The following is a 48,731-nucleotide window of genomic DNA, read 5'->3' on the forward strand; positions in this document are numbered from 1 at the left end:
CGGCGCCGGTGATCATGTTCTTCACATAGTCGGCGTGGCCGGGGCAGTCGACGTGGGCGTAGTGGCGGTTGGCCGTCTCGTATTCGACGTGAGCCGTCGAAATCGTGATGCCGCGGGCCTTCTCTTCCGGCGCCGCATCGATCTGGTCGTAGCGCTTGTATTCGCCAAAATACTTCGTGATCGCCGCCGTCAGCGACGTCTTGCCATGGTCGACGTGACCAATCGTGCCGATGTTCACATGAGGCTTAGTGCGCTCGAATTTACCTTTTGCCATAGTCTCTTTCCTTGGACGGCCTTGACCTTCAGTTCAGTCGAATGCGGGGCGATTAGCGACTACGGCCGAAAAACACAAGTGCCTTGTGGCCGGGTGCGCTGTCCACTCGGTCCGAACCGATGATCCGATTGCGAGGATATGGCGCTGATATAGGAATGCGCGACGGGAAATGAAATGGGGGCTGCAGGCTTCGCCGCCTGCCTGCAACTCCCGCCCATCTCCTGGCCTTTACCTGCCGGATGGGCAGCCCGTGCGTAGCCCATTGCCGCTGCGGCGCCGGTCTGATTTGCTCGTCCGATGCATTTCATCCCCACCTCCATACGCGGCCCGCTGTTCATGATCGTCTCGACGGGGTCCTACCTCGTCAACGACACGATGATGAAGCTCGCGACCGCGGGCTTGCCGTCCTATGAGGTGCTGTTCCTGCGCGGGGTCGCGGCCACGCTGTGGGGCATGCCGCTGCTGTTCCTGCTCGGTTATGGCAGGCAGATCCCGCTGATCTTCGACAGCAAAGTGCTGCGCCGCAACCTGCTCGAGCTGGCGGCGATCCTTTGCTACGTGGTGGCGCTCGCCAACATGCAGATCGCGGATTCGACCGCGCTCGGGCAGATCACCCCGCTTCTGATGCTGGTCGGTTCCTCCATCCTGTTCGGCGAGCGGATCGGCGCCCTGCGCATGGCGCTGATCGGGCTCGGCTTCGCCGGTGCCGTCATGGTGGCGCAGCCAACAATGGAAGGCATCTCGGTCTATGCCTTGCTGGCGCTCGGCAACGCGGCACTGTCTGCCGCGCGCGATCTCGCCGGCAGGCGGGTTCCGGCGGAGATACCGGGCATGATCGTCGCCATTTCCGCCGTCGTGGTGGTGCTGATCGGCGCGGGTGCCGCGCATCTGGTTTCCGAGCGCTGGGTGATGCCGGAAGCCCGTCACCTGCTTTTGATGGCCGGCGCCGGGTTCTTCCTGATCTTCGGCCACTTCTTCATCTTCATGGCCTATCGCGTCGGGCCGACCGGCGTCGTGGCTCCGTTCTACTACTGTTTTACCGTCTGGGCGGTCATTTCAGGTGTGCTGGTGTTCGGACAATTCCCGAATGCCTTGGCTGTGTGCGGCATCTTGCTGGTGGTGGCGAGCGGACTCACCATCGTGTCGCTGGATGAACGCAAGCGCAGGCTGACTGTCGTCGCCTGACCCCTACAGGCAACGCATCGAAGCAGACCTGGCCGGAAAACCTTCTAGAGCAGCCTTGGCGCTTAGAGCGCCCGCTTGCCGCTGATCTGATGATAGGCCCAAAGCACGACCACCGAGCCGGCGATGGCGACGATCAGGCTCCAGATGTTGAGGCCGGTGACACCCACGCCGAAGAGTTGACTGGAGATCAGGCCGCCGACGATGGCGCCGACAATGCCGAGCGCGATATCCATGATCAGGCCCTGACCGGTCTTGTTGACGATCTTGCTGCCAACGAAGCCGGCGATGGCGCCGAGGATGATCCAGCTGATGATGCCCATTTTTCCTCTCCATTCCCCCCGCCGGCCGATCATGGTCACATGATTGTCAAAAGCTCAAGCCAACTTGAAATTCGGTCCGCGTGCGCCATTCTAGCGATGGGACGGGCTTGGTCGCTATGGAGGATTGACCTATGGGACTTTTTGACAACGCCGTACCCGGCGGCAACATCACCAAGCCGTTGATGATCGCGCTCGGCGCGCTGCTGGTCGGAAAGATGCTGAGCGGCAGAAATGCCGAACAGCCTGACGAGCCGGTCGCTCCGCAAACGCCCGCGCCCACCGGCACCACGGCGTCCGGCGACGGCGGCCTGCTCGGTGGACTGGGCGGACTGCTCGACAGACTTAAGGACGCCGGCCAGGGCAACGTCGCTGACTCGTGGGTCGGCACCGGGCAGAACCAGCCGATCAACGCCAACGATCTTGGCAAGGCGATCGGTCCGCAGGTCATCCGCGAGATCGCGCAGAGGACCGGGCTCGACGAGCAGGAGCTGCTCAAGCAATTGTCCACCGCCCTGCCCGGCATTGTCGACAAGCTGACGCCAAACGGCCAAGTGCCGCCGCAGCACCAGGTCGCGTCCGCGTTCAACAACTAGGCGCCGCTGACCTTGGCCATCTGGACACTGCGCGCGCTTCAGCCCGCGTGGTGTGTTGGTGTTTGTCGGTCGAAGGGATGGAAGTTTGGAGCGGGTAGCGGGAATCGAACCCGCATATTCAGCTTGGAAGGCTGCTGCTCTACCACTGAGCTATACCCGCACGTTTCAAGGCTCGCGGGCTGGCAGTGGTGGAGAGGGTTGGATTCGAACCAACGTAGGCTAAGCCAACGGATTTACAGTCCGTCCCCTTTAACCACTCGGGCACCTCTCCAGCCTGCCGTCGAAGCCTTGCAACGAGGCATTCTCGCCGATCCCGTTTGAACCCGAAGGTTTTCTCCGAAATCAGCGAAGCGCCTTATGGCGGCAAGGCCAGTGGGTGTCAACCGCACGTCTGGGCAAAATGCGCTGAATTTGACAGCCCGCCCGGCCAGCCGGCTTTCTGCCTGTATCCATGCCCCTGCGACACAGCTATAGAAGCCGGCCATGAGCAATGACAACACGCCCAAGACCGCCAAAGACACCCACTACGCCAAGCTGCGCCGCGCCCACCGCGACGAGAAAGCCGGCGGCGCGCCTGCCTTCCGGCCGCGCCAGCCGGTGCCGCCGGGCGAGAACGCCGCGGACGGGCTGGTGCGGCTTTATGGCCTGCACACGGTACGCGCAGCGCTCGACAATCCGCGCCGTCGGATCAAAAAAATGCTGGTGACGCGCAATGCGGCCGAGCGGTTAGCGATCGCCGATCTTGCAGCTCTGCCGTTCAAGGCCGAACTGGTCGAGCCGAAGGAGATCGACAAGGTCACCGGTTCGGACGCCGTCCATCAAGGAGTGCTGATCGAGGCCGAGCCGCTGAAGCCCAAGCGCCTCGACGCGCTCGGCGACACGAAACTGGTGCTGGTGCTCGACCAGGTCACCGACCCGCACAATGTCGGCGCCATCCTGCGCTCGGCCGTCGCCTTCGGCGCCGGGGCGCTGATCACCACGGCCCGCCACAGCCCACAGGAATCCGGCGTGCTGGCCAAATCCGCATCCGGCGCGCTGGAACATATCGACCAGATCGAGGTGAAAAACCTGGCCGACGCCCTGGGCCAATTGCACGAGGCCGGCTTCCAGACCATCGGCCTCGATTCGGACGGTCCGGCGGAACTCGAGACGAGTTTTTCGGGCGACAAGATCGCCCTCGTGCTCGGCGCCGAAGGCAAAGGCCTGCGCCAGAAAACGCGTGAGACGGTGACGACACTCGCCCGCCTCGACATGCCCGGCGCGATCCGCTCGCTCAACGTGTCGAATGCCGCGGCGGTGAGCCTATATGCGGCGCGGGCTTTCTTGAAGCGCGGCTGAGACGGCAGACCGCCCAGGAGACGTAACGAAACGAGAAACGGGCTCCGGCGACAGGCGCAGGAACCCGTCCTCTGATCGGACAAGATTTGGCAGCTTGGGAACGTCGCGCTGCCCTCTCCTGACCTATGCTGCTTTTCCTTTGGCTGCGGTTGCTTCGCTGCCGACCTCGAAATTCGCCATACGCTCCAGCGCACGAACCAGCGCCGAATGATCCTCCTTCGCCCCGCCATTCGCCGCGCAGGAGTTGAAAAGCTGCTGCGTCGTTGAGGTGTTGGGCAGCGAGACGCCAAGCGCCTTGGCGCCTTCCAGCGCCAGATTGAGATCCTTCTGGTGCAGTTCGATGCGGAAGCCCGGCGCGAAGGTGCGCTTGACCATGCGCTCGCCATGCATTTCGAGGATGCGCGACGCCGCCAGCCCGCCCATCAGCGCCTGCCTGACCTTGGCTGGGTCGGCGCCGGCTTTCGATGCAAAAACAAGCGCTTCGGCGACGGCTTCAATGGTCAGCGCGACGACGATCTGGTTGGCGACCTTGGTGGTCTGACCGACGCCGTTCGGCCCGACAAGCGTGATGTTCTTGCCCATCTTCTCGAACACAGGCTTGGCGCGTTCGAACGCCTTGTCCTCGCCGCCGACCATGATGGTCAGCGACGCCGCCCTGGCGCCGACCTCGCCGCCCGACACCGGTGCGTCGAGATAATCGCAGCCGAGATCGTTGATCTTTTTCGCGAAGGCCTTGGTTTCGATCGGGGAGATCGAGCTCATGTCGATGACCAGCTTGCCCTTCGACAGGCCCGAGGCAACGCCATTGTCGCCGAACAGCACATCGGTGACCTGCGGCGTATCGGGCACCATGGTGATGACGATGTCGGCGGCTTTCGCCACCGCGGCGTGGCCGGTGACGGACTTCATGCCCTTGGCGATGAGATCGGCCGGCGGTTCCGAACGGTGGTCGCTGGCGACGACGGTGTAGCCGGCATCAAGCAGATGCCCCGCCATCGGCGCGCCCATGATGCCGAGGCCGATAAAGCCGATGGTTTCCATTGATGTTCTCCGTCTTGGTTACGGTCGCGTCCTGTCGCTACTTCAATTACAACCGCTAAGCCGCCGCACTCCCCCGCCCGGCGAACTCCCGAAACCACCCCAGCCCAGCCTCCGTGCCGGCCTTCGGCTTGTATTCCGCCCCCACCCAGCCGGCATAGCCGATGCGGTCGATATGCTCGTAGAGGAAGGGATAGTTGATCTCGCCCGTCCCCGGCTCGTGACGGCCGGGATTGTCCGCAAGCTGGATGTGCGCGATGCGGCCAAGGTTTGCCTCGATGGTACGGGCGAGATCCCCCTCCATGATCTGCATGTGGTAGATGTCGTATTGCAGGAACAGGTTCTTCGAGCCGACGCGGTCGATCAACGCCAGCGCCTGCTCCGAGGTGTTGAGGAAGAAGCCTGGAATGTCGCGCGTGTTGATCGGCTCGACCAAAAGCCGGATACCGGCCTGCTCCAGCTTTTCGGCGGCGAAGGCAAGATTCTCCGCAAAGGTGTTTTCCAGCACCGAGCGATCGGCGCCCTGAGGCGCGATGCCGGCGAGGCAGTTGACCTGCTCACAGCCCAGCGCATGCGCATAAGTGATCGCCTTGGCGATGCCTTGCCGGAACTCCGGCACCCTGTCGGGCAGCACGGCAATGCCGCGCTCGCCCTTTGCCCAGTCGCCGACCGGCAGGTTGAACAGCACTTGGCTGAGGCCGTTCTTCTTCAGCCGAGCAGCCACCACATCAGGCGCATGGTCATACGGGCCGATATATTCGACACCTTTGAAGCCGGCGCGGGCGGCGGCATCGAAGCGGTCGAGGAAATCATGTTCGCCGAAGAGCATCGACAGATTGGCTGAAAAGCGCGGCATCCTTTTTCTCCCTAGTCCAACATGACGATCGCTGTCGGTGCATCCTCATGGCTTTCGGCAAGGTCCTCGAATTCGGTGATCTTGTCGATTTCCGTGCCCATGGAAATGTTGGTGACGCGCTCGAGGATGAATTCGAGCACCACCGGCACCTGATGCTCCTTCATCAGCCGCTGCGCTTCCTTGAAGGCGCCGGCGAACTCTTCCGGCTTGCGCACCCGCACCGCCTTGCAGCCCATGGCTTCGGCGACCGCGACATGGTCGACGCCGTAGCCGGCCTCGGGGTCGTTGGCCCGGTTGACGTTCTCGAAGGCCAGGCTGACCTCGAAATCCATCGAAAAACCGCGTTGCGCCTGACGGATCAGGCCGAGATAGGCGTTGTTCACGACGACATGAATGTAAGGCAGCCTGTGCTGCGCGCCGACGGCCAGTTCCTCGATCATGAATTGAAAATCATAGTCGCCCGACAGCGCCACGATGGTGCGGTCCGGATCGGCGGCGCGCACGCCGAGTGCCGCCGGCAGCGTCCAGCCGAGCGGGCCGGCCTGGCCGCAATTGATCCAGTTGCGCGGCTTGTAGACATGCAGGAACTGCGCCCCGGCGATCTGCGACAGGCCGATCGTGGTGACATAGGTGGTATCGCGGCCGAACGCCTTGTTCATCTCCTCATAGACGCGCTGCGGCTTCAGCGGCACCTGCTCGAAATGCGTCTTGCGCTTCATCGTCTTCTTGCGGGCCTGGCATTCCTTCGCCCAGCCCGACCAGTCGCGCAGCTTTCCCGCCGTCTTCCACTCGGTGGCGACGTCAAGCAGCATCTTCAGCGCCGCGCCCGCATCCGAGACGACGCCGAGATCCGGCGCGAACACGCGGCCGATCTGGGTCGGCTCGATATCGACATGGATGAACTTCTTGCCCTTGGTGTAGACATCGACAGAACCGGTGTGGCGGTTGGCCCAGCGGTTGCCGATGCCGAAGACGAAATCAGCTTCCAGCATCGTCGCATTGCCGTAGCGATGCGAGGTCTGCAGCCCGCACATCCCCGCCATCAGCCGGTGATCGTCGGGGATCGCGCCCCAGCCCATCAGCGTCGGGATGACCGGAACCCCCGATATCTCCGCGAATTCGATCAACAGGTCGGAGGCATCGGCGTTGATGATGCCGCCGCCGGCGACGATCAGCGGCTTTTCCGCCGCGTTGAGCATCGCCAGCGCCTTCTCGGCCTGGGCGCGCGTCATCGCCGGCTTGAATGGGACCAGCGGCTCATAGGCGTCGATATCGAACTCGATCTCGGCCAGTTGCACATCGACCGGCAGGTCGATCAGCACCGGACCCGGCCGCGACGAGCGCATCAGGTGAAACGCCTTCTGCAGCGCCATCGGCACGAGATAAGGCTCCATGACAGTCACGGCCCATTTGGCGACCGGCGCGGCAATCGCGGCAATATCGACGGCCTGGAAATCCTCCTTGTTCAGCCGCGCCCGCGGCGCCTGGCCGGTGATGCACAGGATCGGGATGGAGTCCGCCGCAGCCGAATAGAGCCCGGTGATCATATCGGTGCCGGCCGGGCCGGACGTGCCGATGCAGAGCCCGATATTGCCTGCCTTCGCCCTCGTGTAACCTTCGGCCATATGCGAGGCCGCCTCGACGTGGCGCGCCAGTATGTGGCGGATCGTGCCCCTCGCCTTCAGCGCCGAATAGAACGGATTGATCGCCGCGCCCGGCACGCCGAAGCCGCAGGAAATGCCTTCCTTTTCGAGAACGAGAACCGCTGCATCGACAGCGCGCATCCTGGCCATGTCCAGCCTCCGCAAGTTTGTTGGTTGGCTGACAATGCCAGTGCTGTTTCGATTTTTCAATTTTTTCAGAATATTTTTTCATTTAGAGAAAACCGCCTCTGATAGCTGATTTTATTTGGCTTTTCGTTTTCCAGGAATCCGGCAACGCAAATGAGTGAAAAACTTTTTCATTGCTTGTTCGGCGAATTCGGGGAGAATGACGCCATGGAAACCACCGAAAAACGCCAGCGCGGCCGTCCCCGCGCCTTTAACGGGCCGGCCGAGGCCGGCTCGGTGCAGTCGCTCGACCGCGCCTTGCGCATTCTGGCGATTGTCGCCGAAGGCAGCGGCTTGTCCCTCAGCGAGATTGCGGGACGCAGCGAGCTTGCCGCCTCCACCGCCTACCGCATGCTGACGACGCTGCAGAACCACGGCATGGTCGAATTTGACACCAACCACCAGCTGTGGTCGATCGGGGTCGAGACCTATCGCATGGGCGCGGCCTTCCTGCGCAGCCGCAAGCTGGTCGACCGCGCCCGTGTCGTCATGCAGGAGCTGATGGAAAAGACCGGCGAAACCGCCAATCTCGGCGTCGCCGAGGACGATTGCGTGGTCTTCGTCAGCCAGGTCGAGACACATCAGGCAATCCGCGCCTTCTTCCGCCCGGGCACGCGCAGCTCCTTCCATGCCTCCGGCATCGGAAAGGCAGTGCTGGCGCAACTCGAGCCGGAACGCGTCGCTACTATTTTGCGCAAATCGGGCCTGCAGCGCTTTACCGACAAGACATTGTCCGACATTTCGGCGCTTGCCCACGATCTGGCCGTCATCAAGCATCGTGGCTGGTCGGTCGACGATGAGGAGCGGCATCCCGGCATGCGCTGCGTGGCCGCCGCCATTTTCAACGAATTCGGCGAGCCGATCGGCGGCGTTTCGGTGTCCGGTCCGACCGTGCGGGTGACGCCGGAGCGACTGGCCGAGATCGGACCGCTGGTGCGCGATGCCGCAGCTGAGGTGACGAAGATGATCGGTGGACATAGAGCAGGCTGATCGGCCGCCTTATGGAAGCGCTCGTATGCAGAGCCGACTAGATGATCGTCTTGCCGCGATCTCCGGATGCATGCAAAAGGGCAAGATGCGCAAAGCAATTCAGCTTTTGCTCGCCGCGCCATTGTGCGGTTGCGTGGCAACGTCACCTCGGCCCGACGCCGGCAGCAGCCAGCGTGCCGAACCCATCGCCGTCTCACTCGCGCTTGAGGAGACCATTACCATTGGCGTGCGCCAGCATCTGAAAAATCCCCTTACCGCAAGGTTCGGGCCGATCCTTGCCGGCGAGCGCACGGTGAACGGCAGCAAGGAGATCGTGGTGTGCGGCTCTGTCCAGGACAAGAACGCTGCCGTCGCCTCTGCGGGCTACGAACCGTTCCTTGGCAAGATCCATCCGGATGCCGACAACAGCTTCGAACTCGTCGCGATGGGTGACGAAACATCCAAAGTCGCTGACACCTGCCGTGCGGCAGGGTTGCCTATCGACCGGCCGAAATCCTAGGGAACAAATGAAAAAGGGGCTCGCGAGCCCCTTCTTCATTGCCTGAAGCCGACCTGTTAGAGGCGGCAATAGTGGCGATAGCCGTCATAGCCGACATAGGTGTCGGAGTACGGATCGTAGCTGGCGTAGCGGTCGGCACAGCGGCGGACGTGCCAGGAGCCACCTTCATCGTCGACATAGACGGTGCGCGGCTGCTGGCTGAGCAGGCTGCCGAGGACGAAGCCGCCAACGCCGGCGGCAATGCCGATGCCGATTTCGCGGTTGTGGTGATGGCTGTGGGCGGCCGAAGGCTGCACGGTGCCGACCAGCGAGGTGGCGGCGACGGTGCTGGCGATGAGGGCCGAAGCGATTTTGCGCGTGAACATGACGATCTCCTTGTTTCGTTGGAGAGGCGATCCATCCGCCTCTTGATCGTCTGTCGCAGCGAGCAGGAAAAAGGTTCGAAGGGTTTTTGATTTTTTTCTCGAGCCGCAAAAGTCGCAGCGGTCAGGTGAATGGTGAAGAGGACCCTTGCCGCCACGAGGTGTCCAGCCTTCACTCCCTTCTATTCACTAGTCACTATTCACTATTCACCACTCTCACCCCATCCCCGTCACATGCCGCAGCCAGAAGGCGAGCACGACGAAGCCGACGATGGTGGCGATGCCGGTCCAGTCGACTTTGGCGCTCTTCACGTCCTTGATGAGCTTCACCACGAGAAACCAGGCGATGACGATGAGCGGCAGAATGATGACAAGTCTGATCATGCGAGCCCCCTAACCAGTAACCAGGCGATTGCACTCAATACATGTAGGAAAGGAACTGGTAGTTTTCAGCAGGGCGGCGCCAGCCAGCCAGGCGGGTCCATTAGCAATCGAAAACGGAGTTTTGTCTTTACTGGCGCACCAAATATGCTAACCGGAGCGCCATGCCCTTGTAGCTCAGCTGGTAGAGCAGCGGTTTTGTAAACCGAAGGTCGGCGGTTCGATTCCGTCCGGGGGCACCAAGGCTATTTTCAGCCCTTGATATTGCTCGATTTTTTGGGCCTTTTTGTCCCACTTTTTCCAACCGCCTCGTTCGGTGGGACAGGTTCGTCCTTTTTTTGTTCTCGCAGCAGCTTGTGGATCGCCCTCCCCGCAATGCGTTTCCGGCTCGCGCTTCGGGTGTAGAGCGTGGTCTGTTGCTTCGACGTCCAGCCGAAGATCGCCATTAGGTCCTCGTCGGTGGCGCCGTTTTCCGCCGCCAAGGTGGCGCCGGCTTTCCTGAGTCCGTGCATGGAGCAAAGGGGTAACCCGGCCTGATCGCACCAATCGCGCATCTTGTTGCCGAGGCTGTTCACGGTGAACGGTGCCTTCCACTCCGAAACAAGGAACGTCATCTCCCCGCAAGGGCTCGCGTCGATCGTTGCCTGCAGCGCAGCCAGGATCGGGATCTCGACGACGACACCAGACGATCGCTTCGTCTTGCCGGGGCGAATCGTCAACCAGCCATCCTTCACATGCTGCCGGCCGACGATCGCGATGTCGGCGAGGCGAAGCCCGGTGTACATCCCTAGATGAAGGGCAAGGCGAGCCTTTGAGCCGACGGGGTGACGGGCTTCGAAGCGCTCCACCTCATCTTTCGTCCAGGCGTGGAAGCCGTCGCCGACGTTGAGGCGCTTGATCCCGGTGGCGGGATTGCCCTTGCTCAACTCGTTTTCGACGGCCCAGCCGAATAGAGCGGACAGCGTCTTAACCACCTCGTTCTGCGCCCCCGGCGTCGACTTCATGCTGTCGCGCATCTCCAGGACATGCTTGCGTTCCATCAGCGCAAACGGGAGATCGCCGCGGCGCTTCTCCTTGTGCAAACTATCGCAGATCTCCTCGAGCAAGCGGAGACGGCGGCTCAGCAGCGTCTGGTTGACGCGGTTGCCGATCCGATTGCGATACTGGCCAACCAGCCATTGCAGTGTCCCTTCGGCGGCATCCTTGCGGCCAGCCGCGGTTTCAGGCTTCGCGATTTCCGGCTTGTAGGCGACGCCGAGCCGAGCGCAGGCGACCTCTTCGTCAAAGGGTTTGGTGCCCGGCGATTCGGTCAAACGGACCTTTGATCTCCCCGCGGCACGGAAATACAGGCGCACGTTTCCGTGCCTGTCCCTGTCGATCGAGACTCCCTTTGGCAGATCCTTCGGCATCAATCCCAAGGGTTGACGCCTTTCCCGGTCCCGTCAAGGGGGCCGACGGGCTCCGATCTATGAGGCAGAGCCCGGAATGCCTGTTCGATCTCAGAGACATCCCAGACTAGCCGGCCGTCGATGACGCGAGCCTCCGGCATCCTGCCGTCGTGGACAAGGCGATCGAACAGTGTGGCGCCGACGCCGATCAAGGCGGCTGCCTGCTCCCGGCTCACCCCGAAAGGGATCAGTGTCGGCGGCAGGATGCGCATCCGGCCAGCCATCTCAGTAACCTTCAAGCCAAAGACGGTAGCCCTTCTCGACGTCGCGGAAGGTGTCGGCCTTCAGCGGCTCGTGATCGAGGTCGGCGCGGCTGGCGATCCCGCACATATTGCGCAACCAGGTCGCGGCGGCCTCGGCGTTGTCGACCTTGACGTCATGCCTCTCATCCAGGAAGCGCCAAAACCCGCGTTCCGCACAGATGATGCCGGCGCGCTGCGCGAGTGCGCCGCCCTTGCGCTCGATGGGGGAGACCGCACCTACCGGCGGCTGCCCGGTCGCTGGTGCGGTCTCCATCGCGTCGCCCTGCGCCGACTGGATTGTTTCACCAGCAGGGGTCTGCGATTCTCGTGTGGTTGGCTCGATGATGTCGACGACGAGATCGTCACCGTCGACATCGACGAAGAAGCCTTCTCCATCAGTGGCCTCTTTGCCGATCAGCTGCTCGATGACGGTCTGCAGCGAAATCGTGTAGCGGTGGATGATCTGTGGCTTCATGGCTGCTCAGCTCGACGAATCGCGTCGATCTCTGGTTCGGTTGCGCCGGCGACGACAGCGCGGCCGATCCGCTCCAGAATGGTGTGCTTGACGATCTTCGCTGATTTGCCGATCAGAACGACGGTCTCGCGCTCGGTTTCGATGGTGCGCTTCACAGGCCGATCTCCTCGAGGAATGTTTCTAGCCCGGCCGGCTTGTCCGGCGTCTGGAAGTAGGCGCGCATGCGTTCCCAATTCCGATAGAATAGTCGCAGGGCGGCATCGTGGAGGCGATCGAGCCGGCTGATGTCCGCACGGCCGTCCGACTTGGCGAGCAGGCGCTCGATCTTGCGCTTGAGGCCATTGATCCGCTTCCGGCATTGGCGATCGCGGCGTTTGACGCTCACTGGCAGCGCGCGGAAGCACTTCCCGCAGATCATCTCGCCGGAACCATCAGCCTGGCTGGTGCGTCTGCATAGCGCGTTGATGCATCGGATGCGGTCAGCCACGGACGCCCTCCCACGATTGTGAATTGTTGGCGAGAGCGAACAGACTGTCGCCGAGCTCGACGATCTCGCCGGCGGCCTTCAGCCGATCGGCGACGCCATCAGGGATTTGCTCCCAGGGATCCTCGAACCACCATACGCGCCGACCCTCAATCAGTTGCATGTGGAGCTTGTCGCCGGCGCGGAGGCGGGTGAGGACGGAGTGCGTCATGGGCGCACCGCCGTCTCAACAACTGCCTTGCAGCTGTCGAGTGTCTCCATAGCGCCGGTCCGTCCCTTGCCCCAGGTGCCATAAAACGGGCCGTCACAATGGAATTGCTGGATCGCACCTGCTGTCCCAGACAGAAGCCACAGGCGCGTTTTCATGGCATCGGTGCAGCGGCAGATCTCGCCCTCTTCGCACGAGGTGCAAATCAAGGAATGTCGCCAGCGGGAGAAGTCGACGACCTGCGCAATCACGGGTGCGGCCCCAGAACGACGGCAAGCCGAGTGATGTCGCGCGCCTCCCGGTTCGACATGTCGGGCGCCGAAGCGCAGGCGGACAGCGCGATGGCGACAAGAGCGGCGACGATCCTGATCATCTGAGGTCACCCCAGCGGATCAGCACGCCGTCGAAGACCTCGACGCCGGGGTGATTGTCGCGCCAGAAGCCCCGCATGTCCGCCCATGAGGTGAAGCCGTCACTGCGTGCAAACTTCTGCATTGCGGCGTTAGAGAACAGAACGATGCCGTTGATCCTGACCACTCCGTGATCAGCAAAGTTGAGCATCACTAGATCAACGCCAATGCACGTCGCTCTACCGATCAGCTTGCATTGCTTGGTCCGCATGCCGGTGTAGAGCTGCAGTTCTTCACCTTCGCGGGCATGCCGCTTGCGGTCCGCGCGGATAGTCTGGCGTTTGGTGCCTGCCGCGATCGGCTCGACGAAGCGGGGCCTGAAGGAATAGGCGACCATTAGGCAGCCTCGATCGCTTCAAACCGTCCGTCGAAAAACTCGACGTGCGGCCGCACCCATAGGCTGCCGTCTTCAGCCTGGTAGACGACCATCGCGTCGAGATCGGCAAGCGGGACCGAGGTCTGCAGCTTGGCCGCGCCGATCAGGCGGTACGCGCCGCCTCGCTTGACGTGCCGATGGGTCGGCCTCCACGCCGCTTCGTCTGCCGCGTCTAGCAGCGCCTTGATGCCGGCGATGGAGAACGTGGCGCGCTCCTTGCCGGCATGCTTAGCGAGATGGGCGCGGATGGCTTCGAATTGTTCGTTCGACATGGCATGTTCTCTCTTCGACTAAAAAGGAATTTCATCGTCGAGCTCGCGGCTCGATCGTCCGCCGCCCTGCCCGCCGCTGAAACCACCTCCGCCGAAATCGCCGCCCCGATTGCCGCCGCTCGACCGGCTCTCCTGCCGGCCGCCGCGATCGTCACCTCGATCGCCGTCGCCGCCGCTCCTGGTGTCGAGCATCTGCAGTTCACCGCGGAACTTCTGCAGCACGATCTCAGTGGTGTAGCGGTCGTTGCCACCCTGATCCTGCCATTTGCGCGTCTGCAGCTGGCCCTCGACGTAGACCTTCGCGCCCTTCTTCAGATATTGCTCCGCGACCTTGGCGAGGTTGTCGTTGAAGATGACGACGTTGTGCCACTCCGTCTTTTCCTTGCGTTCCCCGCTGTTCTTGTCGCGCCAGGACTCCGATGTCGCGATGCGGATGTTGACGACCGGGTCGCCACTGTTGAGGCGGCGGATCTCTGGGTCGGCGCCAAGGTGGCCAATGAGTAGGACTTTATTGAGCGAACCGGCCATCACGTTCTCCTTTGAGCGAATAGAAATTCGGCGGCGCGAACCATGCTGCCCGGTAGCGTCTCGACGAAGCCGAGCCTCGACACCTTGCCGAGGTAGACGCCGAGCGTGCTGGCGGTGCGCGATAACCCCATCTTGTCGGCGAGTTCGCCGCGACTGATCGCGGCCGGATAGGCTTTGACGACGAGGTCGAAGACGCGCGCCGGCTGCGGCTCCAGCTGCGCGCGTGCCATGGTCAGCACGGTGAGGCCGTCGTCGATCTTGGCAATCGCCATCCCAGCGTCAGTGGCGCGCAGGTGGCCGGGTGACGCCGGCTCCAGGAGGCCGCGCTCGACGAGCTTGCCGACATAGACGCCGAACGTCGACGCCGTCGGGCTCAACCCTGCGGTGATCGCGGCACGGTTGCGCGCGACCTCTTCGAAGCCGATCGAATGCCACCACGCGACGGAATCGAGCGCGCGCTGGAGCGAGGCCGGCAAACCGCTGGACGCTTCAGTTTTCGGGCGAGGGACGGCCTCACGCTTCAGCGGCTGCCCGGGTGAAGTGGGCGCCGGGGCAGGATTCGAACCTGCGAATGACGGGCTGGATGCCCGGTGCCTAGCCTCACTCGGCGTCCCGGCGTCAAACGGAGGGAGTTTCAATCCCTCTTCGATTGTAGGCCATAGCAAGACACGAAGCGCCTCGATGGCGTCTTCATAGGGCTTGCCGAAGTCGCGCATCAGTTTGTCAGCGATCGCCCGGGCGCGCTCGTACCCGGCGCGCAAGCCGTCCTTCTGGCCCTGGTCGTATCCTCGGCGCTCCGCCGCCTCGATCTCGGCCTTGCTCGCGGGCCTACTCACTTCTGAGGCGTGTCCGATGCTTTTTTGAGTATCGATCTTCATCGCCTCGCGCAGTGCGTCGACGTCCACGGCGGTCAGCGCCGGCGCCACCACGCTTTCACCGGTCCCGGGTGTCCGGCTGGAATCGAAGGTACGGATCGCGGGGAATGTCGTCATCTCGAGCATGCCGTCGGCAGGCGACCAAACCCACCCCTGCCCTCGCCGAAGCGTCGGCAGGCTGCTCATCACCGTCCGCGCCTCCTCGGCATTGGCGTTGCCCTTCACCCAGTCCTCGATCGCCTTGCGGTCCTGCGGGCTGGTCAGCTTCAGCGCGATCAGCGTTCCGATCTGCGACAACACGTTTTTGTGGATGACCGCAGGTCGCTGGGTGATCATGAGCGGTCGGAACCCCTTGATGCGTCCGCGCCTCACGATCTTGTCGAAGGCGCCGGAAAGCCTGCGCTCCTCCGGCATCGGGTTCTGCGGGCAGATCTCGTCGGCTTCGTCGACGACGAGATGCAGCGCCGCCTTGTTCAGCGCGTAGAGCTTCTGCAGGAACGCGGTGAGGAATTTGGTCTTCTCGCCGCCGGTCATCTCCGACGTATCAATGATGGCCTGGACGTTGCGGCCCGCGACAGCTTCGGCTACGCGCTCGCCGGCATCCGGTGAGACAGGGATATCGGCGTGGTCACCGCCGAAGATCAGAACGGGATAGCCGCCGTCGGATTCACCGCTGGCGCCGGCGCGCAATCCGTACCAAGCGCCTGTTGGATCGATGATGATGACGCGGCGGCCGAGGTCAAGCAGCCGTTCCACCGCGCCCTTCGCGGCAAAGGTTTTGCCAGCGCCGGTGGTCCCGACGATGGCGGTAGGCTTATCCAGGAAGGGCGCGATGTCCATGTCGGCGTCCTTCAGGCCGAAACCAGCTCGAAGCGGTTTCCCGCTTTGTCGGCGACGATCGGCCCCTTCCCTTTCTTGCCGGCCTCGATGACCGGGACGCCTGTGATCTTGATGGCGTCGCCCTTCGGACCGAAGCCGTCTATGGTGATCGAATTGCTGGCCCGCTTTGCTCGCCAGTCCATCACCTTCTTGATAGTCGATGCCATTTCCATGCTCCTCATGCTCTCCGCCGGCGGGATGCCGGTCGGGATTTCAGTGCTTGTGTGTGATGCCGGGCGTGCTCCTGATGCCTTGGCGGGCCTTGCTCTCCGCGATCTGCGCGGCCAGCTCGGAGGCAAGCGTTTCGATATCGTTGGGGATCGCTTCTGCGAACAGCTGGCCGTTGCGATAGAAGCCGATGTGAACGGACGCGCAGTTCTCGCAGAGATAGATCGCGATGGATTGGGCCATTTTGACTTTCATGACCTGATCTCCGGTCTGGTGTTGTGCTCGAAGCCGTCGATGAAGCGGCCGGCGCGACGCTTTCCGACTTTGAAAACGGCATGTTCGTAGAGATCGTCGGACCACCCACCGCCGGATTCGACATAGCTGTCGCCATCCCAGTCCATGCAGGCGAACCGCGATTGCTCAGCAGTTGGGTCGGCGTCGAGGCAAGCTTCAGTGTATTGGTGGCCCGCCAGCCACTCGCCGTTTTGCTTATGATGGTAGGCGACGCCGGCGGCTGCACATTGATCCCGCAGGCTCCGGAACCAATTGGGGTGCGTCGGGCGCGCCTTGTGGCTACCCTGGTCGGTCTCGCCGCCCGTGATCCACCACCCGATAGCGGGAAGCTTCGGCCAGCCGTCGGCGCCGATCTTGAACCCCTTCAGGAACCGCTCTCCTTGAGCGAGGCGTTGCGGCCACGGGTCGCCGTCCATCCACGGCGAGAGGTCGCCGAGATCTCCGAGCAACGGCTCGCAGCTCGCGAACAGGAACAGCGGCCGGAGGCCAGCCGCAACCGTCAGGTGAGGCAGGTTCTCCTCGACGCGCTTGCGGTCTTCTACGGTCGTGCCGAAGGCGATATTCGATGGCATAAACCCGACCGCCTTGACCATCTTGACGATGTTCTGCGGCCGCTTCGTCAGCAGCAGCCAGATCAGTTGCGGCGTTGCGCGGATCAGCTCGAATAGGTCGCTACGCCATATTGGTTCCACCTGGTTGTCGAACACGTCGGCGAGGCTGGAGCAGAATACGAACGGACGCGCGCCTTCGGCGACGGCCTTCCTGTTCCAGCGGATCGGCTGATGCCAATTGCTTGCCGAGGTGCGGACGCGCGTGCCGGGACCATGGCCGGGGGCACCCCACTGGACGCGGCCGTAGCGCTTATCCATCAGGGCCTCGGCGTAGCAGCCGTCGCACGCCGGCGACACCTTCATGCACCCGATCCACGGATTGAAGGTGTGATCGCACCAGGAGATGGCTGTAACCTCGCCCATGTCAGCGCCTTCCCACTTCCCGTCCGGTCGCCTTCTCGATCAGAATGACGACCGGAACCTTGGGGTTGCTGGCGCCGGTGTTGAGGCAGCGCAGCCGAAAGCCCTTCTTGCGAAGGCTGGCGCTGATCTTGCCGAAACGCTTGTCGTCTCTCATTTCGCCGGCCTTTCCTTCAGGAGGTAACCCATGCCGGCTTCCGACAGGATCGGATGACCGGCGGCGCGAAGATCGCGCATGTAGCGATAGATCGTCCGCTCGCTGACCTTGACCTGGGCGGCCAGCTTGGCGCCTGTGGTGACCTGGTGGTTGCTAAGCGCGGCGAGGACCTCGCCGGCCTTATGGGCGCGGAGGCCGGTCATCACCACGGCCTCTCGAAATCATCATCGTCGTGCGACGGCGGCGCGTCGTCACTCTCGCCGTCCTCGGATCGATCCGGCGGGGCGAGATAGCGATACGGCGGCAGGTAAGGCTTGTTGGCTCGCATGACGCTGGCCTCGTCGGTCAGCGTGTAGGAGAACAGCGAGGAGCCGCCGTAGAAGTGCGTCGTCCAGGTCTCGACACCGCCAATCTCGGGCGGCTGGCCCTCCGCCTGGTTCACCCCGATCGTGGGGACGTCGATGCGGAGCATCTTGGCGCCGAAGCGCTCCACCTCACAGGCGCGACCCGCATGCTTGCGGTGGCCGAAGATCTCGACGACAGCCCATTCGAAGCCTTCAGGCAGGTTGCTATCTTCAGTTTCCGGCATTGTTCCTGCTCCATTGAGTGTAGGCGGCAATCGCGGCGGCGAGCGCGGCATCGATGGTGTCGCCGGTGAATCTGAGGTTTTGCCAATCGGTCCAGCTGCCGTTGCAAACCACGGCGTTGTTGGGCTGGCCATTGAAGTCGGCGTTGTCGCAAAGGATCTCGACGGAACTTGCCTCGTCGGCGCGCAGCTGCTCGACCATGTGCCAGTTACGGGCGTCCTGCAGGTAGCGATTGTTTGCCTCGAGCAGCTCGCGGATGCGGGCGTTGTGGCGGATGATCCGCTCCTCCATGTCGTTGAGGAGATCGACCGCGACCTGGGGCGCGAAGACGACGCAGTTGATTGTCCAGTCCCCCATCAGAAGCTGCCCATCTGGCTGCGCCAGGCGTCGGGATCGACGGTCTCGCGCGCCGGCGGCGATGCCGCAGGCCTCGGCGCGGGATCAGAAGTCCGCTTCACCCATTCGAGGCGTGCCGTATGAACGACATCGGCCTTGTCGGGATCATTGCGCATGTCCGACTTGTGCAGGATCCAGTCGAGGTAATCCGTCGGCAGCTCGGAAAACGAGAGACCGGCATGCTTCCCGAAATTGATCTTCAGCAGGCGAAGCGGGTTCGCCGAGATCTCGACCATCGTCTCGACGGGCAGCACCCGGAGGAGATCGAGTAGAATATGTGCGGTCGTCCAGCTATCTGGACCCGCACGGTGAACCGGCTCCATTTGCTTGGCGCCGCCGCCGAGACCGAGCGCGTACCAGATCGCACCGTTCTTGTGGCTTTCGAGGTTCGGGTAGGTGTCCTTCGCGCATTTGAACGTGCAGATCTCGGGCTTGGTCGGCTTCAAGATCCCTCGGTCGAAGGCCATGTGGTGGCAGCAGATGAAATCGGGGCCGGTGTTGATCAGTGCGCGGGCGTCATCCGGCGCCATGCCGGCGGCGGCCTCTTCATCGGTGATATGGTGAGCGGCACGGGCGCCGGGCGATATCGGCATTCCCGGGTTGACGATCCGCGCATGCGGGCCGCTTTCGATCGCCCAACCGTCCGGAAACAAGCGGACATCGGTCCAGCCGATCTCGACGAGTTCCTTCGGATCGTCGAGAGCCGTCGTCTCGCTGTCCGCGACACGGATGAGGGTGAGCGGGGACACCACGGTCAGGGCGCCTTCTTCTCAACGTAGGCAATGGCTTCGCCGACAGTAAGAATCGTCTCGGCTTCGTCGTCGGCGATCTCAATGCCGAACTCCTCTTCGAATGACATCACCAGCTCGACCTCATCGAGGCTGTCAGCGCCGAGATCCTGTCGGAACGCCGCCTTCTCGGTGACCTTCTCGGCATCGATGCGTAGAAGCTCGACAATGATCTTGCTGATGCGCTCTTTGATGGTGGACATCTGATCGGTTCCTCGTTGGGGCTTGACTTAGACGACCGCCGGCTGGGGCGGCTCGACGGCAGCGCTGGCGGGCTCTGGCGCCACCACCTGGCTGGCGAAGCCGATGACTGCCGTGGCCAGCGCGCGCAGGGAATGGCTGTCGGTAACGGTGTGGGGATCGCCCTCAATGACGAGGCGCGCGATCTCGGTGGCGCCGGCGAAATTCAATGGCGCCACGATGACGCGGCTCAACGCGTCGGCGAGCATGACGTCGCCCACCGCGAAGGGCTGCTCGACCTGCACCATGTAGTCGCCCTTGCGCACCGGCACCTGCCTGACGCCGGGCTTGGTGACCGATAGAACCTTTCGGCCGTTGGCGAAGACGGCGACATCAGCGGCGTGGATCTCGACGGTCATGCCTGGATGTCCTTGCGCTCCGGCACCTGGCGCGGCACCAGCCTCCCGAGGTTGGATCTGGCAGGCGGGTCAACTGCCGAGGCACCTTCCCTACCGCCAGTCAGGATCGCGCCAGCGGCCTCGAATGCTGTGATCGCGACACGGGTCTGGCGCAGCTGTTCCGTCAGGTCGCGGATCCGCTCCTCGAGGCTGACCTCGTCAGCCCTGAACTGATCGAGCATGCTGCCGACGGAACGCGAGCTCCGATCGAGAAGGGAACCGAATTCGGACATGATCTCGCTTTCCGAAATGGAGATTTCATCCGTGGGTTTGAGGCGCCGGAAGAAGATCATCGGCTCAATCCTCCTCGATCGAACCGGGCTCCGGCCCATCCTTTTCCTTCTCATCGTCGAAGGCGGCGAGCCAGGCGTCACGCTCCGCTTCGCGGCCGTCGGCTTTGTAGTCGACCGGGATGGCGCGCCGGCTGAGGTCCTTTCGGTATGCGGCGCGGCCGAGGCGCGTCGCAACTGCGATGGGATCGCCGTCGTCCGGCTGGGCTTGGGAGGGCTTGGGGTTGCCGGACGACGGCTTCTGCTCGGCGGCAGCCTTAGGGGAGGCCTGCTTACCGGGCGCACCGGAGCCGGCGGCGGGGGACTGGCCGGCTTCCGATTTTGTGGCCGCATCAGCGGCGGGCTTCTTGCTGGCGGCGTCATCGCCGGCGAGGTGGTCGAGCTTGCCCTTCAAACCTGCGGGTTGCTCGCCGGTTTTCTTGACCGCCGGGAAGACTTCGTCGACGTCGGTCTCCTTGCTTTTCACCCCCTGGTACATCGCGAACAGATCGGCGAGCTCCTCGAGCCCGATCTCCTCGATGCCGGCGACGCCGACGGCGGCGAAGACGCGCTCCGGGGCGACACCGATGCCGGCGAGCGCCTTCATCGCTTCTTCACGCCGCTCCACCAGCGTCGTGACATCGCCGCGGATCACATTCTCAGCGTGCTCGAATGCCTGTCGCCACACCGCTTTCGGGACACCCTTCAGGATGGCTTCGCGCATGCCGATCGAGGCCGCGGCGTTGCCGGCTGTCATAATCATGTCCTGCGAATAGAGGCCGCCGTCGCGCTTTGAGATGTTCTTGCGCGTCCTGGCGGTGCGCTTCAGCCCCGTTTCGAGGTCGTGGAAGATACCCTCGGATTCGACATACTTTTCAATCTTGTCGACGTGCACGACGCGCGAGGCGCAGTGGCAGTTCCCCCACTGCGACGCAATGATCTCGGCGAGCCGAATGCTGGGCCCCCGGATCGTCTTGCCATCTCGCGGCACCGCATAGACGCATTCCTTCGCGGTCTGCTCGTCGAGCATGACGAGCTCGGTGATGTTGCGCATCACAGTGGCGACCGATCGAGGGAACGCGCGCGCCGTGATGGCGTCTTGGTTGAGCTCCGCCATCGCAAGTTGGACAGCGAGGCTCTGGTTTCCCCCCGAAATGCCTGGCGGCAACGCGGCGAGCTCGGTCGATTCGACGGCCTTGGTCTGGGAATTCATCGTGGATTTCCTTCAGTGGTTTGGATGGACGCTTAGTCGAGCGCGCCGGCCTTCTTGACCCGGACGTCGATGTAGCTGGAGGGTCCGACTGAATAGCCGGCGCGCTGAACTTCCTTGGCGGTGATGATCCGGCCGTCAGCGATCTTCGCGGCGGAGGCGCCACCCATCTTGTCGAGCAGCTCCGCCTTGATTTCTTTGAGACGCTTCTCGATGAGGCCCTTTTCCGCGGCGATCCGCGCCTTCTCGTCGCAGATCGCGGGCAGCATGTTGTCGTCGCCGAGATCGATGACCGCACCGTTGGGCTCGTAGAGGTCCTCGATAAGCGCGCCGTCGCGCTTCCAGTCCGCGTCGGGGTGGCCACCGCTGTCGGTGACGCGCCAGAAGTCGGCGACCTCCGCCCTCACCTTGGCCATCAGCTTCGGCACCAGCGGTATTTCGATCGGCGGGTGCAGCTTGAGGCCGTGCCCGGAAACGATCAGCGCCACCATCGCGTAATTCGACTTGGTGAGCTCCGCCTCGATCAGCGCCTGGACGGCGACATAAAGAGGCGGTGTTATCTCCCTGGTCTCGGGGTCGATCCAGTTTTTGACTGAATAGTCGGAGGCCGACTTGATCTGGATGATGCCCTTCCCTTTGCGATCGGGACGGACCACAAAGGCGTCAGGGGTTGCACCGATCCGGCCAGAGCGATCGCGGAAGTAGCGGTTGTTGTAGCTGTGGGTGATCTTCCAGTCCGGATAGTCTTCGCGCAGGAAGTCGATCGCGATGAACTCCATGGCGCGGCCGCGGCGGAACACATCGTTGTCTTCCTCGTCCGGCTTGCGTCCGGTCTTCTCCGCCCAGAGCTCGAAGGGCGTCTTGTAGGGGTTGACGCCGAGGAGCGTCGACGCATCGGATGCGGTGACGTCGCGCTTGCGCGCCGCCAGCCATTCAGCGCGGTTCGCCGGCTTGATGATCTCGATGTTGCCGACGATGCCGGCGGCGATATCTCCGATGCTCTGGAATGGTTCGTCGTTCATGCTGATGCTCCATCATCGCGTGCCGCAAGCATCACCAGCCGACAGGCGATGGTGTGGTTGCTGCGCTGGTGCCCGAACCTCCTCGTCGAGAGGTCGGCGATCTGCTTTGGGGTGTAGTCCTGGACTCGGAGCGCCGTGATGAAGGCGTCTTCCTCGGGTGAGAATGGCTTCACCTCACGACCATTCCGGAAGCTCGACTTGGTGCGACCGTAGCTCGGCGCCTTCAGTCCATGGCGATACATGAACCACTGGACGGTCCCGGGATGTTTCTCGATCTCGCGAGCGATCCTGGTCGATTTCCAGCCGCGCGCGGCGAGTTCATGGATGCGCTCATGATCGTCGGCGGAGAGACCGCCGGGCTTGATGTTGTAGGAGAGCTTGCTCACGGCCGCGCCTCCACATAGCGGTCGTAACCGACCTCCTCCGCGATGCGCAGCGGCAAGCCGGCGAAGCCATCGTAGGACTGCCAGGCCGTCAGCTGACGGGTCGCCTCGACGTACGCAGCGGCGCGCGACTTGGCGCTGTCGGGATCAAATTTGCGATGCTCAACGGCGACCGTAGTGACCTTCCGCCACTCCTCACCGCGCTTGACTTGGACGTAGAGGGTTTTCGTCATGCTGCACCTGTCGCGGTTGCCGGCTTTGGATCGCGGTAGCCGAGCGTCACCTCGTAGGTCTTCACCAGCTCGGCGATCTGCGCCTCCTTACGAAGGCCGTTGCGTCGCGCCCAATTCATCACATCAAACGAGTCGACAGCGAGTGCGCGCAGCTGCTCCGTGGTCAGCCTCATAGCGACCTCCAGATCAGCACGGCGGCGAGGACGACGGTGGCAAGGAAGAAACCGACGAGCCAAGCGCCCGGCGCAGGATTGGGAGCGCCGTCGTCATCGTCGCAGTCGAGCGCGACAAGACCTGGGATCTCGAGGTCCCTGTCGAGTTCGTAGTCGAGCGGCGGCGCCTCTATGGTCTGCCGGATCGCGATGCCGGCGGCGAAGCGCCGGCGCTCCATCTCTTCGACAAAACGGGCCGACGAGATCACTCCGCTGTCCGCCCAGGCGCGCAGCATTCCGGTTGGGGCGTCTTCGATCTTGGACATCAGAGCGACCCCTCGATGCCAGCGATCTGTGCCTTGAGGTCATCACGACGCCGACGGCAACGGTCCATCTCGGCGCCGCGCCGGCGCATGTCGTCGATCATGTCGGCACAGACGAGTTCGGTCTCCGCGTGGTCAAGCGCGCGTCGGAGGTCGTCCAGGGATGGCGCGATCGACGGTGCTTCGACTGTGGGGCCGCTCATCGTGGCACCTCTGCGAAAAGCGGGATCAGCGCGACCGCGCAGATCAACGCGCCGGTGAGGCGCGGATGTTCAGCAAGCCAGTTAACCGCCCGGTCGAAAAACGTATCGACGATCTCGACGCGCTCGACGGCGACGGCATAGGCGCGACGTTGGCGCTGCTCCTGGAGGGTTTCTGGGTGCCGTGGCATCAGAGGACCCCCACGATCAGGCCGCCGATAAAGCCGGCGACTAACAGGGAGGTGATGAGGATTCCGGCAACGATGCGCTGCCGGCGTTCGTGAAGCGCGATCATCTCGGCGCGGAGCCGGTCGATCTCAGGGAAGGAATGCACGTTCGTAGGCATCGGGATTTCTCCTATGCCTGCTATTAGCGCGCGTCGCTAAGTCTAAGTCAAGTGGCAAAATAGCGTTCAACGCTAATTATTGGAAATCGTCGCTCCTCGCGCGCGATGCGCTAAGTTCTGATTCGCCGCGCATGGTTGCGTCAGCAACCCCGATACGGCTGCGGGACACGCCACTATTGCAGGATGTAGCAGGACACAGAATCGTCGAGCGAAATCGCGATTCGTCTAACGTAGAGATCTACGATGAAGGTTAGAGATAATCTCCAACCGAGCGCGTGAAAGCGCGCGCGGATAAACCGCGCGCTTCGGCCAGGTCAATCGCCTAGAAGAAATTATTCCTTGCTGACAGCGTACACGACACGACCGACGACTCGGACGGTATCGTCTTCGCCACCATCGACCGGGATAGGTTCCTGGAACCTGGGATCATTCGATTCGGGCAACAGCCAGATCTTGCCGGCCTCGTCGCGCCACAGCGTTTTGACGGTGGCTTCTCTCAGGCCGTCAGCGCGCTCACGCTCGACGATATAGCGGCGGCCGAGCTCCAGCGCGGCGCCGGTTTCGATGACGTCGGTGAAGACGAGCACGGTCTTCTCCGGGTATCGCTTGTTCATGGAGGGCCCGCGCGCCTCGGCGGCGTGAAGCCCGAAAGGCCGGAGCGCGGGATCATCCGGGACCGGGACGCTATAGACGTCGTCGTCGCTCCATTCCCAGGTCTCAGCCCAGTGGCCAGCTTGGACGAACCCCTTCACCGTCACCGTCCTGGTGCCGGTGGAAGCAGGCGCATCCGCAAACAGGTCTGTGATCGGGACCGACAGCTCCGCCGCAATCTGCTCGAGACGGGTAGTCGAAGGAGACGATTTTCCACGCTCGATCTTGTTCAGATTCGTGACATGAATGCCGAGCCTGTCAGCAAGCTCGATCTGTGAGAGGCCTTTTGCCTCGCGAATTTTTGCAATGTTTGTAAGCACTTGGGAATTATAGCGTTCAGCGCTAATATGTGAATTCGCGCCAGACGCTAATTGCGCTTGACAAATCATTAGCGTTCGCCGCTAATTATCGGCATGAAACTCCGCGACTGGCGCATTCGGGAAACTAAGACCCTTAAGGACGTGGCCGAGATGCTCGGCGTCGGCCAAGGTGCAAACCCGTCTCGCCGAGTGCAGCGTATCGAGACCGGCGAAGCACCGGTCGATGCCATTTTGGCGGATAAGATCGTCTCGATGTGCGGCGGCGATGTCACGCTACAGGACCTCAACGATACGCGTCGGGAGTTCCTGGCCGCAGCAAGCGAGGCCGCCGAATGAGCGCCTCAGTGCCCGCCTTTTGCCAGGCTGCTACGCCCGTCGGCGAGCAGCTTCCGAAAAACCTCGTTGCTCATGACGAAGTGCCCAACAGCATGTCGTTCGGATCGCTGCCCGCCGTCGGCGGTCGCGAAGCCGACGATGTGCACCATCGAGTCGTCAACCACGACTCTTACTTCGCCGACGAACAGGGCTGGATTGATCATTCGCTCTTCCTCCCGGAGTGTTTTTCTTTTGGCAAACGTCAAAGAAAACACGGAAGGATACAGGCTGATACATGTCAGTGTGAGGCCAGCACTGCTTTTCGCAGTAATGGTTTCCAACTCATTTCAATGCTTGCTTCGGCCGACTTTTCGGCCGTCGGAAACGAGACCTTTGAACACCTTGACAGGCATCGCAATTCGCGCCTGAAGCCTGGCCTCCTGCTGCTGACCACCAAACGCGGGCAGCTCCGTCCAGAAGAGCAGGCGCACGATACTTTCCTCGACGACCTGAATAGCGCAGCCGGTCACAAAAAGACTGGGAAGCGGTTCGGGTTCGGTGAGTTTCGGCGTTTCGCCGTGGCCGTCGGTGGTCATTTCCTGGAATCCCTATCAACAGCATTCGTTTCGCGCGTCACCCCAACGCCGCGCGATTGCCGGCGTCCCTGCGCCGGCATGGTGGGCCTGTCTGTCCCGTCTGGCATGGCCCACCACTCTTTTTCGTCCGGCCGTTCATTGTCGTCTCCGCATTCCGTCGCTGGAAATGGAGATAGCAATGACCGGCGACACGGACTTGGAAACTTCGAGCGCGAGCTTGGAAAATCTTACCAAGGCCCACGGCGGGCCGAGGTCGGGCGGTGGCATCATGTCTAGCGTTGCCAACGCCTACTCCGCCGACAACAGATCACCGCGGGACGTCATTCGCGACGTCGGCGAACTGCTGTTGCCGAAGGCGCCGGCTCGCTACCAGTACGAGCCGATCTACAAACGGCTGCTCAAGGCAGTGCCGGAGAAATTCCGCGGCAAGGTGACGCCTCGGCGAGTCCGGGCGATCTACAACGATGACGCTCGTCGCGTCGAATGGTACGAGGTCAAGGCGCTACTCGCGATCGAGGCGCTGGAGGAGGCAAGACGTGCAAGGCTCAAACTCGCCGCCACGGCCAACCGTCTGGCAGCGCTCATTGCCGCTGAAGACGCGACTCTGGATGGCGAAGAACGTCGCGAACTGGGGCGACTCGCTGGCGCACTGGATCGCGCCGGAATCAAAGCCGACGGCGGAGACGCCCGGTGACGATTCTCCCGGACTGGACCACACTCCCGAGGTCTGAGCTCGACCGGCTGCTGCAGTGCTATTGCGAGGAAGGCCTCACCGCCTCGGCGATCGCGAAGAAGTTCCTGAACTGCAGCCGGAACTCTGTGATCTCCCGCGTCCACCGGAAGAAGTTCCAGCTCAATAACGGCAAGCCCCGCAAGGGCAAGGTGGGAAGACCACCAGCGTCGGCAGGAGCGCCACCAAAGGCGCCGAAACCAACCAAGCTCGTTCAGCAGACAAGCTCCTGGCGCGGCGCCAACAACCCGCCGGCGTCTGACTTCAAGGCGCGCGCCGAACAGCGTGCCAAATCGCCAGGCCTCCCCGCCCATCTCATCAAAGGCGAGCCGCGCCGGCCTGTCGATCTCGCCGTCGTTCCACAGTCTCTTGGCCTTAAGCTCCTCGATCTCACCGAGCGGACCTGCAAATGGCCGAACGGCGATCCCCAGGCCGAGAACTTCGGCTTCTGCGGAACCACCACAGCCGAGACCGGTCCCTACTGCCGTTACCACGCCCGCATCGCCAGTGCCCCAGCGATCCACCGATTGAGCGTCCCGAAGGGCGCCTGAGCCAGAAGGAAACCTGTATGACTGCCATTCATGAAAGGCCGAACCGTGCGACGCCATCCGAGGCGGCCTCCTTCATCGAGGAGTTCGATCGCATCGAGCAGGACCGCGAGGAACAGCTTCGCGTCCTCGACGCCGACTTCAAAGTGAAGAAGCGGGCGATCCAGAAGATCGCGAACGACGATCAGAAATCGATCCTGGAAGACGCGAAAAAGCAGGGCGTCAACAAGGGCATCATCCGCGCGCTGACCGATGCGCAGAAGCTGCGCCGCAAGGCGGAAGCGATGGCGGAGCGCGCCGACAACAAGATCGACAACCTCGAAGACGACGACCGCGACTTCGCCGTCGATATCAGGACCGCTCTTGGTGCGGATTTTGCCAGCTTCGGGCTCGGCGCCGCTGCGGTGCAGGCCGAGGACGGCGATGATGAAGATGGCGACGAAACCACCAATGCCGTCGTCGCGGCCGTCAAGGGCAGCACCAGCGAAGCCGAATGGGATCAGGCCGGCGGCGCCGCTCCGCACTGAATTGAATTCCCGCGCGAGCGGGATAGGGGCGGCGGTTTGAACGACGCCATGGATGCTGCTGGGTAAACCCGAGAAACGTCAACGTGCAGCGCCTGACCGGCCTTCGGGTCGGTCGCCCCGCCAAAACACTAAGCCCGAAACGGGTACGAGGACTTGGGATGTCGGCACCACGCATACTTGCGCTCGACGCGGCCAGGCGCATGGGTTGGGCCTACGGGCCGGCCGGCGCCTCACCGGTGTCGGGTTCGGTCGAGTGCGCCCAGGAAGGCGCCTCTCGTGGCGCCATCTTCTCTGGCGCGGGACGCTGGATCACCGCCTTTATCTCCGCGCATCCCGTCGACGTCCTCGCCATCGAGGCGCCGCTGCCCGGTTCGTTCGTCCAGGGCCAGACCAACATCAAGACCGCGACGATCCTGCTGGGCCTGCCGGCGGTTCTCGAATTCATGGCCTTCCAGCTGAAGGTCTATCGGCACATCCGGGTCAACCAGGCCTCGGTGAAGAAGCATTTTGCCGGCTCCGGCCGCGGCGACCAGAAGCAGGCCGTGATGGCGAAATGCCGGGCCCTCGGCTGGGTCAAACCTGATGACACGGATCAATCCTTCGACCGTAGCGACGCCCTCGCGGTTTGGTCCTTCATCGAAGCGGATGTGGCGCCGCGCTTCACCCAGCCTGTCGACGATCTCTTTGTCGCCTCGGAGCGCCGCAAGCGCGAGGCAGAGCAGCTCGCCTCTCGATACCAAACCCCAGCTATCCCGGAGCAATTCTGATGGACTACCGACTTGGGGTGCCGGCATGAGCTTACGCCCAACGAACGGCCGTATGCACGGCAACCACGTCTTCAGCCTGGCGCTGGCGATCGGCGTCTTCATCGCCGCCGTCGCCTTCATCATCTTCGTGATGTGCGGTGGTGCAAAGGCCCACGACGCCCTTCCAACCCAGTCGAAACCGCAAGGCTGGAGTTACCCCTTCGCCTGCTGCGCGAATTTCGATTGCCGGCAGACCAAGGTCGGCGAGGTTAAGGAGGGTCCCGATGGCTACCACACTCCGACAGGCGAGGTGGTCCCCTACGGTGACAAGCGCATCAAGGACAGCCCAGACGGCGAGTTCCACTGGTGTTCGCATCAGAGCGGGCTCGATGCCGGCAAGGCGATCTGCCTCTTTGTGCCGCCACGGGGAGCCTGACCATGGCACCGCCCCGCGCCATAGAGTTGCTGTCCTACTTCACCGGCCTCGCCCCGGTCGGGGAGCCGGTCATCATGCATCGCGTCGAGACGATGGCTGACCTCGATCTTGATCACACCACCTACACCCTTTGCCTCAACCATCTGATCGGCAGCGGCTTCGTCCGCCGCGTCGCCACGAAGTGCCTGGTCGTCCTTCGCCGGCCGGAGGAGTTCGCATGAGCCGGCATGAAACCTTCGCCGCCCCGAACCGCCGAGACCGCGAGCGCATCGAGATCCTGGAGGAGGAGAACCGTCAGCTCAAGGCGACGATCGCCAGGCTGACCGGCCGCAACGAGGCCCGCCTCGCCCGCAAGGCCTTCGACCTTACCGAGGCTGAAGCCAGCATTTTCATGATGCTGGTGACCTGCGGTGAGGCGCAATACGGCCAATTACAGGCCTCGATCTACACCGACCGCCATCTCGTCGAGCTGCTCAATCCAGACTGGGCGATCCGGTCGCACATGAAGCGGATCCGCAGAAAGACGCGCCCGCATGGCGTCGACTTCGGAACCGTGTACGGTTTCGGCTACGCTATGAGCGAGACCTGCCGTGCCAAGGCGCGTGCCATCCTGGCGAGGGCGGCTTGATGCGCGTCTTGGTCTCCGCCCCATCCCGTGAAGCAGAGCACGCGCTGCGCGCCGCGGCCGAAGGCGCCGGCTACGAATCCGCTGGCGAAACGCTTCCAAAGGATCTCTGCAGCGCGCTGTACCGCGATCCCGACGCCATCGGAGTGATCCGGGCGACGAACACCGCTTATGCAGCGGTGGTCTGCCGCGACTTCAGAGCCGCTGACGTCAAGAATCTGCTGTTCGTGCTTCTTGACGAAATGCAATGGGATAGCGGTCCCGCCGCGCTTATCCTGCGGTGTGGCGCCGATGACGTGCAACCCGCTCCCATCCACGCCGACGAGTTCGTCGCCAGGCTGAAGGCGCTGCAGCGTCGCGGCGCCTACAACGATCACCTCTTCATCAAGATGCCGGGCTGCATCTATGACGCCGCATCCGGCTTTGTCGAAGCTGGCGGCAAAAAACGCCGTCTGCCACCGGCGGAGGCCAGGCTCCTCACAACCTTGGCTCTGGATCCAAGCAAGGTCTTTTCGAAAGAGGACCTCATGGACCATCTCTACGGCGGCGAGGATGAGCCCGATCAGAAGATCATCGACGTCTTCGTCTGCAAGCTTCGTCACAAGCTCCTCGAAATGAACGGCGGCCTCGATGTCGTGCGCACCGTCTGGGGCCGTGGCTATCGGTTCGAGCCGCTGGGCTTCAAGCCGGTGTTCCGGCAGAGCGTGAGGGCGGCGCGATGAGCAAGCCAATCGCCCGCCGCAAGATCGAGCCAGGCGCTGTCATCCTGATGGGGATGCCCGGCGTATCCATGCCCGCGGAATGGCACATCGGAGAGGTTGTCTGGGTCAGCGGCGACCATGTGCTCGTCATGCAGCAGCACATTGGTGGCGCCGGCGCGCCCTACCCTTGTCTCCACGAGGCCTCCTACATCCGGGCGGTTGGGACTGTATCCGAGCTCGTCGATATTCAAACGCGCTGCCGCAGCGAGTTGAAGCCGCTGACCGACGCTGTACGCGATGCGGAGCAGGCACTGCGCGCCGCTCGTGACGCCGTTTACGCCCGGCTCGACGAGATCGCGGCCGCGGAGCCGATGCGCGATGCCGGAGGTGGCATATGAGCCTCCCCGATTGCGTCGTCTGCGATGGTCGCCGCTTCAACGATGAACGCGGCGCCCCGTTCTGCGAGCGTTGCGAGCCGCTGTTCGCCGCGCATGTCGTCTCGATGCAGACCGACCCGAAAACCGGCGAAGCTTTGGCGGTCTGTCCGTGCGGCTGGACTAGCCGACACCCGTGGTCGAAGCAGGGTCGGGAGGCGCGCGACGAGACCGTCGTTCAGCACTGGCGGTCGATCCGAAGGGCGCGTCGATGACGCGCGAGGTCAGAGACATCCTCGCCGAATGCATGCGCAGAGAGCGCTACGGGCTCATTCGGCCACTGTGGGCTCACGCCGATGACGACAGCCGCGAAGAGGTCCGCCGGCGCGCCGACCATCTTATCCGGATCCTGGCCGACTACGGGGTACGGTTCGACCAGGTTGGCGAACCCACCCCGGCGGCCACACCGACGTCAGCGACGATCGTCGCCAACCAGGTGTTCAACGCGCCGGACACCACGCGCGAGGTCTGCATCGCGGAGCGCGGGTTCTCGATCGTGACCGTCAAGGCCGACGAAACCACTGTCGAACAGACCTTCACGCTCAACGAGGCGATGCTCAACGCCGCCCTCGTCCTTTGCGGTGATCCCGCCGCGAAGACGATCAAGGATCTAGGGAAGCAGCTCGCCGCGGCCGCAGAGATTTATCGTCTCAACGCTGCGGGCATGGGTGGCGGCAAATGACAGGACCGTTGTCCACCGCGAGCCGGCAGCTCGAGGAGCTCGTCGACAGCACCAGTGACTGGGCCGTCGACCTTTTGCGCCGCACCGCCGACGACATGGCCGAGGCGCTGGACGCCGCCGCGATGCGGGATGTCGAAGGCGCAGCGGAATGGCGAAATCTCGGAAAGGAGTCGCGCTATGCAGCAACTCATTCGTGAGGCCGGGGAACGGCCGATAGATCGTCGTTTCGGAATATCATTTCCGAAGCCCGAGGCGATGGCAAAGTTGTCGCCGGCCGATCAGAAGGTCGCCGCGCTGCTCGCCCAGGAAGCTGGCGTCGCCTCGCCGGTCAAGATCGAGGAGCCGGCCGAGGAGGATGACGCGCACGCCCGGCAGACGATCGTCCCGATCGACACGACGGCGCCGGCGCGCCCACTGGGGGAAAACGACATCCGTGTCGGCTCCACATCCAAGGGTGAGCCGGTGGGCATCGATCTCCCGAAACTGATCGACGGTCGCCTCCTCATCCAGGGCAACAGCGGCGCTGGCAAGTCGATGCTGCTGCGCCGCCTTTTCGAGCAAGCCTTCGGCCGCGTCCAGCAACTGCTCATCGATCCCGACGGTGAGTTCTCGACGCTGAAGGAGCACTTCGATGTCGCGGTGCTGACGGCGGCCGACATTCGGCGCGTCGGCGGCCACGCCTTCGCGCAGCATCTTCGCGAGCACCGCTACAGCGCCGTGCTGGACCTGTCCGATGCGACTGCAGAGGACCGGCTCGATCTCGTCGCTGATCTCGCCGAAGGGCTCATGCTTGTTGGCGAGGCGTACTGGCATCCCCTCCTGGTGCTGATCGACGAAGCGCAGACGCTGGCGCCGCACTACGACACCGGCGACGTCACCGCCGACACCCGAAAGCGTTCGACGGCGATGCTTGCCGACGTGATGGGCCGCGGCCGGAAGCGTGGCATCGCCGGCGTCATCGCGACGCAGCGTCTCGCCGAAACCGCGAAGGCTGTGGTTTCGAAGGCCACCAACATTGTTGTCGGCCGCACCATCTTCGATCGCGACCTCGAGAGGGCCGGCTCGCTGCTCGGCTTCACGCTCGGCCACAGCCGCGCGCTGCGCACGCTCGCCGACGGCGAGTTCCTGGCGATCGGCCCTGCAATCGCCGGACCTCGGAGGGTCCGCTTCAAGGCTGGGGCCGTGCTGTCGCGGCACAAGGGCGCCGCGCCGGTCGTCATTGCCCCGCCGACGATATCGGCCGCTGATGCCGCCGCGATGCTGATGGCGGTACCGGATGCCAGGAAAGAAACGCCGGCGGCTGCAGTTGAGCCCGACACCACGACAAATAATCGGCGCGGCTGGAGTGAATCGGACGATGCCATAGTGCGGGACAGCTTCACCAAGGGCCTGAAGCTATCCCAGGTTGCGGCGTTACTGATCGCCAACGGCGGAGCCGCCCGATCTCTCGGTGCCATCTCAGTGCGAGGCCAGACGCTGGGCATCAAGAACACCCGCACCGTCGGCGGATGGACGGACGAGGAATATCAATTCGTTCTTGATGGATATGAGGCCGGCGCCGCGATCGCCGACATCCGCAAGAGCCTCACCGCTGCTGGCTTTGATCGCTCCTTCGGCGCCATTCAGATGGCAGCAATCAAACTCGGCGTCTCCGGTTCGCGCGTCAATCTCTGGACTGAGGAAGAGACCAGAATCGCGCTGGCTGGCCTCGCCGCTGGGAAGACCCACACCGACGTGCTGCTCGATCTGAAGGCCGCCGGATACATCCGTGGACCGACAGCGCTTCACAAGTTCTCGACGAAGCATGGTGTGGTCCGGAAGCGCGATGCCTACACTGAGGCCGAGAATGAGATCATTCGGGCCCGCAAGGCCGAGGGTAAGTCGGTCAAGGAGATCTGCGCGGAGCTTGGCCGCACCGAGAGTTCGGTCGCCGCGCAGTCCAGCAAGCTCGGCATCAAGCAGCGCCGCCCTTGGACCGAGGAAGAACGTCAAATCCTCGTCGACTATCAAGCCGAAGGCAAGAAGCTGAAGGAGGCCGCCGAAAGGATCGGCCGCCCCTATGCAAACGTCGCGGCCGAGGCGCACCGCATGGGCGTCTCCTTCCTGAAACCGACAGCCGAAAGGACACCGACATGACCACCACCACGATTCCGCTTGCCGAGATCGAGCCCGACGAAGCCATCAATGCGCGCCGCTCGCGTACCGACGAGGGCATCGAGGAGCTGAAGGCCTCGATCCGGGCCCACGGTCTCATCCAGGCGCTGCGCGTCCGTCATGACGCCGAGACCGGTAAGCACAAGATCATCGCAGGCCATCGCCGTCATCGCGTCCTGTGCGAGCTCGCCACCGATGGCGACACCGCCGGTGGTGTCCCGGTGACGCCATCTTTCGCAGTGCCCGTAATCATGGGCGACGTCGACGACACCACGGCGCGCGAGCTTAGCCAGGCTGAGAACCTGATCCGCCTCCCCCAGCATGAAGCCGATACCTACGAAACTTTCCGCGAGCTCGCCGATCGCGGGCTCGATGAAGGCCAGATCGCGGCGCGGTTCGGTATCGAACCGAAGCGGGTGCGGCGCATGCTGGCCTTGGGCAGGCTGTCTCCACTCGTTCTCGATTGGTGGCGGGGCGAGGAACGTAGCTCAGAAGCTTTTGCGACAGTCTGCGCCTTCACGTTGGCGCCCTCGATCGAGGACCAAGAGAAGCTGTTCAAGAAGTTGAGCAAGCAGGGTGATGTCCGCGCCTGGGCGGTGAAACGCGCTCTGGGCGCCGACAACCATGAGGCCGCAAGGGCGATCAAGATCGCGGGTCTCGAGGCGTACAAGGCCGCCGGAGGTCGCTACACGCAGGACCTCTTCGGCGACAACCACGTCATCGCCGATCCAGAGATCGCGCAGCAGGTCGCAAACGACAAACTCAAGGCAGTTCTCGATGGACTGCAGCAAGAGGGCTGGTCATGGGTCAGCACGGCAGGCGAGCTTCCCTACAACTGGCACTACAGCTGGTCGAAAGAGAAACCCTCCGACGGAAAGACGACGGCCGACGAAAAGAAACAGATCAAGAAGCTGGAAAAGGCCGACGCCAAGGGAGATGACGCCGCCGCCGATCAGCTCGCCACGCTGCGTAAGGCAATCGCGGATCGTCAGTGGACTCCGGATCAACTCGCAAAGGCTGGCGCCGTGCTCGAAATTGGGCATCACGGCGATCTCAAAATCACGCGTGGTGTAGTGAAACCAGCCGCACCGAGGAAGGTGGCGGCCGACGGCAAGCCAGCCGAGAAGGGTCCGCCGGCGATCTCCAATGCGCTGCATGACAGGCTGAGCATCCAAGCCACCCTGGCGGTTCGAACTGCCCTGAAGGAAGAGCGGCGTCTCGGCCTCGTCGCTCTTTTGGCTGGCTTCTTGGCGCACCGGCACCTCCATACCGACAGTCCCGTGCGGGTCTATCACGATGGATTCCGGCGGACCGGAGGCGTCGAGAAAGAAAGCTTTGCTTCCGCATTCGCGCGTCTCTCCGCGATGTCCGACGCGGAACTATTCGCGGTGGCGGCGGGCTGCGCGGCCGAGGCAGTGCACATGGAGCGTCCCTATGTCGGGAAGCCGCCGTTTGACGCAAACTCTTCGCCGCTGGCCGCCGCGATCGATGCGGCTCGCATGACTGCCGCCTTGCAAGAAAGCTTCGATGCCTCCGACTATTTTAACGGTGCCTCGAAACCCTTCGTCATCCAGGCGATCCGTGAAGCCCTCAACGACGATGAGGCGCGCAAGGCGGAAAAGCTGAAGAAGCCGGATCTCGTCGCCTTTGCGCTGGCCAACGTGCCGAAAACGGGATGGCTGCCGCCGGAGCTGCGCGCGCCGACCTACAGCGGTCCCGGCGAGGCACCAAAGCTGATCGAGGCGCCGCCAACGGAGCCTGATGTCGACGATCTCGCCGACGAGGACGTCGAAGAAGACGAGGCCGCCTGACCAATGGGCCAAGCCATCGACTTCCCAGGCAGCAATACGATGCTCGGCGCCCCAGCAGGCGCCGAGAACGTCGACGACATGCATACCTTCACCAATGGGCATTGCAGCGTGTCGTGCTGGATCTTCACGCAGGAGGAGCTCGACGAGATCGCGCGCACCGGCAAGGTGTTCGTGAGCGTGCTCTCCGGCCGGACGCAACCGCCGATCTTCCTCTCCTCCGAAAGCGTGATGCGTGGCTTCCTTGTCGACTACGGCGGGACGTGGAAGGTGACGCAATGATCCTCGATTTCAGCAACGAGATCGATGAGGCACTGTCAGCCATCAGTGTCACCGGCCTTACATCGCAGCAGACAATGGCGCTGGCCGTGGTGTTCGCGAAGGTGCTCGATCGTGGCATGGCGGCGGAACGTCGGCGCATCCTCGACATCATCGCGCGCAAGGCGCTGAACGCCGCTGAGCTGCGCGCCGAGATCGCGAGGCCGGTGCGATGACCGTCCTCTACATCACAAGGACTCCCACCGCCGAGAATTGGGCGTGGACCAAAGCCACCGATTATCTCGCGAAGGTCGTCTACGAGCCGGAGCCGCGCGCGCCGGTCAAGACAGGCCTGCTCGATGCCTCCGGAACCCCGATCTATCGGCTTGAGGACAGGCAATCGGCCGGCTTTATTGATTGGAGGCGCACTTGAACGAGGTCAACGCCCGCGCCCGCAAGACGCCGATCGGCTGGATAGGCGAGCTCCGCAAGGTGCACCGCTCCGACTACGAACCATATTGCGAGAATGGCGTCGCCATCGTGTTCGCCACCGAGAACGAAGCCGAGGTTGCCGCCTGGCGGGCGCTGCGCGCTCACCTGCAGGCCGCCATCGTTGGATCTGGCGACAAAGCATCGGCGGCGCTGAGTGTCGCCGAGGAGAAGTTCGGCAAGTTGCTGCGCGGTGGCGGCAAGACCGTGGCGGTGGAACGCCGATGACGAAGGGACCGGAATTCAAGACCGAAGCCGAATTGTGCACCGCCTTTGTCGCCGCGATCCCGAAGGGCTGGACCGCCTATGCCGAAACCGCGGGCTACGACATCCTGCTGGTGCGCGATGCCGACGGCCTGCAGATCGGTGTCGAGGCAAAACTTAGGCTCAACGCTGAGGTCGTACTGCAGGCGTCGAAGGAATGGGGATACAACCCCCAGATACCGGCCCCTGATTTTCGCGCCGCGCTCGTCCCTGCCGGGAAGCACGTCGGCGGCATGGCCGAGATCTGCGCCATGCTGGGGATCACCGTGATCAGCATGACGCATCCGCAGGACCACACCGAGAGTCGTTACGGGTGGCGGCCGCCGGCGTTCCGGCCCGATCTGCCGGACAAGAACACGAACCAGTATTGGAGCGGCAAGGAGCACGACTGGTATGATCGCTGCCCCGCGGCGAGATGCACCCTCCCCGACTACGTTCCTGATGTCGGCGCCGGCCACCCCGCACCGGTGGCGCTGACGAACTGGAAAATCCGGGCGATCAAGCTGCTGATCATCATGGAACGCCGCGGCTACGTCACCAAGGCGGATTTCAAGCACGTCAAGATTGATCCCAGCCGCTGGACGCGGGACTGGCTGGAGCGAGGTGTCGAACGCGGCCAGTTCGTCATTGGCAAATACACGCCGGATCTGAAGGCGCAGCATCCCACCAACTGGGCCCAGATAGAAGCCGACTTTGAGAAATGGAAGCCGTCGGACGAGGTGGCGGCATAGCATGTCAGCAGAGGAATTCTCCCGGCTGCTCGCGCAGCATATCGAGCCAGTGGCAAGGATGCTGCTGGGGGAACCAAACCCGCACCTTTCGAAGCCTGGCGTCGAGCTCCGTTGGGGCAACGGCGGATCAATGTCCGTCGACCTGCAGAAGGGCGTCGCCTTCGACCACCAGGACAACGAAGGCGGCGGCACGCTTTGGATGCTGGGCAAGCTGCAGGGCCTCAGCGAAGGCGAAGGTGTGGACTGGCTGCGCGACAATGGCTTCGAGCTGCCAGCGCGCCCCGCCCAGGCCGGCAGCAACCAGAACGCCGGTCCGGGCAAGAAGGAAACCGTTGCGACCTGGGATTACACCGATCGTGATGGCGACCCCATCTTCCAGGTCGCCCGCGTGCAGTACCGCATGCCGGACGGCTGCTGGAGGCTGAACAAGCACGGCAAGATCGAGAAGACCTTCGTACAGCGTCGCCGCTTCGAGGATGAAGCCGACGTCTGGATCAACGGGCTGCTCGACGACGAATACATGCGAAAGGGGCCAGGCCAGAACTGGGCCCGCTATTCGAAGGCCAACTTCGAGAAATGGAAGATGACGGAGCGTCGCCACTTCCCCAGCGTCGGTGAGCTCCCCCTCTACAGGCTGCCCGAGGTCCTCGACGCCATCGCGATGGGCCAAGCCATCCACATCGTCGAGGGGGAAAAAAAGGCTGATGAGCTCTGGAAGGTCGGTATCGCGGCGACCTGCAATGCCGGCGGCTCCAAGAAATGGGCGCCTCATTACAACGAGATCCTCCGCGGCGCCCATATCGTTATGATCCCCGACAACGATGATGTCGGCCGCGTCCATATGGCATTGGTGGGTTCGCAGCTGCGGCCGGTGGCGGCTTCGGTCAGGATCCTCGACATCCGCACGTTCTGGCCGGAAGCCCCGGACAAGGGCGACATCTGGGACTGGGCGCAGACCGGGGCGGATGTCGCCACCCTCTACGACATCGTCGACACCTATTCGAAGCCATGGACGAAGGAACTCCCGAAGTCGCGCTTCAACGCGGTGCCCTTTGCCCGCATCGATGAACCCGGGCAGGAGCACGAATATCTCATCTTCGAGATCCTCACCCGGCATGAGGTCGCCGTGATCTATGGCGAATCCGGATCGGGGAAAAGCTTCGAAGCCATCGACCTCGGCATGGCGGTCTGTCGTGGGGTCTCATTCAACGGTCGTGCCGTCAAGCGCGGCGGCGTCGTCTACCAGGCCGGCGAAGGCGGCATAGGGGTGAAGAAACGCATCCGGGCGTACCGGCAGACCTATATGGACAAGGAAGAAAACCCTGATTTCATCCTGCTGCCGGCGCGGGTCGACCTCTTCGCGAAGTCGGAGGACCCCGAAGACATCGCAACCTCCCGCGGCACCGATGCGCTCATCGCCGAGATCAAGGCCTGGGCGGATACCTTCTCATCATCGCTTGAGCTCGTCGTCATCGATACCTTGGCGACGGCGACGCCAGGCGCCAACGAGAACGCCTCGACGGACATGTCGGTGGTGCTCAACAACCTCGAGCGCATCCGTGACGAATGCAAGACAGCGGTGTTGATGGTCCACCACAAGCCGCGGAACGGGAATAACCCGCGCGGGCACTCCTCGCTGTTCGCTAACGTCGACAACGCGATCGAGTTGGAGATCACATCAAGGGTCGACGTCACCGCCCGGGACGACGGCTCCCAGCTGATCCGCCAGATCCATCGCGCCACTGTGCAGAAGAACAAGGACGGCGAACGCGGTCACGGCTGGGACTTCATCCTCAAGCAGGTTGTCCTCGGGAAGCGACCAACTGGTGAATTGCTCACCAGCGTGGTTTGCGCCGCGCCGGGTGGGCAATCCCCTGAAGGCGGCGACGACAATCGTCTCAGCGATCAGCAAAAGATCGCGATGACAGCGCTAATCAAGGCGCTCGAGGAGTACGGTGAGGCGCCGTCGCCGATGCTCAAGCTGCCGCGAAGCATCACCCGGGTGGTCCGCATGGGGTATTGGCGGCAGGAATACGCGGCGATCAGCCTGGTGGACGACGAGGATCCGAAGAAGAAGTCGGAGCGCATCAAGAAGGGGCTCCAACGCGCAGGCGAACGCTTTCTGGGCGCACGATGGATCGGTCGCGCCGAACCGTATGTCTGGCTCACCGGCAAGCCAGTTCCAGGCTTCAAGCGCGCTTCGGATACCGCGTACGTGGCCGAACCGGAGCCCATCAGCGCCGGCATGGCTGACGTCATCGATGGGGATATCCAGCTGTGATGTCGATGTCCCGTAAATGTCCCCTCGCAGATTTTGGCGCTACACAACGAAAAGCCTTGCAGCATAAGGCGTGCGGCAGGTTTCGCGCCGATGCCGGGACGAGTCAGTTACAGAACGTTTGTCCCGCAAATGTCCCGCTACGGGCTGTTTCTGTCCCGCTGATGTCCCGTTGTGGGGAGGCGAGATGACCGCCGATTTTCGCATCGAGGCTATCGCGATCGGCAACAGCTATGTCGCCGCCTACAGGCGTGCCGGGGAACCCGACCAGCTGCTCGACGGTGCTGATGGGAAACCCGAACGTTTCGCCTCGGCATTTGACGCGGTGCGCGCCGCCAAGGCTGCTTTGGTATTCAAGCCGCCGACAGAGACTGAGGAGGATCTCCTCGGCTCGAGGCGCTTCCACGAGGCCCGAGCCGCCGCTGAAGCAGCCCTGCAGATCGAGACACTCGGTGGCGTCGTCATCGATGGCCGGGTCATCCCAGTGGAGGTGCGGAAGCGATGAGACATCACCGCTGCGACATCTGGCGCGTCGCCGAACAATGCGGGGTTCGCCTCGTCGATCCTGACGCCCATGCGTGGCGCCGTGACCGGCGGCCGCGCGAATGCTTCGCGAAGAAGACGCTGAAGAAGATCGGCCAACGTCACGGTGAGGCCCACCTCGCGCTAACGCTCCGCCTGATTGTGGAGACCTACGGGAACGCCACCGAGCTCTACAGTGAGACGATCCAGGCGGTTTCAGCCCTGCTTGCCGATCCCGCCATCGAAGCCAGAGGCGGCGCCCTATTCGAGCAATTCGATCGGATCGACCTCGGAGACCTCCGCCGGCAGGCCAAGGCCTTGGAGGTCGGACTGCCGCTGACCCACGTGATGCGTGTGCTGCTGGCGATTAGGCTGCAGGATGATGTATTCTCAACGATGAATAGGATTGGGACCGCAGCTTGAGTGCATGGACCGCCAAAGCCGTCGAATACCGCGTCCTCGACGCCGCCGAAACCCTCATGCTGTCGCCGAACACCTACATCGGCGGCGGCGGCAACGGCTGGCCCGACTATATCCCGCACTACCCCAGGGCGATGAAGGTCAAGATCAGGCCTTCACCAGGCGCGCTGACAAAAATGATGGAAACCTGGGGGTGGATCAACGCGTTACCGTCGGAGAGCGACCGCAAGCTGCTGTACGCGTGGGCATGGACAAAGACGCGCAAAGGGCGCTTCCTCGACGACTTCGCTTCTCGCGAAGGGATAAAAACCCGAACGCTCCGATATGCGATAACCCGCATCTGCCAAGGCATCGCGGATCAATTGCAGCAACGCCAAGTCCCCTGCTTCGAGCAAGCCGTTGACGACGTTGCCGAAATCGAGCCAGAAACCGCGTCACAAACGGTATCTTCCGGTAATTCTGGAACCACCTCCGATGGCCTGATCACCGCTTACATCGAGCCCGGCGCGAAGCCGCGGTTTCCTACCCCAGCCGAGATCGAGGCGCTGGCGAAACGCTTGGCCAAGGCGAACAAGCTGAGGGCGAAAAAGGCTAAAACCGCCGCATAGGGTTGCCGTCGTGCTTCTCGTGCCGGAACTTGGATGGGTTTTCCTTCATCGCGGCCCAGATATGGTCTGGGATAACATGCGGCCAGCTTATGGCGGCGTGCTGTCCACTCCCTTCCAGCACCAGGCCCTTTGCGATCAGACCGACAAAGCGCCCTTCCGCGAACGGGTATGGAAATGCCTGCATGTTTGACGTGAAGAGGTAGGACATCAGTGCCTGTTCGTTCTCGGGCAGGTTGTTGAGCATCTCGACCTGGTTGTTGCGGTAGATGCGGGTCCTGTTCCACTTCAGGCCCCACGCGGCGAGTCGCCCGATGGCCTGGAGCAACGACACGATACAGCTGCCGGCAGCGAATGCGGCGACAACGAACAGCACCGTAAGCATCCACGCTGGAATGCCGGCCGCATAGCTGACGCCATGCGCGTTTGCCGCGAGGATCGCCGCCGACCCGATCAGCGCCGTCAACGCCACAGGCCAAGCAACAGCCAAGGCCTCCATGAAGTCTTTCAGGGTCGGCATATCTCACTCCCGCTTATCGGCCACGAATCATCATGGCGCCTCCAGAGGTCAAGCGAAATCGCCGCCGCTAGCGTGACATCGTCGGGGACATAGGCGCCGGCGCCACCACCCGCAAACCCTTATCCTTCCGTCGCCAGCGGGACATCCAGCGGGACAAGAGCGGGACATTGCGGGACATCCGGACGCCGACACAATTCGTGATTTCCCTCAACGCCCTGTTTTCATGCACTTTCTCGCGGCTCCCCTCCCTCGCGTAGACGCCAAGTCCTGATCTGCTCAGCCCTACGGCGAGCGCCTCCGGCGCGCAGCCGCCAACGTAGAGCTCTGACACATCAAGGTCAGCTCTATAAGTAAAGTACCCTCTTCGCATTTGAGCGCGAGCTGTCGCTCGCTCAACGTCGCAAGGGGCATCAGCCTTCATCAAGGTCGGCACCTCTCTCATGGCAAAGACCATCGGTCCCCAGGTCAGGCAGATCGACCAACGTACTGCTCGACCTATCGAGAAGAAGGTCGACGCCGAGCTCCTCACCCCGGAGCATAGAGCCTGGCGTGACCAGGTTATGCGTCGTGCCAACTACAGATGCGAGGCCATCGAGAATGGTCGACGTTGTCATATCTCAGCACCATCAAGGCTGTTCGCCGATCACATCCGTGAACGCAAGGATGGTGGTGCACCCCTCGATGTCACCAATGGGCAGTGCCTCTGTGGTCGACACCACAGCCTCAAAACCGCGGCGGCTCGAGCGGAACGGATGAGGCGATAGAGGGGGGGACTCGATCTCTGGGGCGATCCGGGGGTCGAACCGCCCGGGGCTCACGTTCACAAAATTTTTCGGCGTGACCAGAATTTCGGGGAATTTTTGAAAAATGGCCGAAAAACCTCGAAAAGTCAATCCATTGAGGGCTTCCTGAAGCAATGGCAAGAGGTGGACGGCCGGCATGGAAGCCCACGGCACGCATTCGGCGCACCGTTGAGGAGATGCGCAGCTGCGGCGAGAGCGAGAACGTCATCGCCAAATCGCTGAAGATCGACGTCGACACGTTGCGGAAGCACTGCGCCGAGGAACTCGACAACGGATTCTCGAACCGGCGCCGTGAGGTTATCGGGATGCTCTACAAGAGCGCGCGCGGCGGCAACGTCACCGCGCAGAAGCGCCTCGAGGAGATGACGCGTCTCGCCGGCGCCGCGGCTGAGTTCGACGCCAGGCAGAAAGAGACCGGTGCCACTCCGGTGACGCGGCCGGCTCGTTCGGCCAAGTTGGGCAAGAAAGAGATCCAGCAGGAAGAGGCCCTCAACGCCGGCCTCAACTCTGAATGGGGCGAGGATCTCGCCCCGCTCGCCGGAACGAAGCCGAACTGATGACCTGGTCGACGGCGTGCCTCGATTGGGAGGCACGCATCACGGCCGGGAAAAGCCTGATCCCGGACGGACTGCCGATCGACGAAGCGCGCGCCGCGAAGGCGCTGCGCATCTTCAAGCGTCTCAGGGTCTCCGACATCCCGGGGAAACCGACGCTCGGCGAGGTTTGCCCGGACTGGATCTTCGGGCTGGTGCGCGTCGTCTTCGGCGCCTTCGACAGCGAGCGCAAACGCCAGCTGATCCGAGAGTTCCTCGTCCTCATCGCCAAAAAGAACGCGAAGTCGACGATCGCCGCCGGCATCATGGTGACGGCGCTGATCATGAACGAACGTGCGATGGGAGAATATCTCATCCTGGCGCCGACAAAGGACGTCGCCGACAACAGCTTTATCCCTGCCTACGGGATGATCAAGAACGATCCCGCGCTACTGCAGCGGTTCAAGCCCAGCGACAGCACCCGGGAGATCGAGAACCGTCTCGATGGTTCGATCTTGGCGGTGAAGTCGGCCGATGCCGACGTCGTCGGCGGCCAGAAGGCGATCAGCATCTTCGTCGACGAGCTCTGGCTGTTCGGCAAGAAGGCATCGGCCGCCAACATCCTCTCCGAAGCGACAGGCTCGCATGCGTCGCGCCCGGAAGGGTTTGTGATCTATGCGTCAACGCATAGCGATGAGCCGCCGACAGGCGTGTTCAGTCAAAAGCTGCTTTACCACCGCGGCATCCGGGACGGGAAGATCGACGATCCGACCACGCTGCCCCTGCTCTACGAGTATCCGAAGGGCTTGGTCGACAAAAAGCCGTGGCAGGATCGCGAGACCTGGCACATCCCGAACCCGAGCTTGGGATATTCGGTGGACGAGGAATGGCTGACCACCGAGCTCAGAAAGAAGGAGCTCGAAGGATCGGCCGCGCTGAGCCTGTTCGTTTCGAAGCATTTCAATGTTGAGGCCGGCCTCGGTCTAAAGTCCGACAACTGGGCCGGCGCCGAATTCTGGCTCGGCAATCCGGAACGCGGCGTCTCAAATGTCGACCGCACGTTGACGCTCCAGGAGCTGATCCGGCGATCGGAAGTCATTGTGATCGGGATTGATGGCGGCGGTCTCGACGACCTTCTCGGGCTGGCCGTCCTCGGCCGTGAAGCCGAGGAGACCGAGGTCACGATTGAGGCCGACGGTGTCTCCACCATCCAGCGCGTGAAACGCCTGCTGTTGTGGTCGCATGCCTGGGCGCACGAAATCGTCAAGCTGCGCCGCACCGAGATCGCATCGAAGCTCGATCAGCTCGCCGGACTGAAACAACTGACTTTCGTGAAGCTGCCGGGCCAGGACGTCTTCGAACTCGCCGGGATTGTGACCGAGATCGAGGCCTCGGGGTTGCTCGCTGGTGAAAACTCGATCGGGGTCGACAGTTTCGGTGTCGCCGCGATCACGAAGGCGCTGACAGGCGGCGATGACGCCATCGAGAAGGAACGCATCGTCGGTATCTCGCAGGGCTGGAAGCTGAACGGCGCCATCAAGGACACCGAACGCGACCTCGCCGGCGGGGTCCTCATCCATCCCGGCCTGGAACTGATGAATTTCGCGGTTGGCAACGCCAAGATCGTTCCCCGCGGCAATGCGATCTCGATCGATAAGCAGGTCTCCGGTTCCGCCAAGATCGATCCGCTCATGGCGGCACTACACGCCAAGGTCCTCATGGGCCTCAACCCGGAGCCCGCCGGGACCGCTGAAATCTTTGCGCTCTGAAAGGCGACAGAATGAGATCGGTACCCCTGATCCCGCGCCGTTCGGAGGCGTCCATAAGCGCGCCTGCCGTCGATGACGAGGGGAAGGCTGTCGATTTCTCGCCCGAGATGTGGGCGGCGATCAACGGTGGCTGGGGCTTGCCAACGAAATCGGGGCAGCAGGTCTCAACCTCGGTCGGCTTGCAGACGACCTCGTTTCATCGCGGGATCCTCGTCATCGCCGAGGGCATCGCCCAGCTGCCGAACGAGCTCCATCAGCGCGTCGGCAAGGGAACGAAGCCTGCCGTTGACCACCCCGCGTACGATATCCTGCTGCACCGCGCGAACAACCTGCAGGACGCCTTCCAGTTCTGGCGCACCACGCTGATGCACGCCGCTGGCGCCGGTAATGGCGTCTCCTACAAGGTCATGGTCAACGGCCAGTTGAAGGAACTCATTCCGATCCGGCCGGAGTGCGTCTCCATCAACCTGCCGAACCAGTTCAATTTCGTCACCTATGACCTAACCTTCGAGGGCGGTGGGTTCGCCACGGTTGGCTCCGACCAGGTGTTGCATATCTCCGGGCCGGCGTGGTCGCCATACAAAGGGCTCGACCCAGCCGTCATCGGTCGTGAGGCCATCGGTCTCGCTCGATCGGCGGAGGAAACCCACGCGCAGCTACACCGAAACGGCGCGCGCCCGAGTGGGGCGCTCGAATCCGATCTGAAGCTGAACAAGGCCCAGATCGATATCCTGCGCAACCAGTGGCAGGAGAGTTTCGGTGGGGTCGCCAATACCGGTAAAACCCCGGTGCTCGCCGGCGGGCTGAAATGGAAGCAGATCGCCCAATCGGGCGTCGACGCCGAACACCTCGACACCCGGAAATTTCAGATCGAGGAGATCGCCCGACTTCTCGGCGTCTTCCCGATCATGCTGGGCCACGCAGGCGACCAGTCGCCGACTTTCGCCAGCGCTGATGCCTTCCTGGAGGCACACGTCCGCTTCACGCTGCAGCCCTGGATCAAGGCGATCCGTTCCGCGGTGGAAACCCAGATCCTCACCAAGGAGGAACGAGCGGAAGGCTTCTACTGCCGCATCGACACCTCGGAACTGCTCCGCGGTTCGCTGAAGGACCGCACCGATTATTACAAGGCGGGTCTCGGTACCAACTCGTCGCCTGGCTGGCTGAAACCTAACGAGGTCCGCGAGGACGACGGATGGAATCCGGACGACGATCCGAAGATGGACGAGGTCTGGCAGCCCGCGACGATGGCACCGGCCGGTCAGCAGCCGCCCGGTCCCGCGGAGACCAAGGCGACACCGCGGTCGCTGTATGTCTGTCGGAAGTTGTTGAATACCGACGCCTTCCTGAAATGGGCGCACGGCCAGGGCTTCAAAAACACGCTGCCAGCCGACGAGCTCCACGTCACGATCGCGTATAGCCGGGCGCGGATCGATTGGCTGACCGTCGGTGAGAATTGGGTGCAGAACCCGAAGGGTACGCTGACGATCGCGCCTGGCGGCCCGCGCGTCGTCGAGGCCTTGGGCAAGGATGGCGCCGCCGTCGCGCTGCTCTTTGCGTCGACCGACCTCTCGTGGCGCCACATGGCGATCCGGGAGGCCGGCGCCTCGTTCGATTGGCCGGAGTACCAGCCTCACGTCACGATCACGATGGATGCCGCCGGCGTCGACCTCGGCAAGGTTGAGCCATACCGCGGCGAGCTCGTCTTCGGGCCGGAGATCTTCGAGGAAATCGACCTCAAACCGCAAGACCGCGCCGACAGCGGCCAAGCTACGGAGTGACCTGATATGGAAATCGGCTGCATCGGCGCGCCGTTCGAGTTCAAGTTCGCGGACGACAGCGCTCCTCGCGGGTCCTTCGAGGGCTACGCTTCTGTTTTCGGAAACATCGATAGCCACGGCGATGTCGTGGAGCCCGGCGCTTTCGCGAAATCATTGCTCGACCGCCAGCGGGAGGGTCGCGGGCTGCCACCGATGTACAAGATGCATGGCGCGATGACCGGCAACCGTCATGAGCCGATTGGCGTCTGGGACGCGATGTCGGAAGATCCGAATGGCCTGCATGTCAAAGGGCGCCTGATTGGTCTCGACACCGAACAGGGGAAGTGGAACGAAGCCCAGGCTCGCGAAGGAGGCCTCAAGGGTCTCTCCATCGGTTATCGGGTCCCGCCGAACGGTTCAAAGAAGGGCAGCGATCGTCCGGGGGAGCCGAAACGGTTCATCAAGACCGCCATTCTGCGAGAGGTTTCCCTTGTCGACGATCAGTCAAATGCTCTCGCAAGGATCTATGCGATGAAGGCGGCCGCCGACGAGGAGAGCTTCGCCGACGAGATTAAAACCATCCGTGAATTTGAGGACTTCCTACGGGATGTAGGCGGTTTCTCGAACAGTGCCGCCAAGGCAATTGCCGCTGGCGGTTTCAAAGCTCAACTGGACCCTCGGGATGAGGACAGGGAAAGCGTCGTCGCGGCCATCATTTCTGAGGCCGCCAACCGCATCCGGGCTCTTTAGGCCCTTCATTCAACGAGGACGATCCAATGAAAATCTCCACCATGCTCATGGTGGCGAGCGCGATTGCGCTTGCTGCCGTCGCCCTGATCGCGCCCGACGCCGTCGCCGCGGTCCTCGCATTCGCTCATCCCGCCCATGATGGCGGCTCCGGCATGATGATCGCGTCCGCGGCGGCCGCGGCGATCGATCCGGAGGAGCTCAAGAAGGCGATCAGCCCTGTGATGACCGCCTTCGAGGAGTTCAAGACCACCAACGACAACCGGCTCAAGGAAATCGAGAAGAAGGGGGCCGCCGACGTCATCACGACGGAGAAGCTCTCCAAGATCGAGACCACCCTCCAGCAGTACGAAAGTCTCAATCAGAAGCTGACCATGGCCGAGCAGCAGGCGAAGGCCGCCAAGGAGGCGTCGGAGCGCATCGAAGTCGCGATGTCCAGGCTTCCCGCCAACGATCGCGCCCGCAAGGATGGCGACGAAGCCAAGGTGATGTTCAACAACTGGGCGAAGGCTGTTGTCCGCGCTCATGCGGTTGGCGTCCTCAATCTCTCCGCCGACGAACAGAAGATCCTGGCGGACGTCACCAACGAGGCCAAGGCGCTCAATATCGGCACCGACACCGCCGGCGGCTATTTGGCCCCGACCGAATATGTCGCGGAGATCATCAAGGCGGTTACCTTGTCCAGCCCGGCACGCGGCATCGTCCGTGTCCGCAACACCGCCAATAAGTCGATCCAGATCCCGAAGCGCACCGGCCAGTTCGCGGCGCGGCGCGTCACGGAACAGGGCACCAAGACCGAAACCACCGGTCTGACCTACGGTCTCGAGGAGCTCAACGCTCCTGAGATGTATGCCCTGATCGACATCTCCAACCAGATGCTCGAGGACGCCGCTTTCGACATGGAAGCGGAGATCCGCGAGGAGTCCGCGGAGCAGTTCGCCGTCAAGGAAGGCGCCGAATTCGTCTCCGGCACCGGCATCGGGGAATACGAGGGCATCCTCACCAACGGGTCGGTGGCGGAAACTGTCTCGGGTACGGCGGCAACCATCGCGGACAGCGACGGCCAGGCCAACGGTCTGCTCACCCTGAAGCATGCGATCAAGACCGCCTACGCCGCCAACGCGACGTGGATCCTGAACCGCACCACAATCGGCGCGGTGCGCAAGCTCAAGGATGCCCAGAAGAACTACATCTGGATGCCGGGCATCGCCCAGGGCAAGCCGAATGCGATCGATGGCGATCCCTATGCGGAGTTCCCGGACATGCCGTCCGAGGGCGCCAACCTCTACCCAATAGCTTACGGCGATTTCCGCAGAGCCTTTACCATCGTCGACCGCGTCTCGATGGAGATGCTGCGTGATCCCTACACGCAGGCCACCAGCGGCAACATCCGCTTCATCTTCCGTCGCCGCACCGGCGGCCGCGTCGTGCTCGCCGAGGCGATCCGCAAGCTGAAGTGCTCGACCTGAGCGTAACGATCATCTGAGCCCGGCTCCGGCCGGGTTCTCCTCCCCAATCTCAATCGGAGCACCTCAATGTTTGACCTCAAAAATGGGCTCAAGCCCGTTCGTGTCATCTCGCCGGTCGCCATCGGCACCACCGGCACCGGCCAGACCGGCAAGATCGTCGACCGCAAGGGCTACATCGGTCCCGTTCTGTTCGCAGTCGAATACGGCACCATCACCGCGACGAATGCGGTCTACACCGCCACCGTCAAGGAGGGTGACGTCACCGGTACCATGACTTCTGTCGCCGGTGCC

Annotated in this window: 79 protein-coding genes, 4 tRNA genes and 1 pseudogene (1 of these 84 running past the window's edge); 37 read left to right on the top strand and 47 right to left on the bottom strand. The window is 62.9% G+C overall.

The genetic code is table 11. The annotated features are described in order from the left end of the window. Positions 1 to 274: GTP-binding protein (locus ACWTU9_RS19795; protein ID WP_023680449.1), on the bottom strand; the 274-nt coding region annotated here is incomplete at its 3' end. Positions 275 to 571: 297 nt separating this feature from the next. On the opposite strand from ACWTU9_RS19795, the gene ACWTU9_RS19800 reads away from it, so the two are divergent. Next, a complete protein-coding gene (locus ACWTU9_RS19800; RefSeq protein WP_455859736.1) occupies positions 572 to 1,459 on the top strand; it encodes a DMT family transporter in 888 nt (295 codons plus the stop codon). Between the two features lie 62 nt (positions 1,460 to 1,521). Here the strand turns inward: ACWTU9_RS19800 and ACWTU9_RS19805 are convergent, their stop codons facing one another. Next, the gene (locus tag ACWTU9_RS19805) at positions 1,522 to 1,779 is read right to left on the bottom strand and encodes a GlsB/YeaQ/YmgE family stress response membrane protein (RefSeq protein ID WP_455859737.1); all 258 of its coding nucleotides are present in this window, start codon (positions 1,777 to 1,779) and stop codon (positions 1,522 to 1,524) included. Between the two features lie 131 nt (positions 1,780 to 1,910). Between ACWTU9_RS19805 and ACWTU9_RS19810 the strand changes: the two genes are divergently transcribed. Then, positions 1,911 to 2,372 carry a YidB family protein gene (locus ACWTU9_RS19810; RefSeq protein ID WP_455859738.1) on the top strand — a complete coding sequence of 154 codons (462 nt, stop codon included), beginning with the start codon at positions 1,911 to 1,913 and terminating at the stop codon, positions 2,370 to 2,372. Positions 2,373 to 2,458: 86 nt separating this feature from the next. Here the strand turns inward: ACWTU9_RS19810 and ACWTU9_RS19815 are convergent. After that, positions 2,459 to 2,532 (bottom strand) — tRNA-Gly (locus ACWTU9_RS19815). 26 nt (positions 2,533 to 2,558) lie between these two features. Continuing rightward, positions 2,559 to 2,643 (bottom strand) — tRNA-Tyr (locus tag ACWTU9_RS19820). Between the two features lie 212 nt (positions 2,644 to 2,855). Between ACWTU9_RS19820 and ACWTU9_RS19825 the strand changes: the two genes are divergently transcribed. Further along, a complete protein-coding gene (locus ACWTU9_RS19825) occupies positions 2,856 to 3,710 on the top strand; it encodes a TrmH family RNA methyltransferase (RefSeq protein WP_455859739.1) in 855 nt (284 codons plus the stop codon). 123 nt (positions 3,711 to 3,833) lie between these two features. Here the strand turns inward: ACWTU9_RS19825 and ACWTU9_RS19830 are convergent, their stop codons facing one another. The 3 genes from ACWTU9_RS19830 to gcl are packed head-to-tail and all read right to left on the bottom strand — an operon-like array spanning position 3,834 to position 7,397. Beyond that, entirely contained in the window at positions 3,834 to 4,751 is a 918-nt protein-coding gene (locus tag ACWTU9_RS19830) for a 2-hydroxy-3-oxopropionate reductase (protein ID WP_455859740.1), read from the bottom strand. A gap of 55 nt (positions 4,752 to 4,806) precedes the next feature. Continuing rightward, entirely contained in the window at positions 4,807 to 5,604 is a 798-nt protein-coding gene (gene hyi, locus ACWTU9_RS19835; protein WP_455859741.1) for a hydroxypyruvate isomerase, read from the bottom strand. An 11-nt stretch (positions 5,605 to 5,615) separates the two neighbouring features. Continuing rightward, positions 5,616 to 7,397, bottom strand: coding sequence for a glyoxylate carboligase (gcl, locus tag ACWTU9_RS19840; RefSeq protein WP_455859742.1), 1,782 nt, complete (start codon positions 7,395 to 7,397; stop codon positions 5,616 to 5,618). Positions 7,398 to 7,601: 204 nt separating this feature from the next. On the opposite strand from gcl, the gene bhcR reads away from it, so the two are divergent. Together bhcR and ACWTU9_RS19850 are read left to right on the top strand one after the other, a co-directional pair. Beyond that, a complete protein-coding gene (gene bhcR, locus ACWTU9_RS19845; RefSeq protein ID WP_455859743.1) occupies positions 7,602 to 8,423 on the top strand; it encodes an HTH-type transcriptional regulator BhcR in 822 nt (273 codons plus the stop codon). Next, positions 8,404 to 8,922, top strand: a complete 519-nt coding sequence (locus ACWTU9_RS19850; RefSeq protein WP_455859744.1) for a hypothetical protein — start codon at positions 8,404 to 8,406, stop codon at positions 8,920 to 8,922. The genes bhcR and ACWTU9_RS19850 overlap by 20 nt, the downstream gene beginning before the upstream one ends. Before the next feature lie 56 nt (positions 8,923 to 8,978). On the opposite strand, the gene ACWTU9_RS19855 is transcribed toward ACWTU9_RS19850, so the two are convergent. Continuing rightward, positions 8,979 to 9,287 carry a BA14K family protein gene (locus tag ACWTU9_RS19855; protein WP_455859745.1) on the bottom strand — a complete coding sequence of 103 codons (309 nt, stop codon included), beginning with the start codon at positions 9,285 to 9,287 and terminating at the stop codon, positions 8,979 to 8,981. A gap of 213 nt (positions 9,288 to 9,500) precedes the next feature. Then, positions 9,501 to 9,668, bottom strand: coding sequence for a hypothetical protein (locus ACWTU9_RS19860; protein WP_455859746.1), 168 nt, complete (start codon positions 9,666 to 9,668; stop codon positions 9,501 to 9,503). Positions 9,669 to 9,831: 163 nt separating this feature from the next. On the opposite strand from ACWTU9_RS19860, the gene ACWTU9_RS19865 reads away from it, so the two are divergent. Further along, positions 9,832 to 9,907 (top strand) — tRNA-Thr (locus ACWTU9_RS19865). 9 nt (positions 9,908 to 9,916) lie between these two features. On the opposite strand, the gene ACWTU9_RS19870 is transcribed toward ACWTU9_RS19865, so the two are convergent. The 12 genes from ACWTU9_RS19870 to ACWTU9_RS19925 form a co-directional block, all read right to left on the bottom strand. Beyond that, positions 9,917 to 11,074, bottom strand: a complete 1,158-nt coding sequence (locus tag ACWTU9_RS19870) for a tyrosine-type recombinase/integrase (RefSeq protein WP_455859747.1) — start codon at positions 11,072 to 11,074, stop codon at positions 9,917 to 9,919. Next, positions 11,074 to 11,337 (bottom strand): helix-turn-helix transcriptional regulator, encoded by a 264-nt coding sequence (locus ACWTU9_RS19875; protein ID WP_455859748.1) that lies wholly within the window; start codon positions 11,335 to 11,337, stop codon positions 11,074 to 11,076. Before ACWTU9_RS19875 ends, ACWTU9_RS19870 begins: the two co-directional genes overlap by 1 nt. Position 11,338: 1 nt before the next feature. Further along, positions 11,339 to 11,830, bottom strand: coding sequence for a hypothetical protein (locus ACWTU9_RS19880; RefSeq protein WP_455859749.1), 492 nt, complete (start codon positions 11,828 to 11,830; stop codon positions 11,339 to 11,341). Continuing rightward, positions 11,827 to 11,985 (bottom strand): hypothetical protein, encoded by a 159-nt coding sequence (locus ACWTU9_RS19885; protein WP_455859750.1) that lies wholly within the window; start codon positions 11,983 to 11,985, stop codon positions 11,827 to 11,829. The genes ACWTU9_RS19880 and ACWTU9_RS19885 overlap by 4 nt, the downstream gene beginning before the upstream one ends. Continuing rightward, positions 11,982 to 12,317 carry a hypothetical protein gene (locus ACWTU9_RS19890; protein WP_455859751.1) on the bottom strand — a complete coding sequence of 112 codons (336 nt, stop codon included), beginning with the start codon at positions 12,315 to 12,317 and terminating at the stop codon, positions 11,982 to 11,984. The genes ACWTU9_RS19885 and ACWTU9_RS19890 overlap by 4 nt, the downstream gene beginning before the upstream one ends. Then, a complete protein-coding gene (locus ACWTU9_RS19895; RefSeq protein ID WP_455859752.1) occupies positions 12,310 to 12,525 on the bottom strand; it encodes a hypothetical protein in 216 nt (71 codons plus the stop codon). Before ACWTU9_RS19895 ends, ACWTU9_RS19890 begins: the two co-directional genes overlap by 8 nt. A gap of 244 nt (positions 12,526 to 12,769) precedes the next feature. Then, on the bottom strand, positions 12,770 to 12,895 hold the full coding sequence (locus ACWTU9_RS19900) for a hypothetical protein (RefSeq protein WP_455859753.1): 126 nt from the start codon (positions 12,893 to 12,895) through the stop codon (positions 12,770 to 12,772). After that, positions 12,892 to 13,269 carry a hypothetical protein gene (locus ACWTU9_RS19905; protein ID WP_455859754.1) on the bottom strand — a complete coding sequence of 126 codons (378 nt, stop codon included), beginning with the start codon at positions 13,267 to 13,269 and terminating at the stop codon, positions 12,892 to 12,894. Before ACWTU9_RS19905 ends, ACWTU9_RS19900 begins: the two co-directional genes overlap by 4 nt. Continuing rightward, positions 13,269 to 13,580, bottom strand: coding sequence for a hypothetical protein (locus ACWTU9_RS19910; RefSeq protein ID WP_455859755.1), 312 nt, complete (start codon positions 13,578 to 13,580; stop codon positions 13,269 to 13,271). The genes ACWTU9_RS19905 and ACWTU9_RS19910 overlap by 1 nt, the downstream gene beginning before the upstream one ends. 18 nt (positions 13,581 to 13,598) lie before the next feature. After that, the gene (ssb, locus tag ACWTU9_RS19915; protein ID WP_455859756.1) at positions 13,599 to 14,108 is read right to left on the bottom strand and encodes a single-stranded DNA-binding protein; all 510 of its coding nucleotides are present in this window, start codon (positions 14,106 to 14,108) and stop codon (positions 13,599 to 13,601) included. Next, complete coding sequence (locus ACWTU9_RS19920; RefSeq protein WP_455859757.1) at positions 14,108 to 14,584, bottom strand: hypothetical protein; 477 nt, start codon at positions 14,582 to 14,584, stop codon at positions 14,108 to 14,110. Before ACWTU9_RS19920 ends, ssb begins: the two co-directional genes overlap by 1 nt. Before the next feature lie 65 nt (positions 14,585 to 14,649). Next, positions 14,650 to 14,726 (bottom strand) — tRNA-Gly (locus ACWTU9_RS19925). Positions 14,727 to 14,968: 242 nt separating this feature from the next. Here ACWTU9_RS19925 and ACWTU9_RS19930 point away from each other — a divergent pair. Next, on the top strand, positions 14,969 to 15,592 hold the full coding sequence (locus tag ACWTU9_RS19930) for a hypothetical protein (protein WP_455859758.1): 624 nt from the start codon (positions 14,969 to 14,971) through the stop codon (positions 15,590 to 15,592). 69 nt (positions 15,593 to 15,661) lie between these two features. Here ACWTU9_RS19930 and ACWTU9_RS19935 read toward each other — a convergent pair. From ACWTU9_RS19935 to ACWTU9_RS20040, 22 genes and pseudogenes are all read right to left on the bottom strand, one after another. Then, positions 15,662 to 15,823: pseudogene (locus ACWTU9_RS19935) on the bottom strand (helicase HerA domain-containing protein); the annotation flags it as partial. Positions 15,824 to 15,834: 11 nt separating this feature from the next. Next, the gene (locus ACWTU9_RS19940) at positions 15,835 to 16,029 is read right to left on the bottom strand and encodes a hypothetical protein (RefSeq protein WP_455859759.1); all 195 of its coding nucleotides are present in this window, start codon (positions 16,027 to 16,029) and stop codon (positions 15,835 to 15,837) included. Between the two features lie 46 nt (positions 16,030 to 16,075). Further along, positions 16,076 to 16,285 (bottom strand): hypothetical protein, encoded by a 210-nt coding sequence (locus tag ACWTU9_RS19945; protein ID WP_455859760.1) that lies wholly within the window; start codon positions 16,283 to 16,285, stop codon positions 16,076 to 16,078. After that, on the bottom strand, positions 16,282 to 17,298 hold the full coding sequence (locus tag ACWTU9_RS19950; RefSeq protein ID WP_455859761.1) for a DUF5131 family protein: 1,017 nt from the start codon (positions 17,296 to 17,298) through the stop codon (positions 16,282 to 16,284). The genes ACWTU9_RS19945 and ACWTU9_RS19950 overlap by 4 nt, the downstream gene beginning before the upstream one ends. A gap of 1 nt (position 17,299) precedes the next feature. After that, positions 17,300 to 17,452, bottom strand: coding sequence for a hypothetical protein (locus ACWTU9_RS19955; protein WP_455859762.1), 153 nt, complete (start codon positions 17,450 to 17,452; stop codon positions 17,300 to 17,302). Continuing rightward, positions 17,449 to 17,655: a helix-turn-helix domain-containing protein gene (locus tag ACWTU9_RS19960; RefSeq protein ID WP_455859763.1), complete on the bottom strand. Its 207-nt coding sequence runs from the start codon at positions 17,653 to 17,655 to the stop codon at positions 17,449 to 17,451. The genes ACWTU9_RS19955 and ACWTU9_RS19960 overlap by 4 nt, the downstream gene beginning before the upstream one ends. After that, positions 17,655 to 18,041, bottom strand: a complete 387-nt coding sequence (locus ACWTU9_RS19965) for a hypothetical protein (RefSeq protein WP_455859764.1) — start codon at positions 18,039 to 18,041, stop codon at positions 17,655 to 17,657. The genes ACWTU9_RS19960 and ACWTU9_RS19965 overlap by 1 nt, the downstream gene beginning before the upstream one ends. Further along, positions 18,028 to 18,396, bottom strand: a complete 369-nt coding sequence (locus tag ACWTU9_RS19970) for a hypothetical protein (protein ID WP_455859765.1) — start codon at positions 18,394 to 18,396, stop codon at positions 18,028 to 18,030. Before ACWTU9_RS19970 ends, ACWTU9_RS19965 begins: the two co-directional genes overlap by 14 nt. After that, entirely contained in the window at positions 18,396 to 19,184 is a 789-nt protein-coding gene (locus ACWTU9_RS19975) for a hypothetical protein (protein ID WP_455859766.1), read from the bottom strand. Before ACWTU9_RS19975 ends, ACWTU9_RS19970 begins: the two co-directional genes overlap by 1 nt. A 5-nt stretch (positions 19,185 to 19,189) precedes the next feature. Continuing rightward, the gene (locus tag ACWTU9_RS19980; RefSeq protein WP_455859767.1) at positions 19,190 to 19,426 is read right to left on the bottom strand and encodes an acyl carrier protein; all 237 of its coding nucleotides are present in this window, start codon (positions 19,424 to 19,426) and stop codon (positions 19,190 to 19,192) included. Between the two features lie 27 nt (positions 19,427 to 19,453). Further along, the gene (locus ACWTU9_RS19985; RefSeq protein WP_455859768.1) at positions 19,454 to 19,822 is read right to left on the bottom strand and encodes a hypothetical protein; all 369 of its coding nucleotides are present in this window, start codon (positions 19,820 to 19,822) and stop codon (positions 19,454 to 19,456) included. Further along, complete coding sequence (locus tag ACWTU9_RS19990; RefSeq protein WP_455859769.1) at positions 19,819 to 20,154, bottom strand: hypothetical protein; 336 nt, start codon at positions 20,152 to 20,154, stop codon at positions 19,819 to 19,821. The genes ACWTU9_RS19985 and ACWTU9_RS19990 overlap by 4 nt, the downstream gene beginning before the upstream one ends. 4 nt (positions 20,155 to 20,158) lie before the next feature. Next, positions 20,159 to 21,247 carry a hypothetical protein gene (locus ACWTU9_RS19995; RefSeq protein WP_455859770.1) on the bottom strand — a complete coding sequence of 363 codons (1,089 nt, stop codon included), beginning with the start codon at positions 21,245 to 21,247 and terminating at the stop codon, positions 20,159 to 20,161. 128 nt (positions 21,248 to 21,375) lie between these two features. Beyond that, positions 21,376 to 22,362 (bottom strand): YqaJ viral recombinase family nuclease, encoded by a 987-nt coding sequence (locus tag ACWTU9_RS20000; RefSeq protein WP_455859771.1) that lies wholly within the window; start codon positions 22,360 to 22,362, stop codon positions 21,376 to 21,378. Beyond that, positions 22,359 to 22,748, bottom strand: a complete 390-nt coding sequence (locus ACWTU9_RS20005) for a hypothetical protein (RefSeq protein ID WP_455859772.1) — start codon at positions 22,746 to 22,748, stop codon at positions 22,359 to 22,361. The genes ACWTU9_RS20000 and ACWTU9_RS20005 overlap by 4 nt, the downstream gene beginning before the upstream one ends. Further along, complete coding sequence (locus ACWTU9_RS20010; protein ID WP_455859773.1) at positions 22,745 to 22,978, bottom strand: hypothetical protein; 234 nt, start codon at positions 22,976 to 22,978, stop codon at positions 22,745 to 22,747. The genes ACWTU9_RS20005 and ACWTU9_RS20010 overlap by 4 nt, the downstream gene beginning before the upstream one ends. Further along, complete coding sequence (locus ACWTU9_RS20015) at positions 22,975 to 23,151, bottom strand: hypothetical protein (RefSeq protein WP_455859774.1); 177 nt, start codon at positions 23,149 to 23,151, stop codon at positions 22,975 to 22,977. Before ACWTU9_RS20015 ends, ACWTU9_RS20010 begins: the two co-directional genes overlap by 4 nt. Further along, the gene (locus ACWTU9_RS20020; protein ID WP_455859775.1) at positions 23,148 to 23,456 is read right to left on the bottom strand and encodes a hypothetical protein; all 309 of its coding nucleotides are present in this window, start codon (positions 23,454 to 23,456) and stop codon (positions 23,148 to 23,150) included. Before ACWTU9_RS20020 ends, ACWTU9_RS20015 begins: the two co-directional genes overlap by 4 nt. Next, positions 23,456 to 23,656, bottom strand: coding sequence for a hypothetical protein (locus ACWTU9_RS20025; RefSeq protein WP_455859776.1), 201 nt, complete (start codon positions 23,654 to 23,656; stop codon positions 23,456 to 23,458). Before ACWTU9_RS20025 ends, ACWTU9_RS20020 begins: the two co-directional genes overlap by 1 nt. Continuing rightward, a complete protein-coding gene (locus ACWTU9_RS20030; RefSeq protein ID WP_455859777.1) occupies positions 23,653 to 23,844 on the bottom strand; it encodes a hypothetical protein in 192 nt (63 codons plus the stop codon). The genes ACWTU9_RS20025 and ACWTU9_RS20030 overlap by 4 nt, the downstream gene beginning before the upstream one ends. Then, positions 23,844 to 23,999: a hypothetical protein gene (locus ACWTU9_RS20035; RefSeq protein ID WP_455859778.1), complete on the bottom strand. Its 156-nt coding sequence runs from the start codon at positions 23,997 to 23,999 to the stop codon at positions 23,844 to 23,846. The genes ACWTU9_RS20030 and ACWTU9_RS20035 overlap by 1 nt, the downstream gene beginning before the upstream one ends. Positions 24,000 to 24,331: 332 nt before the next feature. After that, the gene (locus tag ACWTU9_RS20040; RefSeq protein WP_455859779.1) at positions 24,332 to 25,039 is read right to left on the bottom strand and encodes an XRE family transcriptional regulator; all 708 of its coding nucleotides are present in this window, start codon (positions 25,037 to 25,039) and stop codon (positions 24,332 to 24,334) included. A 24-nt stretch (positions 25,040 to 25,063) separates the two neighbouring features. On the opposite strand from ACWTU9_RS20040, the gene ACWTU9_RS20045 reads away from it, so the two are divergent. After that, positions 25,064 to 25,306: a helix-turn-helix domain-containing protein gene (locus ACWTU9_RS20045; RefSeq protein WP_455859780.1), complete on the top strand. Its 243-nt coding sequence runs from the start codon at positions 25,064 to 25,066 to the stop codon at positions 25,304 to 25,306. A gap of 5 nt (positions 25,307 to 25,311) precedes the next feature. On the opposite strand, the gene ACWTU9_RS20050 is transcribed toward ACWTU9_RS20045, so the two are convergent. Continuing rightward, positions 25,312 to 25,509: a hypothetical protein gene (locus tag ACWTU9_RS20050; RefSeq protein ID WP_455859781.1), complete on the bottom strand. Its 198-nt coding sequence runs from the start codon at positions 25,507 to 25,509 to the stop codon at positions 25,312 to 25,314. A 123-nt stretch (positions 25,510 to 25,632) separates the two neighbouring features. Beyond that, positions 25,633 to 25,881, bottom strand: coding sequence for a hypothetical protein (locus tag ACWTU9_RS20055; protein ID WP_455859782.1), 249 nt, complete (start codon positions 25,879 to 25,881; stop codon positions 25,633 to 25,635). A 178-nt stretch (positions 25,882 to 26,059) separates the two neighbouring features. Between ACWTU9_RS20055 and ACWTU9_RS20060 the strand changes: the two genes are divergently transcribed. The 23 genes from ACWTU9_RS20060 (at position 26,060) to ACWTU9_RS20170 (ending at position 40,842) form a co-directional block, all read left to right on the top strand. Beyond that, a complete protein-coding gene (locus ACWTU9_RS20060) occupies positions 26,060 to 26,575 on the top strand; it encodes a hypothetical protein (protein WP_455859783.1) in 516 nt (171 codons plus the stop codon). Further along, positions 26,572 to 27,162 (top strand): GcrA family cell cycle regulator, encoded by a 591-nt coding sequence (locus ACWTU9_RS20065; protein WP_455859784.1) that lies wholly within the window; start codon positions 26,572 to 26,574, stop codon positions 27,160 to 27,162. Before ACWTU9_RS20060 ends, ACWTU9_RS20065 begins: the two co-directional genes overlap by 4 nt. Before the next feature lie 17 nt (positions 27,163 to 27,179). After that, a complete protein-coding gene (locus ACWTU9_RS20070) occupies positions 27,180 to 27,686 on the top strand; it encodes a hypothetical protein (RefSeq protein WP_455859785.1) in 507 nt (168 codons plus the stop codon). Between the two features lie 158 nt (positions 27,687 to 27,844). Beyond that, positions 27,845 to 28,453 (top strand): hypothetical protein, encoded by a 609-nt coding sequence (locus ACWTU9_RS20075; RefSeq protein WP_455859786.1) that lies wholly within the window; start codon positions 27,845 to 27,847, stop codon positions 28,451 to 28,453. 130 nt (positions 28,454 to 28,583) lie between these two features. Beyond that, positions 28,584 to 28,868 (top strand): hypothetical protein, encoded by a 285-nt coding sequence (locus tag ACWTU9_RS20080; protein WP_455859945.1) that lies wholly within the window; start codon positions 28,584 to 28,586, stop codon positions 28,866 to 28,868. Between the two features lie 2 nt (positions 28,869 to 28,870). Continuing rightward, positions 28,871 to 29,089: a hypothetical protein gene (locus ACWTU9_RS20085; RefSeq protein WP_455859787.1), complete on the top strand. Its 219-nt coding sequence runs from the start codon at positions 28,871 to 28,873 to the stop codon at positions 29,087 to 29,089. Continuing rightward, complete coding sequence (locus tag ACWTU9_RS20090; protein WP_455859788.1) at positions 29,086 to 29,496, top strand: helix-turn-helix domain-containing protein; 411 nt, start codon at positions 29,086 to 29,088, stop codon at positions 29,494 to 29,496. Before ACWTU9_RS20085 ends, ACWTU9_RS20090 begins: the two co-directional genes overlap by 4 nt. Next, positions 29,496 to 30,215 (top strand): winged helix-turn-helix domain-containing protein, encoded by a 720-nt coding sequence (locus tag ACWTU9_RS20095; RefSeq protein ID WP_455859789.1) that lies wholly within the window; start codon positions 29,496 to 29,498, stop codon positions 30,213 to 30,215. The genes ACWTU9_RS20090 and ACWTU9_RS20095 overlap by 1 nt, the downstream gene beginning before the upstream one ends. Next, positions 30,212 to 30,592 carry a hypothetical protein gene (locus ACWTU9_RS20100; protein ID WP_455859790.1) on the top strand — a complete coding sequence of 127 codons (381 nt, stop codon included), beginning with the start codon at positions 30,212 to 30,214 and terminating at the stop codon, positions 30,590 to 30,592. Before ACWTU9_RS20095 ends, ACWTU9_RS20100 begins: the two co-directional genes overlap by 4 nt. Then, positions 30,589 to 30,843: a hypothetical protein gene (locus ACWTU9_RS20105; RefSeq protein ID WP_455859791.1), complete on the top strand. Its 255-nt coding sequence runs from the start codon at positions 30,589 to 30,591 to the stop codon at positions 30,841 to 30,843. The genes ACWTU9_RS20100 and ACWTU9_RS20105 overlap by 4 nt, the downstream gene beginning before the upstream one ends. Then, positions 30,840 to 31,310, top strand: coding sequence for a hypothetical protein (locus tag ACWTU9_RS20110; RefSeq protein WP_455859792.1), 471 nt, complete (start codon positions 30,840 to 30,842; stop codon positions 31,308 to 31,310). The genes ACWTU9_RS20105 and ACWTU9_RS20110 overlap by 4 nt, the downstream gene beginning before the upstream one ends. Beyond that, on the top strand, positions 31,307 to 31,507 hold the full coding sequence (locus ACWTU9_RS20115; RefSeq protein WP_455859793.1) for a hypothetical protein: 201 nt from the start codon (positions 31,307 to 31,309) through the stop codon (positions 31,505 to 31,507). Before ACWTU9_RS20110 ends, ACWTU9_RS20115 begins: the two co-directional genes overlap by 4 nt. Before the next feature lie 58 nt (positions 31,508 to 31,565). Continuing rightward, entirely contained in the window at positions 31,566 to 33,446 is a 1,881-nt protein-coding gene (locus ACWTU9_RS20120) for a helicase HerA domain-containing protein (RefSeq protein ID WP_455859794.1), read from the top strand. After that, complete coding sequence (locus tag ACWTU9_RS20125) at positions 33,443 to 35,275, top strand: ParB/RepB/Spo0J family partition protein (RefSeq protein WP_455859795.1); 1,833 nt, start codon at positions 33,443 to 33,445, stop codon at positions 35,273 to 35,275. The genes ACWTU9_RS20120 and ACWTU9_RS20125 overlap by 4 nt, the downstream gene beginning before the upstream one ends. 3 nt (positions 35,276 to 35,278) lie before the next feature. Further along, positions 35,279 to 35,554, top strand: a complete 276-nt coding sequence (locus tag ACWTU9_RS20130; protein ID WP_455859796.1) for a hypothetical protein — start codon at positions 35,279 to 35,281, stop codon at positions 35,552 to 35,554. Then, a complete protein-coding gene (locus ACWTU9_RS20135) occupies positions 35,551 to 35,766 on the top strand; it encodes a hypothetical protein (protein ID WP_455859797.1) in 216 nt (71 codons plus the stop codon). The genes ACWTU9_RS20130 and ACWTU9_RS20135 overlap by 4 nt, the downstream gene beginning before the upstream one ends. Next, positions 35,763 to 35,963 carry a hypothetical protein gene (locus ACWTU9_RS20140; protein ID WP_455859798.1) on the top strand — a complete coding sequence of 67 codons (201 nt, stop codon included), beginning with the start codon at positions 35,763 to 35,765 and terminating at the stop codon, positions 35,961 to 35,963. Before ACWTU9_RS20135 ends, ACWTU9_RS20140 begins: the two co-directional genes overlap by 4 nt. Continuing rightward, complete coding sequence (locus ACWTU9_RS20145; protein WP_455859799.1) at positions 35,960 to 36,247, top strand: hypothetical protein; 288 nt, start codon at positions 35,960 to 35,962, stop codon at positions 36,245 to 36,247. Before ACWTU9_RS20140 ends, ACWTU9_RS20145 begins: the two co-directional genes overlap by 4 nt. Further along, complete coding sequence (locus tag ACWTU9_RS20150; RefSeq protein ID WP_455859800.1) at positions 36,244 to 37,014, top strand: hypothetical protein; 771 nt, start codon at positions 36,244 to 36,246, stop codon at positions 37,012 to 37,014. The genes ACWTU9_RS20145 and ACWTU9_RS20150 overlap by 4 nt, the downstream gene beginning before the upstream one ends. 199 nt (positions 37,015 to 37,213) lie before the next feature. Then, positions 37,214 to 39,295 (top strand): AAA family ATPase, encoded by a 2,082-nt coding sequence (locus tag ACWTU9_RS20155; RefSeq protein WP_455859801.1) that lies wholly within the window; start codon positions 37,214 to 37,216, stop codon positions 39,293 to 39,295. Positions 39,296 to 39,479: 184 nt separating this feature from the next. After that, on the top strand, positions 39,480 to 39,797 hold the full coding sequence (locus tag ACWTU9_RS20160; RefSeq protein ID WP_455859802.1) for a hypothetical protein: 318 nt from the start codon (positions 39,480 to 39,482) through the stop codon (positions 39,795 to 39,797). Next, on the top strand, positions 39,794 to 40,237 hold the full coding sequence (locus ACWTU9_RS20165) for a hypothetical protein (RefSeq protein ID WP_455859803.1): 444 nt from the start codon (positions 39,794 to 39,796) through the stop codon (positions 40,235 to 40,237). Before ACWTU9_RS20160 ends, ACWTU9_RS20165 begins: the two co-directional genes overlap by 4 nt. Continuing rightward, complete coding sequence (locus ACWTU9_RS20170; RefSeq protein ID WP_455859804.1) at positions 40,234 to 40,842, top strand: hypothetical protein; 609 nt, start codon at positions 40,234 to 40,236, stop codon at positions 40,840 to 40,842. The genes ACWTU9_RS20165 and ACWTU9_RS20170 overlap by 4 nt, the downstream gene beginning before the upstream one ends. Here the strand turns inward: ACWTU9_RS20170 and ACWTU9_RS20175 are convergent. Both ACWTU9_RS20175 and ACWTU9_RS20180 read right to left on the bottom strand, forming a co-directional pair. Then, positions 40,826 to 41,359, bottom strand: coding sequence for a hypothetical protein (locus ACWTU9_RS20175; RefSeq protein WP_455859805.1), 534 nt, complete (start codon positions 41,357 to 41,359; stop codon positions 40,826 to 40,828). The genes ACWTU9_RS20170 and ACWTU9_RS20175 overlap by 17 nt on opposite strands. Positions 41,360 to 41,985: 626 nt before the next feature. After that, positions 41,986 to 42,300, bottom strand: a complete 315-nt coding sequence (locus ACWTU9_RS20180; RefSeq protein ID WP_455859806.1) for a hypothetical protein — start codon at positions 42,298 to 42,300, stop codon at positions 41,986 to 41,988. Between the two features lie 38 nt (positions 42,301 to 42,338). Between ACWTU9_RS20180 and ACWTU9_RS20185 the strand changes: the two genes are divergently transcribed. The 6 genes from ACWTU9_RS20185 to ACWTU9_RS20210 form a co-directional block, all read left to right on the top strand. Then, positions 42,339 to 42,719: a hypothetical protein gene (locus ACWTU9_RS20185; protein WP_455859807.1), complete on the top strand. Its 381-nt coding sequence runs from the start codon at positions 42,339 to 42,341 to the stop codon at positions 42,717 to 42,719. Beyond that, on the top strand, positions 42,719 to 44,464 hold the full coding sequence (locus ACWTU9_RS20190; protein ID WP_455859808.1) for a terminase large subunit domain-containing protein: 1,746 nt from the start codon (positions 42,719 to 42,721) through the stop codon (positions 44,462 to 44,464). Before ACWTU9_RS20185 ends, ACWTU9_RS20190 begins: the two co-directional genes overlap by 1 nt. Positions 44,465 to 44,571: 107 nt before the next feature. Beyond that, complete coding sequence (locus tag ACWTU9_RS20195) at positions 44,572 to 46,245, top strand: phage portal protein (RefSeq protein WP_455859809.1); 1,674 nt, start codon at positions 44,572 to 44,574, stop codon at positions 46,243 to 46,245. 6 nt (positions 46,246 to 46,251) lie between these two features. Further along, the gene (locus ACWTU9_RS20200) at positions 46,252 to 46,974 is read left to right on the top strand and encodes an HK97 family phage prohead protease (protein ID WP_455859810.1); all 723 of its coding nucleotides are present in this window, start codon (positions 46,252 to 46,254) and stop codon (positions 46,972 to 46,974) included. Positions 46,975 to 47,000: 26 nt separating this feature from the next. Beyond that, positions 47,001 to 48,440, top strand: a complete 1,440-nt coding sequence (locus tag ACWTU9_RS20205; protein WP_455859811.1) for a phage major capsid protein — start codon at positions 47,001 to 47,003, stop codon at positions 48,438 to 48,440. 66 nt (positions 48,441 to 48,506) lie between these two features. Beyond that, positions 48,507 to 48,731, top strand: the 5' portion of a protein-coding gene (locus ACWTU9_RS20210) for a hypothetical protein (RefSeq protein WP_455859812.1). Its footprint extends 201 nt past the window's final position; the window shows 225 of its 426 coding nt (coding positions 1-225); the start codon lies at positions 48,507 to 48,509; its stop codon lies off the right edge, out of view.

The sequence above is a fragment of the Mesorhizobium sp. 128a genome, assembly GCF_053848025.1.

What these genes read in the sequence shown, in the direction of transcription:
- ACWTU9_RS19800 (WP_455859736.1), top strand. Translation starts at nt 572, where the DNA reads ATGCATTTCATCCCCACCTCCATACGCGGCCCGCTGTTCATGATCGTC.
- ACWTU9_RS19805 (WP_455859737.1), bottom strand. Translation starts at nt 1,779, where the DNA reads ATGGGCATCATCAGCTGGATCATCCTCGGCGCCATCGCCGGCTTCGTT.
- ACWTU9_RS19810 (WP_455859738.1), top strand. Translation starts at nt 1,911, where the DNA reads ATGGGACTTTTTGACAACGCCGTACCCGGCGGCAACATCACCAAGCCG.
- ACWTU9_RS19825 (WP_455859739.1), top strand. Translation starts at nt 2,856, where the DNA reads ATGAGCAATGACAACACGCCCAAGACCGCCAAAGACACCCACTACGCC.
- ACWTU9_RS19830 (WP_455859740.1), bottom strand. Translation starts at nt 4,751, where the DNA reads ATGGAAACCATCGGCTTTATCGGCCTCGGCATCATGGGCGCGCCGATG.
- hyi (WP_455859741.1), bottom strand. Translation starts at nt 5,604, where the DNA reads ATGCCGCGCTTTTCAGCCAATCTGTCGATGCTCTTCGGCGAACATGAT.
- gcl (WP_455859742.1), bottom strand. Translation starts at nt 7,397, where the DNA reads ATGGCCAGGATGCGCGCTGTCGATGCAGCGGTTCTCGTTCTCGAAAAG.
- bhcR (WP_455859743.1), top strand. Translation starts at nt 7,602, where the DNA reads ATGGAAACCACCGAAAAACGCCAGCGCGGCCGTCCCCGCGCCTTTAAC.
- ACWTU9_RS19855 (WP_455859745.1), bottom strand. Translation starts at nt 9,287, where the DNA reads ATGTTCACGCGCAAAATCGCTTCGGCCCTCATCGCCAGCACCGTCGCC.
- ACWTU9_RS19860 (WP_455859746.1), bottom strand. Translation starts at nt 9,668, where the DNA reads ATGATCAGACTTGTCATCATTCTGCCGCTCATCGTCATCGCCTGGTTT.
- ACWTU9_RS19870 (WP_455859747.1), bottom strand. Translation starts at nt 11,074, where the DNA reads ATGCCGAAGGATCTGCCAAAGGGAGTCTCGATCGACAGGGACAGGCAC.
- ACWTU9_RS19875 (WP_455859748.1), bottom strand. Translation starts at nt 11,337, where the DNA reads ATGGCTGGCCGGATGCGCATCCTGCCGCCGACACTGATCCCTTTCGGG.
- ACWTU9_RS19880 (WP_455859749.1), bottom strand. Translation starts at nt 11,830, where the DNA reads ATGAAGCCACAGATCATCCACCGCTACACGATTTCGCTGCAGACCGTC.
- ACWTU9_RS19895 (WP_455859752.1), bottom strand. Translation starts at nt 12,525, where the DNA reads ATGACGCACTCCGTCCTCACCCGCCTCCGCGCCGGCGACAAGCTCCAC.
- ACWTU9_RS19900 (WP_455859753.1), bottom strand. Translation starts at nt 12,895, where the DNA reads ATGATCAGGATCGTCGCCGCTCTTGTCGCCATCGCGCTGTCCGCCTGC.
- ACWTU9_RS19905 (WP_455859754.1), bottom strand. Translation starts at nt 13,269, where the DNA reads ATGGTCGCCTATTCCTTCAGGCCCCGCTTCGTCGAGCCGATCGCGGCA.
- ACWTU9_RS19910 (WP_455859755.1), bottom strand. Translation starts at nt 13,580, where the DNA reads ATGTCGAACGAACAATTCGAAGCCATCCGCGCCCATCTCGCTAAGCAT.
- ssb (WP_455859756.1), bottom strand. Translation starts at nt 14,108, where the DNA reads ATGGCCGGTTCGCTCAATAAAGTCCTACTCATTGGCCACCTTGGCGCC.
- ACWTU9_RS19940 (WP_455859759.1), bottom strand. Translation starts at nt 16,029, where the DNA reads ATGGCATCGACTATCAAGAAGGTGATGGACTGGCGAGCAAAGCGGGCC.
- ACWTU9_RS19945 (WP_455859760.1), bottom strand. Translation starts at nt 16,285, where the DNA reads ATGAAAGTCAAAATGGCCCAATCCATCGCGATCTATCTCTGCGAGAAC.
- ACWTU9_RS19950 (WP_455859761.1), bottom strand. Translation starts at nt 17,298, where the DNA reads ATGGGCGAGGTTACAGCCATCTCCTGGTGCGATCACACCTTCAATCCG.
- ACWTU9_RS19955 (WP_455859762.1), bottom strand. Translation starts at nt 17,452, where the DNA reads ATGAGAGACGACAAGCGTTTCGGCAAGATCAGCGCCAGCCTTCGCAAG.
- ACWTU9_RS19960 (WP_455859763.1), bottom strand. Translation starts at nt 17,655, where the DNA reads ATGACCGGCCTCCGCGCCCATAAGGCCGGCGAGGTCCTCGCCGCGCTT.
- ACWTU9_RS19965 (WP_455859764.1), bottom strand. Translation starts at nt 18,041, where the DNA reads ATGCCGGAAACTGAAGATAGCAACCTGCCTGAAGGCTTCGAATGGGCT.
- ACWTU9_RS19970 (WP_455859765.1), bottom strand. Translation starts at nt 18,396, where the DNA reads ATGGGGGACTGGACAATCAACTGCGTCGTCTTCGCGCCCCAGGTCGCG.
- ACWTU9_RS19980 (WP_455859767.1), bottom strand. Translation starts at nt 19,426, where the DNA reads ATGTCCACCATCAAAGAGCGCATCAGCAAGATCATTGTCGAGCTTCTA.
- ACWTU9_RS19985 (WP_455859768.1), bottom strand. Translation starts at nt 19,822, where the DNA reads ATGACCGTCGAGATCCACGCCGCTGATGTCGCCGTCTTCGCCAACGGC.
- ACWTU9_RS19990 (WP_455859769.1), bottom strand. Translation starts at nt 20,154, where the DNA reads ATGATCTTCTTCCGGCGCCTCAAACCCACGGATGAAATCTCCATTTCG.
- ACWTU9_RS19995 (WP_455859770.1), bottom strand. Translation starts at nt 21,247, where the DNA reads ATGGCGGAGCTCAACCAAGACGCCATCACGGCGCGCGCGTTCCCTCGA.
- ACWTU9_RS20000 (WP_455859771.1), bottom strand. Translation starts at nt 22,362, where the DNA reads ATGAACGACGAACCATTCCAGAGCATCGGAGATATCGCCGCCGGCATC.
- ACWTU9_RS20010 (WP_455859773.1), bottom strand. Translation starts at nt 22,978, where the DNA reads ATGACGAAAACCCTCTACGTCCAAGTCAAGCGCGGTGAGGAGTGGCGG.
- ACWTU9_RS20015 (WP_455859774.1), bottom strand. Translation starts at nt 23,151, where the DNA reads ATGAGGCTGACCACGGAGCAGCTGCGCGCACTCGCTGTCGACTCGTTT.
- ACWTU9_RS20020 (WP_455859775.1), bottom strand. Translation starts at nt 23,456, where the DNA reads ATGTCCAAGATCGAAGACGCCCCAACCGGAATGCTGCGCGCCTGGGCG.
- ACWTU9_RS20025 (WP_455859776.1), bottom strand. Translation starts at nt 23,656, where the DNA reads ATGAGCGGCCCCACAGTCGAAGCACCGTCGATCGCGCCATCCCTGGAC.
- ACWTU9_RS20030 (WP_455859777.1), bottom strand. Translation starts at nt 23,844, where the DNA reads ATGCCACGGCACCCAGAAACCCTCCAGGAGCAGCGCCAACGTCGCGCC.
- ACWTU9_RS20035 (WP_455859778.1), bottom strand. Translation starts at nt 23,999, where the DNA reads ATGCCTACGAACGTGCATTCCTTCCCTGAGATCGACCGGCTCCGCGCC.
- ACWTU9_RS20040 (WP_455859779.1), bottom strand. Translation starts at nt 25,039, where the DNA reads ATGATTTGTCAAGCGCAATTAGCGTCTGGCGCGAATTCACATATTAGC.
- ACWTU9_RS20045 (WP_455859780.1), top strand. Translation starts at nt 25,064, where the DNA reads ATGAAACTCCGCGACTGGCGCATTCGGGAAACTAAGACCCTTAAGGAC.
- ACWTU9_RS20050 (WP_455859781.1), bottom strand. Translation starts at nt 25,509, where the DNA reads ATGATCAATCCAGCCCTGTTCGTCGGCGAAGTAAGAGTCGTGGTTGAC.
- ACWTU9_RS20055 (WP_455859782.1), bottom strand. Translation starts at nt 25,881, where the DNA reads ATGACCACCGACGGCCACGGCGAAACGCCGAAACTCACCGAACCCGAA.
- ACWTU9_RS20060 (WP_455859783.1), top strand. Translation starts at nt 26,060, where the DNA reads ATGACCGGCGACACGGACTTGGAAACTTCGAGCGCGAGCTTGGAAAAT.
- ACWTU9_RS20070 (WP_455859785.1), top strand. Translation starts at nt 27,180, where the DNA reads ATGACTGCCATTCATGAAAGGCCGAACCGTGCGACGCCATCCGAGGCG.
- ACWTU9_RS20075 (WP_455859786.1), top strand. Translation starts at nt 27,845, where the DNA reads ATGTCGGCACCACGCATACTTGCGCTCGACGCGGCCAGGCGCATGGGT.
- ACWTU9_RS20080 (WP_455859945.1), top strand. Translation starts at nt 28,584, where the DNA reads ATGTGCGGTGGTGCAAAGGCCCACGACGCCCTTCCAACCCAGTCGAAA.
- ACWTU9_RS20085 (WP_455859787.1), top strand. Translation starts at nt 28,871, where the DNA reads ATGGCACCGCCCCGCGCCATAGAGTTGCTGTCCTACTTCACCGGCCTC.
- ACWTU9_RS20090 (WP_455859788.1), top strand. Translation starts at nt 29,086, where the DNA reads ATGAGCCGGCATGAAACCTTCGCCGCCCCGAACCGCCGAGACCGCGAG.
- ACWTU9_RS20095 (WP_455859789.1), top strand. Translation starts at nt 29,496, where the DNA reads ATGCGCGTCTTGGTCTCCGCCCCATCCCGTGAAGCAGAGCACGCGCTG.
- ACWTU9_RS20100 (WP_455859790.1), top strand. Translation starts at nt 30,212, where the DNA reads ATGAGCAAGCCAATCGCCCGCCGCAAGATCGAGCCAGGCGCTGTCATC.
- ACWTU9_RS20105 (WP_455859791.1), top strand. Translation starts at nt 30,589, where the DNA reads ATGAGCCTCCCCGATTGCGTCGTCTGCGATGGTCGCCGCTTCAACGAT.
- ACWTU9_RS20110 (WP_455859792.1), top strand. Translation starts at nt 30,840, where the DNA reads ATGACGCGCGAGGTCAGAGACATCCTCGCCGAATGCATGCGCAGAGAG.
- ACWTU9_RS20115 (WP_455859793.1), top strand. Translation starts at nt 31,307, where the DNA reads ATGACAGGACCGTTGTCCACCGCGAGCCGGCAGCTCGAGGAGCTCGTC.
- ACWTU9_RS20120 (WP_455859794.1), top strand. Translation starts at nt 31,566, where the DNA reads ATGGCAAAGTTGTCGCCGGCCGATCAGAAGGTCGCCGCGCTGCTCGCC.
- ACWTU9_RS20125 (WP_455859795.1), top strand. Translation starts at nt 33,443, where the DNA reads ATGACCACCACCACGATTCCGCTTGCCGAGATCGAGCCCGACGAAGCC.
- ACWTU9_RS20130 (WP_455859796.1), top strand. Translation starts at nt 35,279, where the DNA reads ATGGGCCAAGCCATCGACTTCCCAGGCAGCAATACGATGCTCGGCGCC.
- ACWTU9_RS20135 (WP_455859797.1), top strand. Translation starts at nt 35,551, where the DNA reads ATGATCCTCGATTTCAGCAACGAGATCGATGAGGCACTGTCAGCCATC.
- ACWTU9_RS20140 (WP_455859798.1), top strand. Translation starts at nt 35,763, where the DNA reads ATGACCGTCCTCTACATCACAAGGACTCCCACCGCCGAGAATTGGGCG.
- ACWTU9_RS20150 (WP_455859800.1), top strand. Translation starts at nt 36,244, where the DNA reads ATGACGAAGGGACCGGAATTCAAGACCGAAGCCGAATTGTGCACCGCC.
- ACWTU9_RS20155 (WP_455859801.1), top strand. Translation starts at nt 37,214, where the DNA reads ATGCTGGGCAAGCTGCAGGGCCTCAGCGAAGGCGAAGGTGTGGACTGG.
- ACWTU9_RS20160 (WP_455859802.1), top strand. Translation starts at nt 39,480, where the DNA reads ATGACCGCCGATTTTCGCATCGAGGCTATCGCGATCGGCAACAGCTAT.
- ACWTU9_RS20165 (WP_455859803.1), top strand. Translation starts at nt 39,794, where the DNA reads ATGAGACATCACCGCTGCGACATCTGGCGCGTCGCCGAACAATGCGGG.
- ACWTU9_RS20175 (WP_455859805.1), bottom strand. Translation starts at nt 41,359, where the DNA reads ATGCCGACCCTGAAAGACTTCATGGAGGCCTTGGCTGTTGCTTGGCCT.
- ACWTU9_RS20180 (WP_455859806.1), bottom strand. Translation starts at nt 42,300, where the DNA reads ATGCCGGCCGTCCACCTCTTGCCATTGCTTCAGGAAGCCCTCAATGGA.
- ACWTU9_RS20185 (WP_455859807.1), top strand. Translation starts at nt 42,339, where the DNA reads ATGCGCAGCTGCGGCGAGAGCGAGAACGTCATCGCCAAATCGCTGAAG.
- ACWTU9_RS20190 (WP_455859808.1), top strand. Translation starts at nt 42,719, where the DNA reads ATGACCTGGTCGACGGCGTGCCTCGATTGGGAGGCACGCATCACGGCC.
- ACWTU9_RS20195 (WP_455859809.1), top strand. Translation starts at nt 44,572, where the DNA reads ATGTGGGCGGCGATCAACGGTGGCTGGGGCTTGCCAACGAAATCGGGG.
- ACWTU9_RS20200 (WP_455859810.1), top strand. Translation starts at nt 46,252, where the DNA reads ATGGAAATCGGCTGCATCGGCGCGCCGTTCGAGTTCAAGTTCGCGGAC.
- ACWTU9_RS20205 (WP_455859811.1), top strand. Translation starts at nt 47,001, where the DNA reads ATGAAAATCTCCACCATGCTCATGGTGGCGAGCGCGATTGCGCTTGCT.